This window comes from Roseateles sp. FW305-36, from assembly GCF_058787015.1.
The window spans coordinates 1-56,965 of the sequence record NZ_JBYSZK010000013.1 but is presented as its reverse complement, the minus strand read 5'-3'; the positions used below and the strand labels follow the sequence as shown (position 1 = coordinate 56,965).

At 65.1% G+C, this 56,965-nt stretch carries 51 protein-coding genes (1 of these 51 cut by a window edge); 16 read left to right on the top strand and 35 right to left on the bottom strand.

The features are described from left to right. Positions 1–85 carry the 5' portion of an ATP-binding protein gene (locus AC3WOE_RS21805; protein ID WP_492693471.1) on the bottom strand. The gene continues 512 nt to the left of window position 1, outside the view, so only the first 85 of its 597 coding nucleotides appear in the window; its start codon is at positions 83–85; its stop codon lies off the left edge, out of view. Between the two features lie 362 nt (positions 86–447). Here AC3WOE_RS21805 and AC3WOE_RS21800 point away from each other — a divergent pair, with 362 nt between their 5' ends. Together AC3WOE_RS21800 and AC3WOE_RS21795 are read left to right on the top strand one after the other, a co-directional pair. Beyond that, positions 448–2,280, top strand: coding sequence for a hypothetical protein (locus tag AC3WOE_RS21800; RefSeq protein ID WP_492693470.1), 1,833 nt, complete (start codon positions 448–450; stop codon positions 2,278–2,280). Continuing rightward, positions 2,280–2,828 carry an Lcl C-terminal domain-containing protein gene (locus AC3WOE_RS21795; RefSeq protein ID WP_492693468.1) on the top strand — a complete coding sequence of 183 codons (549 nt, stop codon included), beginning with the start codon at positions 2,280–2,282 and terminating at the stop codon, positions 2,826–2,828. The genes AC3WOE_RS21800 and AC3WOE_RS21795 overlap by 1 nt, the downstream gene beginning before the upstream one ends. Before the next feature lie 445 nt (positions 2,829–3,273). On the opposite strand, the gene AC3WOE_RS21790 is transcribed toward AC3WOE_RS21795, so the two are convergent. From AC3WOE_RS21790 to AC3WOE_RS21780, 3 genes are all read right to left on the bottom strand, one after another. After that, on the bottom strand, positions 3,274–4,074 hold the full coding sequence (locus AC3WOE_RS21790; protein ID WP_492693467.1) for a hypothetical protein: 801 nt from the start codon (positions 4,072–4,074) through the stop codon (positions 3,274–3,276). 218 nt (positions 4,075–4,292) lie between these two features. Next, positions 4,293–5,534 carry a sensor histidine kinase gene (locus AC3WOE_RS21785; RefSeq protein WP_492693465.1) on the bottom strand — a complete coding sequence of 414 codons (1,242 nt, stop codon included), beginning with the start codon at positions 5,532–5,534 and terminating at the stop codon, positions 4,293–4,295. Further along, positions 5,527–6,201: a response regulator gene (locus tag AC3WOE_RS21780; protein ID WP_492693463.1), complete on the bottom strand. Its 675-nt coding sequence runs from the start codon at positions 6,199–6,201 to the stop codon at positions 5,527–5,529. Before AC3WOE_RS21780 ends, AC3WOE_RS21785 begins: the two co-directional genes overlap by 8 nt. A gap of 146 nt (positions 6,202–6,347) precedes the next feature. Between AC3WOE_RS21780 and AC3WOE_RS21775 the strand changes: the two genes are divergently transcribed. Genes AC3WOE_RS21775 through AC3WOE_RS21760 form a run of 4 tightly spaced genes read left to right on the top strand, consistent with a single transcriptional unit; the run spans position 6,348 to position 12,270 of the window. Then, entirely contained in the window at positions 6,348–7,061 is a 714-nt protein-coding gene (locus AC3WOE_RS21775) for a PEP-CTERM sorting domain-containing protein (protein ID WP_492693462.1), read from the top strand. A 15-nt stretch (positions 7,062–7,076) separates the two neighbouring features. Then, on the top strand, positions 7,077–8,198 hold the full coding sequence (locus AC3WOE_RS21770) for a PEP-CTERM sorting domain-containing protein (RefSeq protein WP_492693461.1): 1,122 nt from the start codon (positions 7,077–7,079) through the stop codon (positions 8,196–8,198). Further along, positions 8,195–9,379, top strand: a complete 1,185-nt coding sequence (locus AC3WOE_RS21765) for a glycosyltransferase (protein WP_492693460.1) — start codon at positions 8,195–8,197, stop codon at positions 9,377–9,379. Before AC3WOE_RS21770 ends, AC3WOE_RS21765 begins: the two co-directional genes overlap by 4 nt. A gap of 41 nt (positions 9,380–9,420) precedes the next feature. Next, positions 9,421–12,270, top strand: coding sequence for a beta strand repeat-containing protein (locus tag AC3WOE_RS21760; RefSeq protein WP_492693458.1), 2,850 nt, complete (start codon positions 9,421–9,423; stop codon positions 12,268–12,270). Positions 12,271–12,526: 256 nt separating this feature from the next. Here AC3WOE_RS21760 and AC3WOE_RS21755 read toward each other — a convergent pair whose 3' ends face one another. Beyond that, positions 12,527–13,849 (bottom strand): type II toxin-antitoxin system HipA family toxin, encoded by a 1,323-nt coding sequence (locus AC3WOE_RS21755; protein WP_492693457.1) that lies wholly within the window; start codon positions 13,847–13,849, stop codon positions 12,527–12,529. Beyond that, positions 13,846–14,142 (bottom strand): helix-turn-helix domain-containing protein, encoded by a 297-nt coding sequence (locus AC3WOE_RS21750; protein ID WP_492693455.1) that lies wholly within the window; start codon positions 14,140–14,142, stop codon positions 13,846–13,848. Before AC3WOE_RS21750 ends, AC3WOE_RS21755 begins: the two co-directional genes overlap by 4 nt. A gap of 602 nt (positions 14,143–14,744) precedes the next feature. Between AC3WOE_RS21750 and AC3WOE_RS21745 the strand changes: the two genes are divergently transcribed. Both AC3WOE_RS21745 and AC3WOE_RS21740 read left to right on the top strand, forming a co-directional pair. Further along, positions 14,745–15,053, top strand: a complete 309-nt coding sequence (locus AC3WOE_RS21745; RefSeq protein ID WP_492693454.1) for a YlcI/YnfO family protein — start codon at positions 14,745–14,747, stop codon at positions 15,051–15,053. After that, positions 15,050–15,370: a type II toxin-antitoxin system RelE/ParE family toxin gene (locus AC3WOE_RS21740; protein WP_492693453.1), complete on the top strand. Its 321-nt coding sequence runs from the start codon at positions 15,050–15,052 to the stop codon at positions 15,368–15,370. The genes AC3WOE_RS21745 and AC3WOE_RS21740 overlap by 4 nt, the downstream gene beginning before the upstream one ends. A 121-nt stretch (positions 15,371–15,491) precedes the next feature. On the opposite strand, the gene AC3WOE_RS21735 is transcribed toward AC3WOE_RS21740, so the two are convergent. The 24 genes from AC3WOE_RS21735 to AC3WOE_RS21620 form a co-directional block, all read right to left on the bottom strand. Continuing rightward, entirely contained in the window at positions 15,492–15,716 is a 225-nt protein-coding gene (locus AC3WOE_RS21735) for a hypothetical protein (protein ID WP_492693451.1), read from the bottom strand. Between the two features lie 180 nt (positions 15,717–15,896). Continuing rightward, complete coding sequence (locus AC3WOE_RS21730; RefSeq protein ID WP_492693449.1) at positions 15,897–16,895, bottom strand: relaxase/mobilization nuclease domain-containing protein; 999 nt, start codon at positions 16,893–16,895, stop codon at positions 15,897–15,899. After that, positions 16,892–17,485, bottom strand: coding sequence for a hypothetical protein (locus tag AC3WOE_RS21725; protein ID WP_492693447.1), 594 nt, complete (start codon positions 17,483–17,485; stop codon positions 16,892–16,894). The genes AC3WOE_RS21730 and AC3WOE_RS21725 overlap by 4 nt, the downstream gene beginning before the upstream one ends. Next, positions 17,482–18,849 (bottom strand): DUF1173 domain-containing protein, encoded by a 1,368-nt coding sequence (locus AC3WOE_RS21720; RefSeq protein ID WP_492693446.1) that lies wholly within the window; start codon positions 18,847–18,849, stop codon positions 17,482–17,484. Before AC3WOE_RS21720 ends, AC3WOE_RS21725 begins: the two co-directional genes overlap by 4 nt. Positions 18,850–18,853: 4 nt before the next feature. Beyond that, positions 18,854–19,990, bottom strand: coding sequence for an LPD7 domain-containing protein (locus tag AC3WOE_RS21715; protein ID WP_492693444.1), 1,137 nt, complete (start codon positions 19,988–19,990; stop codon positions 18,854–18,856). A gap of 29 nt (positions 19,991–20,019) precedes the next feature. After that, positions 20,020–20,682 carry an OmpA family protein gene (locus tag AC3WOE_RS21710; RefSeq protein WP_492693442.1) on the bottom strand — a complete coding sequence of 221 codons (663 nt, stop codon included), beginning with the start codon at positions 20,680–20,682 and terminating at the stop codon, positions 20,020–20,022. 15 nt (positions 20,683–20,697) lie between these two features. Beyond that, entirely contained in the window at positions 20,698–22,698 is a 2,001-nt protein-coding gene (locus tag AC3WOE_RS21705) for a type IV secretory system conjugative DNA transfer family protein (protein ID WP_492693441.1), read from the bottom strand. Continuing rightward, positions 22,695–23,786, bottom strand: a complete 1,092-nt coding sequence (gene virB11, locus AC3WOE_RS21700; RefSeq protein WP_492693439.1) for a P-type DNA transfer ATPase VirB11 — start codon at positions 23,784–23,786, stop codon at positions 22,695–22,697. Before virB11 ends, AC3WOE_RS21705 begins: the two co-directional genes overlap by 4 nt. Beyond that, on the bottom strand, positions 23,783–25,438 hold the full coding sequence (virB10, locus tag AC3WOE_RS21695; RefSeq protein ID WP_492693438.1) for a type IV secretion system protein VirB10: 1,656 nt from the start codon (positions 25,436–25,438) through the stop codon (positions 23,783–23,785). Before virB10 ends, virB11 begins: the two co-directional genes overlap by 4 nt. After that, positions 25,435–26,352: a TrbG/VirB9 family P-type conjugative transfer protein gene (locus AC3WOE_RS21690; protein WP_492693436.1), complete on the bottom strand. Its 918-nt coding sequence runs from the start codon at positions 26,350–26,352 to the stop codon at positions 25,435–25,437. The genes virB10 and AC3WOE_RS21690 overlap by 4 nt, the downstream gene beginning before the upstream one ends. Continuing rightward, positions 26,349–27,119 carry a VirB8 family type IV secretion system protein gene (locus AC3WOE_RS21685; RefSeq protein WP_492693434.1) on the bottom strand — a complete coding sequence of 257 codons (771 nt, stop codon included), beginning with the start codon at positions 27,117–27,119 and terminating at the stop codon, positions 26,349–26,351. Before AC3WOE_RS21685 ends, AC3WOE_RS21690 begins: the two co-directional genes overlap by 4 nt. A gap of 41 nt (positions 27,120–27,160) precedes the next feature. Beyond that, a complete protein-coding gene (locus AC3WOE_RS21680) occupies positions 27,161–27,856 on the bottom strand; it encodes a TrbJ/VirB5 family protein (RefSeq protein ID WP_492693432.1) in 696 nt (231 codons plus the stop codon). Between the two features lie 25 nt (positions 27,857–27,881). Next, the gene (locus tag AC3WOE_RS21675) at positions 27,882–28,961 is read right to left on the bottom strand and encodes a TrbL/VirB6 family protein (protein WP_492693430.1); all 1,080 of its coding nucleotides are present in this window, start codon (positions 28,959–28,961) and stop codon (positions 27,882–27,884) included. Between the two features lie 417 nt (positions 28,962–29,378). Beyond that, positions 29,379–31,874: a VirB4 family type IV secretion/conjugal transfer ATPase gene (locus tag AC3WOE_RS21670; protein ID WP_492693428.1), complete on the bottom strand. Its 2,496-nt coding sequence runs from the start codon at positions 31,872–31,874 to the stop codon at positions 29,379–29,381. Continuing rightward, the gene (locus tag AC3WOE_RS21665) at positions 31,867–32,199 is read right to left on the bottom strand and encodes a VirB3 family type IV secretion system protein (protein WP_492693426.1); all 333 of its coding nucleotides are present in this window, start codon (positions 32,197–32,199) and stop codon (positions 31,867–31,869) included. The genes AC3WOE_RS21670 and AC3WOE_RS21665 overlap by 8 nt, the downstream gene beginning before the upstream one ends. Positions 32,200–32,214: 15 nt before the next feature. After that, entirely contained in the window at positions 32,215–32,505 is a 291-nt protein-coding gene (locus AC3WOE_RS21660) for a TrbC/VirB2 family protein (RefSeq protein ID WP_492693425.1), read from the bottom strand. Further along, on the bottom strand, positions 32,502–33,176 hold the full coding sequence (locus tag AC3WOE_RS21655) for a lytic transglycosylase domain-containing protein (protein ID WP_492693424.1): 675 nt from the start codon (positions 33,174–33,176) through the stop codon (positions 32,502–32,504). Before AC3WOE_RS21655 ends, AC3WOE_RS21660 begins: the two co-directional genes overlap by 4 nt. A 109-nt stretch (positions 33,177–33,285) precedes the next feature. Further along, positions 33,286–34,062, bottom strand: a complete 777-nt coding sequence (locus AC3WOE_RS21650; protein ID WP_492693422.1) for an autoinducer binding domain-containing protein — start codon at positions 34,060–34,062, stop codon at positions 33,286–33,288. Beyond that, positions 34,040–34,480, bottom strand: coding sequence for a hypothetical protein (locus AC3WOE_RS21645; RefSeq protein ID WP_492693420.1), 441 nt, complete (start codon positions 34,478–34,480; stop codon positions 34,040–34,042). Before AC3WOE_RS21645 ends, AC3WOE_RS21650 begins: the two co-directional genes overlap by 23 nt. Positions 34,481–34,924: 444 nt before the next feature. Further along, positions 34,925–36,274, bottom strand: coding sequence for a type II toxin-antitoxin system HipA family toxin (locus tag AC3WOE_RS21640; protein WP_492693418.1), 1,350 nt, complete (start codon positions 36,272–36,274; stop codon positions 34,925–34,927). A 2-nt stretch (positions 36,275–36,276) separates the two neighbouring features. Further along, a complete protein-coding gene (locus AC3WOE_RS21635) occupies positions 36,277–36,549 on the bottom strand; it encodes a helix-turn-helix domain-containing protein (protein WP_492693416.1) in 273 nt (90 codons plus the stop codon). Between the two features lie 215 nt (positions 36,550–36,764). After that, positions 36,765–37,442, bottom strand: coding sequence for an RloB family protein (locus AC3WOE_RS21630; RefSeq protein WP_492693415.1), 678 nt, complete (start codon positions 37,440–37,442; stop codon positions 36,765–36,767). 17 nt (positions 37,443–37,459) lie between these two features. Then, positions 37,460–38,788 (bottom strand): AAA family ATPase, encoded by a 1,329-nt coding sequence (locus AC3WOE_RS21625; protein WP_492693413.1) that lies wholly within the window; start codon positions 38,786–38,788, stop codon positions 37,460–37,462. A 293-nt stretch (positions 38,789–39,081) separates the two neighbouring features. Continuing rightward, on the bottom strand, positions 39,082–39,315 hold the full coding sequence (locus AC3WOE_RS21620) for a hypothetical protein (protein ID WP_492693412.1): 234 nt from the start codon (positions 39,313–39,315) through the stop codon (positions 39,082–39,084). A gap of 461 nt (positions 39,316–39,776) precedes the next feature. Here AC3WOE_RS21620 and AC3WOE_RS21615 point away from each other — a divergent pair, with 461 nt between their 5' ends. Further along, the gene (locus tag AC3WOE_RS21615; RefSeq protein WP_492693410.1) at positions 39,777–42,518 is read left to right on the top strand and encodes an eCIS core domain-containing protein; all 2,742 of its coding nucleotides are present in this window, start codon (positions 39,777–39,779) and stop codon (positions 42,516–42,518) included. A gap of 211 nt (positions 42,519–42,729) precedes the next feature. On the opposite strand, the gene AC3WOE_RS21610 is transcribed toward AC3WOE_RS21615, so the two are convergent. From AC3WOE_RS21610 to AC3WOE_RS21600, 3 genes are read right to left on the bottom strand one after another with little or no spacing between them, the layout of a single operon-like run. Next, a complete protein-coding gene (locus tag AC3WOE_RS21610; RefSeq protein ID WP_492693408.1) occupies positions 42,730–43,560 on the bottom strand; it encodes an arginase family protein in 831 nt (276 codons plus the stop codon). Continuing rightward, the gene (locus AC3WOE_RS21605) at positions 43,551–44,789 is read right to left on the bottom strand and encodes a hypothetical protein (protein ID WP_492693406.1); all 1,239 of its coding nucleotides are present in this window, start codon (positions 44,787–44,789) and stop codon (positions 43,551–43,553) included. Before AC3WOE_RS21605 ends, AC3WOE_RS21610 begins: the two co-directional genes overlap by 10 nt. Positions 44,790–44,813: 24 nt before the next feature. Next, a complete protein-coding gene (locus AC3WOE_RS21600) occupies positions 44,814–45,482 on the bottom strand; it encodes a methyltransferase (RefSeq protein WP_492693405.1) in 669 nt (222 codons plus the stop codon). Between the two features lie 218 nt (positions 45,483–45,700). On the opposite strand from AC3WOE_RS21600, the gene AC3WOE_RS21595 reads away from it, so the two are divergent. From AC3WOE_RS21595 to AC3WOE_RS21580, 4 genes are read left to right on the top strand one after another with little or no spacing between them, the layout of a single operon-like run. Next, on the top strand, positions 45,701–46,729 hold the full coding sequence (locus AC3WOE_RS21595; RefSeq protein WP_492693403.1) for an ABC transporter substrate-binding protein: 1,029 nt from the start codon (positions 45,701–45,703) through the stop codon (positions 46,727–46,729). Continuing rightward, positions 46,726–48,198, top strand: a complete 1,473-nt coding sequence (locus AC3WOE_RS21590) for a sensor histidine kinase (RefSeq protein WP_492693401.1) — start codon at positions 46,726–46,728, stop codon at positions 48,196–48,198. Before AC3WOE_RS21595 ends, AC3WOE_RS21590 begins: the two co-directional genes overlap by 4 nt. Further along, positions 48,164–48,619: a response regulator gene (locus AC3WOE_RS21585; RefSeq protein ID WP_492693400.1), complete on the top strand. Its 456-nt coding sequence runs from the start codon at positions 48,164–48,166 to the stop codon at positions 48,617–48,619. The genes AC3WOE_RS21590 and AC3WOE_RS21585 overlap by 35 nt, the downstream gene beginning before the upstream one ends. Next, on the top strand, positions 48,616–50,196 hold the full coding sequence (locus tag AC3WOE_RS21580; RefSeq protein WP_492693398.1) for a response regulator: 1,581 nt from the start codon (positions 48,616–48,618) through the stop codon (positions 50,194–50,196). The genes AC3WOE_RS21585 and AC3WOE_RS21580 overlap by 4 nt, the downstream gene beginning before the upstream one ends. 116 nt (positions 50,197–50,312) lie before the next feature. Here AC3WOE_RS21580 and AC3WOE_RS21575 read toward each other — a convergent pair whose 3' ends face one another. Continuing rightward, positions 50,313–51,065: a PEP-CTERM sorting domain-containing protein gene (locus tag AC3WOE_RS21575; RefSeq protein WP_492693396.1), complete on the bottom strand. Its 753-nt coding sequence runs from the start codon at positions 51,063–51,065 to the stop codon at positions 50,313–50,315. A gap of 621 nt (positions 51,066–51,686) precedes the next feature. Between AC3WOE_RS21575 and AC3WOE_RS21570 the strand changes: the two genes are divergently transcribed. Further along, positions 51,687–53,297 carry a hypothetical protein gene (locus AC3WOE_RS21570; RefSeq protein ID WP_492693395.1) on the top strand — a complete coding sequence of 537 codons (1,611 nt, stop codon included), beginning with the start codon at positions 51,687–51,689 and terminating at the stop codon, positions 53,295–53,297. After that, on the top strand, positions 53,294–53,557 hold the full coding sequence (locus tag AC3WOE_RS21565) for an IS66 family insertion sequence element accessory protein TnpB (RefSeq protein WP_492693394.1): 264 nt from the start codon (positions 53,294–53,296) through the stop codon (positions 53,555–53,557). Before AC3WOE_RS21570 ends, AC3WOE_RS21565 begins: the two co-directional genes overlap by 4 nt. A 97-nt stretch (positions 53,558–53,654) precedes the next feature. Here the strand turns inward: AC3WOE_RS21565 and AC3WOE_RS21560 are convergent, their stop codons facing one another. Next, positions 53,655–54,023, bottom strand: coding sequence for a hypothetical protein (locus AC3WOE_RS21560; RefSeq protein ID WP_492693392.1), 369 nt, complete (start codon positions 54,021–54,023; stop codon positions 53,655–53,657). A gap of 258 nt (positions 54,024–54,281) precedes the next feature. Between AC3WOE_RS21560 and AC3WOE_RS21555 the strand changes: the two genes are divergently transcribed. Then, positions 54,282–56,965, top strand: a 2,684-nt coding sequence (locus AC3WOE_RS21555; protein ID WP_492693390.1) for a SpvB/TcaC N-terminal domain-containing protein, incomplete at its 3' end; no start/stop codon positions are given.

The window sequence follows — 56,965 nt, the reverse complement described above, 5'->3', positions numbered from 1 at the left end:
GCCGCTGCATCCGGCCGTGCTGCGGCCTTGAATAGGCGCTTGAGCTTGCGGTCGTGCCGCTGCGATGCCTCAGCGCGAACGGCATGCACGCGGCGCTGGCGTCGGCGGGAGATGGGCGCTCTCTCCCTGCTGATCGCCGGCCCGGGGGGGCGTTTTGCTCGCCGCAGCTTTCGGCGCCGCCCGCGACCGGCGCCGCGAGTTCGGGTGCGCGCCATACCGCCTTCGCAGTACAGCCCTCGGGCTCGGGGGTGCCGCTGCAGCTAGGGGGATATCCCGTGAAGCCGGTACGGCGGGCGCTGGACGTGCTGTGCACGCGCGGGCATTGTGCTCAGACACGTCTATTAACGCTTCAGCCATGCCTCTGTCCAACCACCGTCTCGCCATCAGCATCGACGCCGCAGGTACCGACCGCCAGGTGAGGGGCGCCCAGGCCCAGGGGCATTCGTGATGACTCGATCCCATCTTGCCCTGAGCCTGCTGGCCACCAGTTGGACGCTCCTCGAATGCTCGGCAGCGCATGCGTACAGTCCGCTGCCGGTGCTGTTAAGCCCCCAGATCCTTGCCGAGTCCCGGGTATCGGTCCAGGCGGCAGGCCACACTGCACCGCCAAACGACTACGAGGACCACGCCCGCCTGTATCTCGACAGTGCCGTGTCGACCGACCTGGCAGACCGGCACGTGGCGGCGATGGATCCAGTCTCTGGCATCACGTCGGGCACAGGCGCGGCGCTGGGGAGAGTGGGCTCGCTCATGGGCAGCGCGGGCGCCTCAGCTTCGTCGCTGCCGCCACCCGGCTCGAGCGCGGTGCATGCCTCCGCGTCGGGCACCACGTATTCGAACCTCGCCTTCTCGGACCTCCTTACCATCGACTCGCCTGGCCTGGCCGGCAAGGCCGGCATGGTGCACGCTAGCATCTGGGTCCAATCCAGCGTGACCCGGACGCTGGGCGGGCCTGACGTAGGCATGGCCGGCGGCGAAGGCGCCGACGGGTCTACGGAACTGCACCTGCGGCACTACGACTGGACCTACGTGAGCGGCGGTGAAGGCCCCGGCGGTTGGGCCCAGGGCACGCAATACGAAGTGGCGCGATTCAGCTCCAACATCATGGACACGCGCTACGAGTCGTTCGACCCGAGCAGCGGCCTGGCGCTGACATCCTACGAAGGCGGGCAGGTCGGGCGCACACGCATCGACATCCTCGTGCCGTTCACCTTCGGCCAGGTCTTCGGCATCGACGCCTACGTCGACGTCCAGGCGCAGGCTGGCGCCAGCGCACCTGCGCTGCCGCCCACTGATCCGAACTACCCTTTCCCTCGCTTCGCACAATCGAATGCCTCGTTCAGCATGCAGTGGGGCGGCATCGACTCGGTGACGCTGGCGACGCCGGCGCGCACGGGCGGCCTGCGTGCTGCCCTCGCGCCGGACCCGCTGACGTACACGGTGATTTCCGGCAGCGGCGCGAACTACGCGCAGGCCATCTCGGCCGTGCCGGAGCCGCCGATGGCGGTGTTGTTCGCCGCGGGCCTCTTGCCGCTGGCCGGCATCCTCCGCCGGCGCCAACGCATGGCCGGCGGCCGGATGCCGGCCCGAACGCTCCGCCTGCCACGTCGCAGGCCGGGTCCGGCCCGCGCGAAGAACTTGCGCAGCGCGGCCTCGCTGGCGCTGGCCTGGGCGGCATTCATGGCCGCACCCGCCGAGGCGACTCCGGTCCTGCAGGTCGGTTCGGCAGTGGTCGATGTCGGCAGCACCTTCACCATCGACGTCTCCGTGGTCGGCGCCTCCGACCTGCAAGCCTTCCAGTTCGACCTCTGGTACGACAGCAGCCGGCTGCGCCTGCTGGGCTTCGGCGACGCTGGCACCGCATTCGAAACGGTTGCCGACACCGGCTTCGGCCTGCTCGGCCTCACCGGTTTCGAGCTGCCGGGCGGTGTGAGCGGCGTCGCCGACGCCATGCTAGGGGTCGGCCCCGGGGGCGGCCTGGTCGATGGTGTGATCGCGACCTTCCTGTTTGAGGACATCGCGGCAGGCTACGCGGCGATAAACGCCGAGGCAGTGTTCCTCAACTTCAGCGACCAGGACGTCTCGGTGAACGGCGGCAGCGTCACCAACCCCGATTCGAGGCCCCTGCCCGCACCGCCCACCATTTGGCTCACGGTGGTGGCCGTGTGTGCCATGCACGCCCGCCGCGGGCGTGCGCGGCATCGCGGCCCACAGCCCACCACGGCCCCGACATCGCCCCGTCGCAAGGGCCCAGAAATTTCTGATCCGAGGATTGCCTGATGAATTACGTCGCCATTGCCCTGACCATCACTGCGAGCCTCGTTGGCGGTGTCTCCCCGGCCCGAGCGCAGAGCACCGGCGCATATTACGCAACACCCTCGTGGGACCAGACGCTGCCCGACGCCACGCGCTTCGTGCTGCTGTCGAACTTCGCCAGCCAGGCCGTGCTGGACCGCAACACCGGCCTGACCTGGCAGCGGCAGGGCATCGTGGCCTCGTCGTTCAACGCCGCCATCGCCATATGCCGAGAGAGCAACGCGGGCGGGCACTACGGATGGCGCGTGCCGGCGATCACCGAACTTCAGACGCTGATGGACAACTCCAACGGCGTGTCGAGCGTGCCACCGGCGCCATTCGAGGTCGACGGCAGCTACAACTACATCACCACGACGCTCGACGAGACCGACGCCACCCACTTCTGGATGCTGCGTGCCAACGCCAACCCGCAGAACGTGTGGAGCGCGTACCGCGGCACCAACTTCGGCCGTGGCGTGGCGGTGCTCTGCGTGCGCGGCGGGGCGGGCTTCGGCCCGCTACCCGGCTTCTGAACGCGTTGGTCGCATCGAGGCCCGGGCCAACGGCGGCTTCTGCATCCTGCTCACGGTCTTGCCGGCGCCTCACTCATGCATCAGGCCGAGCTTGCGGGCCTCGTACACGCGTCTGTCCTCGAATGCACCTACAGCTGAGTGAGAACCGGCGGAGCGACTCCTTCCTGTTGCTGGCGGGCTGCCCGACAGGACACTTCGGTCCGCTGCATATTCTGTGTGCCCATAAAGCACTGTCAGTGGGCCGCCCAGCGACATCCTGACGAGCATGCCGCCCTGATCGCGAGAAGCCGCGAATGCCGGGCAGATTGCCAATGGAGTAGATGGCCTGGAAGTTCACTGCGCGATGAGACACCTGCTCACCAGCGGCAGGTCCATGTGGCGTGTTCCTAGGTTCGTGGCCTCGCCTCTGTGGACCTGCATCCTGAGGCTGGCCCACCGCACAGCGTCACCCACGCGTGCGCCTCACGCGAACGGCCGCGCACAGGGGCACTAGCCCGGCCAGCATCAGCAACGCCATGGCCGGTTCAGGAACCGGAGCGAATGTCGTCGTGACTGCGAACCGGAGATCGACCGACTCCAGCGTTGCCGTCGCAGGCTCGGCGGGCATGCATAGCACCGAAGCGCAAGCGGGGTCGGACGAAGGCACCAGGTAATTCGGTGCCACGATGCTGCCGCGTAGGAAGTATTCGACGACGCCGGAAGGAGAGATGAACTGGACCCGGCGTTGCAGTGCGTTGGCGACTTCACTGTCTGCCAGGATGCCGCCAATGTTCTTGCCTGTGTAGTAGACGCCGTTGAGACTGATCGTCGCGTGCAGGTTGTTCTGGCCGTAGGAAGTGGCAAGCTGGGCGTCGCGTGGCTTCGCATACGAGGCGAGGGCAGTGATGGCTACTGCGGCGTCGTCCAGCGTTTCGGTGGCGATCCGCCCATCATGGCTGAGGCCCGTCTGCGGCCCTTTCGCGACGAGCATGAGATCAGGGATCAGCCACTGGCCGCCGTTCGCGTCGATCAAGTCCCGCAGGATCGGCGTGGGGGTCAGGACCAGATCGATGAAACCGCTGCCTTCGCTCAACGAGGTGGAACTGCGCGTCGAGACGGTCCATGCGTCGACGCCCACGCCATAGACATCGAAGAATGGGTTGGCGCCGATGCCGTCGGCCCGTGCTGCAGACGCCGCAACCAGCATCAGCGACAGGCCGATGCGAGAGAAGAAAAGTGTCGAGCTTCGCTTGACCGTGAACTTCATGAATCCTCCCCAGACAGCAACGTACCGGCCAACCAAGCATGGCCTTGGCGCAATGGCAGGCGCGCCGCACGCGCGGTCCAGGTGCCGCTATACCGGCTTCACGGTACAACCCCTCCAGATGGGTGAAGTGCCCAGCCCATCGCTGAGTCATGACGGCAAGTGGCGATCAGGCCGCTGAAGCTCCCCCGGCCTTGGCTGAACTTTGGTCCGCAAGGCAGTCAATCGAGCGGGCGTTTCATGGGCAGAAGCAAAGTGACGCTGGTGCCCGTGCCAAGGTGAGATTCGATGTCGACGCTGCCGCCCAACTGTTTCGCACGTTGGTGCAACAGGCGCAGACCTCGTCCCTCGTGCGGAACTTCAGCGTCGAATCCGCAGCCGTTGTCGGCAACGCGGATTCGCACGATGTCATTGAGGTAGTCAGCCTGGACACGGACTCGCGTGGCGCGCGAGTGCTTGACCGCGTTAGCCAACGTTTCCTGCACCACGCGCATGACCTGCAGGGCCTCGGACGGGCCAAGCCAGTCCAGTGGCGGCAGATCGCCCATCGACCAATCAAGCTCAATGCCGGCCGCATCCAGGCGGCGACCGAGGCGAAAGCGCAGCATGGCCAGCAGTGCCACCAGGTCATGCTCGACCGGCTCCAGCGAGTCGATCACTGCGCGCAGGTCGTCCATGCAGTCACGCAGCACCTCGGCCACTTCTGCCGGCCGAACCAGCCCGCGCTCGGCAGCAGCCAGCCATGACGCCAGTGTCGAGCCCAGCCCGTCGTGCATGTCGTGCATCAGGCGCTCTCGCTCCAGCAGCAGGGTGCGCTCGTTCTCGACTTCGATCAGCCGCTGTTGCTGGCGGCGCAGTTCGGCGGCCAGATCCTTGGCCACGTGGCGTTCCTTCTGCGTCGTCTGGACAGCCGCCTGGACGCGCAGCGCGTATGCCAGAACCAGACCGTACGCAACAACGCTTCCCAGGGCGACCTCCGGAATGCCTCCTCGCATGGCCAGGGCGAGGATGGTGGGCGGTGCGATGGAGGTCGCGACGATGATCATCGCGCGGGTGGACGGTGCATTGACCACCGCAAAAAAGAGCATGAGGTTGAACAGGCTGGCAATCAACTGCAGGGGCAAGTCGGCCGAAGACAGCAGCCAGGGCACAGTGCCCCAAAGCAGCCCACCGATGCCTATGGACGTCAACAGCCAGGGCATCCAGCGCTGGATGCCCGCAGGCAGCGATGACGACTGCTCCATGCGCCAGCTCACGAAGGCCTGACCCAGGTAGTTAAGGCACGACAGCGCGCACCATGCAACGGCCATGCGCGTAGACACGTAGTCATGGCCCGCCACCGCGGCGGCCAGGGTGAACAAGGTCACCGCAGCAAGCGACCCTCGCCAGCGCGCCAGGTAGAGGCGCACGGTGTCTTCGCGGCTGCGGCCGTCCAGGTTGGGCTGGACGGCCGCCTCAGTCACTCACCAGCCCCATCTTGCGAGCCTCGTAGACGGCCTCGGTCTTGGAATGCACCTGCAATTTTCGGTAGATGCGCTTGACATGGGTCTCCACCGTATGCCGCGACAGGTTCAGCAGCCTCGCGATTTCCTCGTAGTTGTAGCCCTTGGCGCTGAGCGTCAGCACGACGTGCTCCTTGTCGGACAAGGACACACGCGCCTCGGTCACCCGAACCTCCGGCGGACCGCCGCCATCGGGTAGCGCCTCACTTGCGGCCACGTGCTTGAGCAAGCGACGCGCGATCGACGGGCTGATCGGGCTGCCGCCATCGTTGAGCAGCCGGATCTGGCGAACGATGTCCACATCGCGCGCATCCTTCAGCAGATAGCCCGTGGCTCCCGCCTTGATGCACTTGAGCACGGGCTCTTCATCCGCAAAGACCGTGACGACGATCGACGCGCATTCCGGTTGCTGTTGTGCAGCGCGCTGAATCAACTCGATGCCGCTGCCGCTGGGCAGGCCGATGTCCACCAGCAAGACGTTAGGTTGGGTCTGTTCGAGCAGCCGAAGACCTTCCGGCAAATCATGAGCGACGCCAGCCAGATGCAGATCCGGGGCCGCATGTACGGCCGAGGCAATCAGCGCGCGGAAACGCGGATCGTCTTCGACGATGAGCACGGAACGGGCCATCGTCGAAGTGTAGGTGGCACTGCCCCCGGAACCTGGGGGCCATCCCGTCAAGCCGGTACAGCGAGTCGTCGACGCGCGAACCAGGCGCGGGCACAGTGATTCACAGCCCCCACAACTCCCGATGACGAATCGAGCGAGGCGAAATCATGATCAAGCATCTCATTGCGGCTGCCGCCCTCCTGGCGAGTCTCGTGGCGTCGGCCGCGCCGGCGGACGTTGGCTTCGACCTCACGACCGACCCGGCTACCCGCTGGCACGACGGCAACACGACCTATGGCGGTCGCTCGGGCAGCCTGGTCTGCAACCCTTGCACGGTGGACCGGTTGGACCTCGCCGACGTGCAGACCGGATCGACCGAGTCGACGGCCTTCACGCTGTCGGTCGGCGACAACTTGGGGGGTGTGCTGCAGCTCGCCGCGCCGCTGACCATCGGGCCCAGCGCCGCGGGCGTCTTCATGACGCTGCACCTGGCCGACGTGCCGGCCGACCCCTCCCAGGGCCAAGATATCTGGGTCAGCCTGCCGGGACAGCACCATGCCCGCCTCGAGCTGTTCAACGGCAACCAGCCGGTCACGCTGCCGGGCTTGCTCATCTTTGGCGGCTCGGGTGGCGACCTGAGTTTCGGCGCCGTCAGCCACACCGCCCAGCCGGCCTTCACCTTCGACCGCATCGCCTTCGGTGGCCATGTCGACGCCATCCAGGACCCCAGCGCCGGCTTCCACGACAGCGTCGCGCTGATTGCCAGCACGATGCAGCTGACCGTGTTCACGAGCGCCGTGCCCGAGCCGGCGTCGCTGGCCCTGTTGAGCCTGGGCCTGGCCGCCATCGGCCTGCTGCACCGCCGCCGCCACACACGCTGAAACCAGGAGTTCGCCATGAACCTGCCTGCACTCTCTCGCCTGTCGGCCTGCGCGGCCGCCCTGGCTGCCGTCCTGCCCCACGGCGAGGCCGAAGCTGGCGTCCGCTGCAACGCGCTGGCCCTCGGCAGTTGCCTGGAAGCCCGCACCGGCGGGCTGACGCAGGCCACCATTCAATGGGACGACGGCAGCACGACCTCCCTTGAGTCGCCCACCAGCACTGCCTTCTCGACAGTGCACGTCGGCATGGCCGAGTACGGCTCGGCGACCTGGCTGTACAACGACGCCGGGCTGCACAGCCAGTTGGTCGGCTGGCCGGACTACGGCGGCCTGGGCCCGGCCTTCCAGGCCAACTACACGGTCGAGACCGGCCAAAGGAACGGTGTCACTGCGGCCAACTGGGGCTATTACACGCCGGGCCAGGCCAGCAGCACCTTCCTGCACGGACAGATCGGCACACTGGACCCCAGCCTGCGCATCAACGGCTATGGCGAGGCCGACTACGGTGTCAACAAGGCCTCGATCAGCATGACTGGCCAGGTCATCGGCAGCTACACGCTGGACGCCGCCAACGCGCTCAACCCGGGCCACACAGGCACGGTGCAGACGCAGGCCTTCGGCTCGGGCCAGGCCTACTGGAATGACCGGGTCACCTTCAACGCCAATGCCGGCGTGCCGGCCGGTGCCGCGCGCTCCGTAACCTTCAGCGCTCAGATCGATGGCAGCGCCGACAACTTCGGCGAGTACATCTTCGGGCTCGCCCTGGTCGACCAAGCGGGCAACCGGCAGAGTGTGCTGAGCTCGGTCGCGGCTGCCGGCAGCCTGTCGGGAAAGTTGCAGCGACAACTGAGCGGCACAGCTTTGGTCATGCCGGGCGAGACCTATACGCTGTACGGCGACCTCATCGTCTATGCAACCACGTCGGGCCAGGGCGGCGGCATTGCGGCCAACGAGGATTTCTCGCACACGGCCCGCATCACGGGCATCGTGCTGCCCCAGGGCCTGAGCGTGAGCTTCGCCTCCGGCTCGGCCAGCCTAAGCGGCGTGGTCACGACCGTGCCCGAGCCCACCCCCGCTGCCCTGCTGGCCGCCGGCCTGGGCGTGATCGTCTGGCTGGCGCGGCGGCGCGCTGGCGCATGACACAGGGCCTGTTCTACGGCTGGGAGCTGGGCGGCGGAGCCAGCCATCTCGAGCTTGCCCGCTGCCTGCTCGGGGCGCTGGATGGGCGTTTCGGGCGGGTCACGCTGGCGCTGCGCCGGCTGGCATCGGCTCAGACCCGTTTCGGTCCGGCAGTGCAGCTCTTTCAGGCGCCCGTTCCCGAGTCGCCCGGCCTGCTGCCCAACCCCGCCAGCTACGCCGAGATCCTGTTCGAGGCCGGCTTCCACGACCAGGACGCACTGCTCTCAAGGCTGCGCGCCTGGGATGCCATCCTGGACGCCGCACGCCCCAACGTCATCGTGGCCGATCACGCGCCCACGCTGCTGCTCGCGAGCCGTGGCCGCCCGGGCCTGAAGCGCTGCTGCATCGGCGCGGGCTTCTTCTGTCCGCCGCCCGCCGCGCCCTGCCCGGTTTTCCGCAGCTGGGACCGCGTGGCGCCCGCCCGCCCGGTGGCCATCGAGGCGCGCGTGCTGGACTGCATCAACGCGGCTCTGCGGCAGCGCGGCGTGGCGCCGATCGCTCGCGTGGCGGATCTCTTCGAGCTCGACGAACAGTTCCTGACCACCACGCCCGAGCTGGACCACTACCCCGACCGCGGCCCGGCGCGCTACTGGGGCTTCTATGCCACCGGCGATGGTGGCGGGCGTGCGGCCGAGTGGCCGGCCGGCGAGGGGCCGCGCGTGTTCGCCTACCTGTCGGCCGACTACCCCCGCCTGGCCGAGCTGCTGGCCGAGCTGGTGCGGCTGCGCTGGCCCAGCCTCGTGCACGTCACCGGCCTGCCCGAGGCCGCGCGCCGCAGCCTGGCCGCGCCCACGCTGCATCTCACGGCCGACTGGCTGGACATGGCCGGCGTGACGGCCGCAGCCGACCTCGTCGTCTGCCATGCCGGTGCCGGCACCATGGGCTGGGCGCTGGAGCAGGGGCGCCGCCTCGTCACGCTGCCGCTGCACGCCGAACAGACCGTCGCCGCGCTGCGCCTGAAGGCGGCCGGCCTGGGCCACGCGCTGCTGTCGGCCGACCCCGCGCAGTTCCGTCGCACGCTGCGTGAGGCCGCGCAGGACGGCGCGCTGCAAGCCCGCGTCGACGCGCTGCACGCCCGGCTCACGCCCTCGCGCGACAACCTCGCTGCCATTGCCGCCCGGCTGGGCGAGCTGGCCGCCTGAGACCACTCCGCTCACGAAGACCGAACTTTCCGAGAACCGCCATGCCCAAGCTGCCCTCTCTGCACCGCCCCCGTCGCATCGCCCTGGCCGCGATGGCCGCACTCGGCCTAGCGCTACCGACCCAGCGCCTGAACGCCCTCGTCATCGACGGCGGCCGCACGCTGAGCTTCGCCGACGGCGTCCATGCCGGCGATCTGCAGCTGCTGAACGGCACGCTGCTGATCCCGCACGACACCGACCTGACGTTGAGCGGTAACCATTTCGTCAACGGCGTTGTCACGCTGGGCAGCACCGGCACGCCGTTCGCTGTGCTGAGATTCACCGGCGATACCCACATGACTGACAGCGGCCAGGTCACCTTCCAGGGTTGGGCTGATGCCGGGCCGGGAAGCTTGATGGTCACGAATGACGGCCGCTGGACCCAAGACGCCAACACATTGCTGCAGGTGGGCCGCGCCGTGGAGTTCAGCAACCTGAGTGGCGGGATCTGGGAACTCTCGGGCAGCAGTTACGCGAACTCGACGCAAACCTTTGGCACCGACCCGCAGAGCATGCGCTTCAGCAACCAGGCCGGCGCGCTGCTGCTCAAGACCGGCGACGGCCAGGCCGGCCTCAGCGGCAACCTGTACAACTTCGGCACGGTGCGCGCCGAGCAGGGTCAGCTCGTGCTCTACGGCGTCGACCTGCACAGCGACGCACTGCTGCAGGGGCAGGGCGGCGAGGTGGTGCTGAACGGGCAGCACAGCTTCCAGGGCCAGAACCTGCTGCAGGGCAGCGTCAGCATCTTCGACGCCAGCAACGCGACCGTGATGGCCGGCGGTCTGCTGCGCGTCGGCGATGGCGTGCTCAGCAACCGCGGGACGCTGAGCGTGGTGGGCGAGCTGCGCGTCGACGCCGGCGCCAGCCTGGCCAACGCGGGCGCGCTGCGCTACGGCACGGACTTTCTTGGCAACAACGGCCTCATCAATGTGCAGGGCAGCCTGAGCAACGCGGGGTTGCTGGATGCCGACCGGTTGCAGTTGGACGGGCTGCTCACGAACACAGGTTCGATGACGGCCAACCTCGTCAATGGCGCAGGCCTGCTGGACAACCGGGGCAGCTTCGAGCTGTCGCTGAACGGCGTGGCCGGGCTGGCCGGCTTCGCCAACAGCGGCCAGGCCTCGCTGGACATCGGCAGCGCGCTGACGGTGAACAACAGCTTCGTCAACGCGGCCGGCGGCCAGCTGTTCCTGACCAATGCGAGCCTGACGCTTGCTGCCGGCGTCTCGGGCAGCAATGCCGGCACGCTGACCGTGAACAGCGCCAGCGTGCTCGTGCTGAACGGCAGCCTGGCCAATGCGGGAACGCTCACGGCGAGCAGTACCGACGGCGGGGCCAACCAGCTGCAGCTCAATGCGGGCGGCCAACTGCACAACCTGGCGGGCGGCAGCATCAATGCCGGCGCTCTGCAGGTCTACGCCGGTGCCCGCGTCGTCAACGATGCCGGCGCCTCGCTGGTCGTGAGCCAGGTCTCGGTGGACCCCGGCGCGGCCGTCGTCGGCGAGGGCGCCATCCAGCTTGACCAGCAATGGAATCATCTGGGCAGCCTCGCGCTGAGCGGCAACGCGGTGTTCACCAGTGCCGGGCAGTTCATCAACAGCGGCTCCGTCGCGCTGAGCCGGAGCGCCAGCTTCGTCAACCAGGGCGGTGTCTTCGACATGAGTGCGCTGGGTGCCAGCCTGACGATCGGCAGCGGCGCGAGCTTCCTCAACAACGGCGTGATGACGTTGACGAACGGCACCAGCCTGGCGATCGACGCCGGCGGCACGTTCTCCAACACCTACGGTGGCGGCCCGCTGGCGTTGCAGGGCAGCATCCGCCTGGACGGCAGCCTGTCCAATCAGGCCGGCGCCTATGTCGTCCTGCAGGGCAATGTGCAGGGCCAGGGGGGGATCGACAACGCGGGCCGGTTGCTGGTCGGCGCCGGTGGGGTGGTGGCGGTCAACCAGCTGCGCAACACGGGCGTCGTCCTCGTGATGGGCGGCGGCGCCAATCCGCGGGCCGCCGGCGTGTTGGAGGCGGGCCAGGTGCTCAACGTGAACGGCGCCGAGCTGAACGTGGAGGGGCGCCTGTCCTTCGCTGGGTCGCGTGCGCTGACCAACGAGGCAGCGGCCCGCATCTCCGTCGCGGGGCGGATCGAGGCGGACCACTCTGCCGTCGTCGCCAACGCGGGCCGGCTGGAGTTACTCACGGCAGCGAGCTGGTCGGGCGGCGGCCAGCTGACGAACACCGGCACGCTCATCGTCGGCACCGGCGCGTCGATGGCCGTGGATCGGCTCGACAGCCAGGCCGGCACCCTGACCGTGGACGGCAGCGTCGATACCAGTGCCGGTGTCACACTGACGCTGAGCGGCGGCGTGCTGAACGGCAACGGCCTCATCAACGGTGATGTCTTCGTCGGCGGTGGTGCCGGCATCGCCAGCTTCCGGCCCGGCCACAGCCCGGGCCATTTCACGATCAACGGCGCGCTGGCCGTGGGCGCCAACGGCGAGCTGGAGCTGCAGGTGCAGCGCCTGGCCGACGGCAGTCTGGCCTGGGACCGCGTCAGCGCCGCCAGCGTCAGCTTCCTCGACGGCGCGACGGTGCGCTTCGAGATCGGCAGCGGCGTCGCGACCAGCCGGCCCCAGACGCTGGGCTTTCTGGACTGTGGCAGCGGCTGCAACTTCGCCGCCGGCGTGCACTGGGTCGTCGACGGCGCGCCGGCCGGCACGACGCTGGCGTTCACCAGCAGCGGCCTGCAGCTGAACGTGTCGGCAGTGCCCGAGCCGGCGACGGTGCTGCTATGGCTGGTTGGCCTCGCGGCGCTGGCGGGCTTCAGGGCCAGGCGCAGCAGCGATGGCTATGCTGAATAAGCTGGTGGTCTGCAAGCTTCTCGCCGCGAGCTGATCAAGGCGAAGATGTGGGTGGCAAATTGCATGCCCTTTTCGAGCCTCGGGTACCGTGCCCCCGCCGGGCGGACGCAGCGTACACGCTGCCCGGCCCGCTGGACAAACTGCTCAATATCGCTGGAATACGCAACGCACAGAAGCTCGCCGTTGATTCGATCGACAAATATCGGAACGTTGGCCATCTTCTCGCGTGTCGTCATCAGTCGGGCCGGCCACTCGACTAGCGTTGACCTAGCAACGGGGAGCGCCCGACCTTCTCAACCTTCCTGCGCTTCCTGGGGAGCGGATCAGAAAACTTGGCCTCCGCAATTGGCTCGTCCAAGCAGGGAAGACTCCAGGTCTTTTGAAGGCGCAGGCTGTTCATCCCGTCGTTCCACGCGTGCAGCATCCGCTTTCCGGTTTCGTGGAACGAGGGGTAGCGCTTTGTAGCCTCAACGACTTGGGGCGTGACCTGAACGATGGCCTCACAGATGCGCTCGACACGCTTATACGTCTGAGCTGGCAACACGTTGCATCTTGTCTGCAGGAATCGCTCCAGCATTTTTCCCGGCAGCCAAGTGCTGCGCCCGCCAACGGACATTCCTGGTGGATTGGCGGCGTAATCGTCGTATACGGTGATGGTCAGCATGTCGTAGACGGGAGCCAGTTGAATCTGCTCACGGGAGCTGTACAGCAGCGCAATGTTTTTTGTGTGGCAGTCAGCGTTGCGTAGTGCGTAGGTCAGCAGCAGCAGGTCTGCAAGGTTAGAGAGCGCGGCGCCTTGTTGCCCGGCGTCTGGGGTGACGTCCTTGATACGGGAAACGACTCGTTCCCATGTCGACTCGTACTTCTGTTCGGGACGTAGTGTGAGCAAGCTGCATAGGTCTTCCATGCCCCTGCGTGTCTTTCCGTCCTCCTCGAAGTCGAAGCGATGGACCACCAGGGCTTGACCGTCCTCAGAGACTTCGGTCGCGGCTGTGGGGAATCCAGCCTGGCGTGACACCTCCATGCATAGATGCTCATTGAGAGCAACACCTGGCAGTCGTGCAGTCGTTCCTTTGATGATGTACCGGTCGGTTGCCAGTGTTCCCTTCCCAAATTCCCCCAAGGTATTGGGCGAGAGAAACTTTGGGACAACGCCGGAGACGCCCGAGGTGGCGTATCTACGGACCAGTTCAACGAAGGCCTCTTCGGAGTTGTCCCCCCGCAAGATGCCGTTCAAGTCAAAAGCCACAGGGGGTTGAGTCGGGTCGGAACCCGGCGTGGCAACTTTGACCCGCCCAATCGCATTGCGACCAACCACGGATAGCAGGTTCAAAGGGGACGCGCCTACGTGCGGACCCAGTCGCTCCTCGAGGATCGAGAGCAGGAAGCCTTCCGGTAGGTTCATCCGGAACAGCGGATGAAGCTCCGGGTACCCATAGGACTCTGTCCGTACCGGCATGAGCAAAGAGACAAAGAGCTCAGGAGGAACGTCCGGGTGATAAGTCATCACGTGCCGGAAGCCGTCTGGCGACTCCAGCGTAGCGACCGGCTTGTCATGAACGTAAACGTGCAGCTTCAATGGTCTCTGTTCCACCTCAGCACCTTGGTATCTCCCGCCTCACGCCGCTGTCGCTCCTCCAACGCGTCGTCGAGCGTGAAGGTTGCGCTTTTAGGCATGAACGCCAGCTCGTATCCCAGCGCCTCCAGAAGCCGAAGGAGCTTGCCAGAGCCGAACTCCGCAACCCCCCCGGTCTCAAAACGCGCGAGTGTCGACTGGCCAAGACCACAGAGCTCGCCCAGTTGCTTCTGAGTCAACCCGCGCTCATACCTGAGCTGAGCCACAGCTTGTCCTAACGTCTGAAGATTGTCCATATGCCGTATTTGTCATGCCGTCTAGATGACCGAAAGGCGTTCCCCGTAGAGGATGGGTCACATTTCTCTCGTTCAAATAATAGCAAATACAGCATTTTCCAGCAAGCACTGCCCTCCTGAGTTTGTGCCGTATTTGCTATGCACTATTTCGTAGTCCTACTATGAGAAAAGGTGAGGAAGGGTCTAAATTGATAGCAAATACGGCATTTTCCAGGTGGCGCACTCGGATGGCCTCTGAGAAGTCGCTTTCAGGGCCGACGTCGTCGGAGAATTCACAGCGCCGAGTTCAAGGCGCACATCGTGGCGGCCTGCGGCAAGCCCGGCGTTTCGTCGGCCGCGGTGGGCATGGCCAACGGCATCAATGCGAACCTGGTGCGCCGCTGAGTCAAGGAAGCTGAGGTCACCCGAAGAGCGGCCGTTCAGGTCTTCTTCTAGGCGACGGTCTATGACGGCTCCCTCATGCACAGCCAGACTAAAGATTCCTCGCTGGGGTGATAACTTGCGGATGGGGTCCGATCCAGGCAACCGCGCCCGCAGTCGAAATTGCCTCAAGTCGACGTCTTCGACTTGCCTTCGTATAGCAATTGGTATACATTCGATCAATGAGTCGATCTGCCACTTTGCCACCCATCCGTATTGCGCCCGAGACCAAGGCCAGCCTAGAGGCCGTACTACGAGAAGGCGAGTCATTGACGCAGTTCATCGAGAACGCTGTTTGCCGCGAGGCCGAATTCCGTACCGAGCAGAGCGCCGCTGTCTCCCGGGCGAAGAAGGCATTGCGCAACGCCGATAAGGGCGTCGGCTTGTTGACCACTGATGAGTTCTTAGCTGGTATGGAGCGGCGTGCTCAGGCAGCACAGCAGCGCATCCGTGAGGCGGTGGCTTCCAAGAACAAGCGGGCTGCGGGTTGAGCGAGCGGCATAGAGTTGTTCCGACTGTCTCGTTCCAAGAGGACATCGAGCGCCTGGAGGAGCACATCATCCAGCGCGAGTTGGCAAGCAACACGCCGGATGACACCTGCCTCTTCAGGTTCCGCGATGCGGTGGAGCGCGCGATGGGGGTCCTATCTTTCGCACCACACAGCTGTCGTCGATCCGAAGAACAACGGGAATTCCGTGAGCTGATCATCCCCTTCGGTCATGGCGGGTGCGTCGTCCTGTTCGTGATCCGTAACGTTGATGTCGTCTTGCTCGCCGCGAGGGACCAGCACGAACACGACTATCGCTGACGAACTTAGGCCGACGCCTCTCAACGGGCAACTCACTCGCGCAAGTCAGACCTTCCCAAAGCTGCCCTCCGTGACCGATGGCTTTAGGCCGACAAGCGTCGTCGTCTGCTGGAGCGAGCAGCTATTCATGGTGGCTCGTGTGAGCATCATTTCCATCGGCGACGCCGATGTCATGTTCAGAGCCCGAACTCGCATTCGGCAGCACGTCATCGAAGTCAACATCGTCGATACCCGAATCTTTGGACCGCTCGATGTTCGGCCTTGGCTTTCGGGACCCGCGTCGCACCGTGGCTATCAAGATGCCGGCGGCAATGATGATGAGCAGTCCTGCAATAGCCTCGTTCATGATCTCAGGCTACTCGAAGGCCGACCTTCGCTGTTGCCCGCTCCTGGCCGAACCCTGGCGACGGGAGGCGGGTGCCACGGCGAGGGCTGTCGGAGCTGTGGCTCACGACTGCCGGGAGCGCATTGCCAACAGGATAACGAGGGCAGGATTCCAGGTCTGCAACTCCGGCCACTGATCCCTTCATCGCTCCATGTCCGGCCTGGTTCGCTCTCTGTGTGCCATGACCTCTCGTGACCTGTCGGTACGCGCCCGCATGTCGGGCTCCCGCTGAGCGGCCCTGGGGCCCATGACCTCGACGACAAAGGGCGTGTCTCGGAGGAAGGCGGCGATCCGTTCGGCGAGCTGGCGCTCGCCGGCATCGGGGGACTTCAACAGCGCGGCCATGATGTGGGACCACGCATGCATCACGCCCGCCCGGTTCGTGTAGTAGCGGTCTCCCGACTTCTTGGCTGCACCGACGCTTGGCTGGACCCCCATTTCTCTGGCCTGGCGGCGCCACGACGGCTCCGCCTTGCGGTTTGCTCCGCGACAAGGCTGCGATGTGGCCTCCGCATCCACGCCCAGATGCCGCAGCTGGGCAGCGAACGATTCGCGCCAGCGTTGCCGCTGGGTCCAGACGTTGATGCGCTCCCCGGACCTGGCCTGGGCGCGCACGATGAGATGCACATGCGGGTGGGCCTGATCCCTGTGCAGCACGAGGACGTAGCGGCTACCTGCCAGCTCCGCCCGAGCAAATGCGCGCGCAGCCTTGAGCACCAGATCCGGGTCGGTGCCGCGCGGCATCGACAGGGTGACATTGAGCGCTTCGCGCCGCTTGGAGACCTCCTCGATCAATGCGCCGCCGTAGCGCCACTGCTCGGCCAGGTCGCGCAGGGATTCCTTGCCGATGCTGCGCACGCCGCGATCGTCCTCGAGTTCCAGGCTGGCATGGCGGGTGATGTAGTTGAACTGCGCAGCGATGGCCCGCATGCCGCGTCCTCCACCGGCGACCTTGACCATCACCTCGGGCGCGTGCCGGACCACCAGCGCCTCGATACGTTCGCGGATGACAGCAGCCTTTCTTCGCGTCAAAGTGTCCAGGCGCGGCGTCGGAGCGGCCCTCACGATGCGGTTGCCCGGATAGAACAGGCGTTCGCCCCACTGCACCAGGACGCCGTCGATCGATGTCGCTGTCGTCATCGCCATCTCCTCGTGGACTCCAGCTCGGCAAGCAGAGTGGCCGCGAGCCTCAGGTGGCCCCGGACATCGTCGATCAGCGATCGCAGCCTGGTGCGGTAGGGATCCAGCTCCGGCGCGGGCACGCTGCCAAGCAGGCGCATGAAGACCCGCAGGTCGAGGCTGAGCGCGGCGAGGAGATCGGTCGACGTCATCAGCGCGTTGATCATGGCCGCATGTTCTGCCGGCAACGCAGCCGGCTGGCCACCGTCCATCAGCATCTCCACATAGTGGCTTCGAGAAACGCCGCACGCACGCGCGCGCGTCACCAAGGCCTCGGCCCGGGCCGGTGAGACCCGAAGCAGCACCCGTGTCTTGCTGTCTTGGTCAGTGTCGACCTCCAGCGCCGGCGATCGGTCTGCATCCGAATCACGCTCGCCGGCCTCGTCTTCGAGCATGCGCGAGATGGCGATCCGGACTGCGCATGCGACGCTGACCCGGTACCGTGCCGCGTGCTCACGCAGCGGTGACCCCAGGCCCAGCAGATTGACGTGGACCTGGTCACGGTCGGCGGTCCCGACCCGCGGATCGGCGCTCAGCAGGGTCTTGCTCATGGCGTGGTCCTTTCGCGAGAACGGTCAGTCGGTGATGGGGCGGTGCGGCCGAGGTCCGCGCGGGCGCGCAGGTTGGGCGCCTGTGCGACGCCACCAGCCACCCCGGTGCCGTGAACCTCACTTGGGGCATCGGCCTGCGCACGCGCCGGCAGCGCAGGCAGCGGTTGCAGATGCGCCTGCCAGAACCAGCCCGCAGCGCCCGTGTCGGGATCCGGCGCATCGGCGTGCGGCTGCGATTGATCGCCGCGCACGATGCTGAGCGTCGCGGGCTGATCGCCGCAGTCAGACAGCACGGCGAACGCGAGCGGGGCTCGCGCTGGCAATTCGTAGGCCAGGCTTCGCGCAAATGCCCGGCCCTCGGCGACCAGCTTGTCCACCAGCCGCTTGCCAAAACCGTCGTCCACCGGCAGCCACTGCCGCGTCACCGGCATCAGGCAGAGTTCCTGGACCGCGGGAACGCCGCCGCTCACGCCGAAGGTCGCGATCACGATCATGTGGACGTCCTCGCCGGTCGCCCACAGCGCGAGCTCAGCCTCGAAGCAGCGCACCAGCCGCCGGTACAGCGATTCGTCGATCAAGAAGGCCTGGTCCGGCAAGTGTTTGACGACGGCCTTGAAGCCGTGGCGTGCCGGCACGATCTCCTTGACCTCGGCGATGAGCAGCATCAGCGCCACCGATCCTGCGGGCTCGGCGACGGCGCAGGACCACGCCGCAAGCCGTCGGGCGTTGAGCGCTTCGCGCTGGTCGACCGAGAAGGGCTCGGGGATGTACAGGCGCGACCGCAGCGACTCCCGTCTTGCGATCAACTGGCTGGCCGCCCGAAGCAAGTGGCTGCGCACCGTCCCCCAGCTCCTCTTGCCCGCGAAGGCCGGGTGCCAGCGCGCCAGTTCCGCCTGGTCCCACAAGTAGTGCAGCAGGCCCCGCAACGAAAGGCTGGCGCCGTCCGAGCGAACGCTGCTGCCCGAACCAGCAGACGCCGCCACCACAGCACGACCCGGCATCCGGCTCAGCGCGAACCCCAGCTTCAGCGTGGTCACCCCGGTGGCCGGATCCTCGAGGATCGCGCTGCCAAGCAACTGCCCGAGGCCGGAGGCCGCAGCGGGTGGCGAATATGACGGGCAGTGCGTCGCGTGACGCCAGCCCGTGTCGGGCATGCGCTTGACGATGTAGCCGCCCTGCGCCGGTGCAAGGCGCGCCACATACATCTCGACGCCGGCTGCCTGGCACATGCAGCGCAGCCGGCGGTGGCAAGCCTGGGCTTCGGCCACGACATCCGCGAACTCGCGCGAGTCCACGGCGTAGGACTGCCCGCCGACCTCATAGACCGCGCAGGCCGCCGTGACGGCAGGGCTGGACGCGTACATGGCCTCACCTCAGCGGCGCCGGCGGCGACCGATCGAGGGTGCGCTGCGTTTCAGGCGCCGACATCGTCGCCGCGTGTGACGGCGCCGCCACGTCGTAGATCCTGACCCGGGGCACCACGCCCTGGCTCTTGAGTTCCGCAAGACGCTCGGCCGCGGCCGCCATCACGGCGACGCGTTGGCGCTCGGGCACGTTTTGGGCAAGCAGCAGCGCCTCCACGGCGGCCAGGACTGTGTTGCGACCGCCGCCACTGCGCGCGGATGCCTTCTCCTCAGCCGCCGCGGGCTCGATGCGGTTGACCAGACGTGCCTCGCGTTCCCGCTGCAGCAGTTCCAGGTCCGGCGAGCTGGGTTCATACCCCAGGGCCTTGATCCCACGCACGGACGCCTCCAGCCAGATCAGGCGCTTGAAGTCCTCATGCCCGGACACGCGCAAGGCCCGCCAGCCTCGCGCCTGTGCCACGTCCACCATCGAGCGCGCCACCGACGGGCTGTTGATGTCCGTGGCCAGACGCAGGTTCGACTCGGTGAAAGCCACGCGCGAGCGGTCACCCCGAAAGAGATACTCAGTGCGCCCGATCGAGAGATCTCCGACAGTCACCGGCGCGGGCCGAATGATGTATCGCTCGGCCAGGGCGGCTTCGAGCCGCGCAGTGAGCAGGGCGCGTTCAGCCTTGGCCTCCTGGCGCGGCTCTGCGCTGGCGTCGACCGGATCGATCGATGCCGACAGCGTCGGGATGGGCGGTGGCGGCTGAACGCCACCACCTTCGGGCACCTGCTGGCGACCCGATGCGGCGCCGACCGGGTCCACAGGCGCCACCGGTCGACCCGGCTCCACCGGGGTGGCCGTCGATGCCGGACGCTGCGGCCCGCGGTGCCACTCGCCGTCCACCTTCTGGATCGATGTGCGCTTGCCGTCTGCGGCCACCGCCACGAACAGCGTGATTCCGAGCGCCTCGGCCTTGGCCGCCATCTCCGAGAAGGAATCGGCCCGGTGGATCACGTCGGCCGTCCGGTCGCGCAGCTCGTAGCGCTCGGCAGCACCTTGTGCAGGCGGGCCGGCCTTCACGGTCCGACCCACCGGCTCAACCGCGCCTCCAGGCCGCGATGGGCGGGAGGGAGAGGAAAACAGGTCTTCATCCATGACGGAACTCCGAAAAGTTGATGAGCGCCTCAGCGCCGGGTGACGGCAGCCGGATCGAATGGCACCGGCAGCACGCCGTACAGCTCGATCTCCACGCGCCGGTTCAGTTGCCGGCCCGCACTGCTGGCGTTCTCGGCCACGAGGTCGCCCACGGCCTGGTGGGTGGCGCGGATGCGTGTCGGATCCACGCCGGCAGCCACCAGGTAGTCGCGTACCGCCATCGCGCGCGCCTGTGCCACGCGGCTCTCGGCGGGGGTGTCGTTGGTGCCGTCGGTGCGCCCGCGCAGCACGATCAGCGGTGCCGACTTCGCGGCCGCCACGAGGACATCGGCGACCTCATGTGGCACTGCAACCGTCGTGTCCCCGAATCCGAAGTGCACCGTGAACACCCGGTTGGCCAGGTCTGGCGGAGCCAGCTCCGGCTGCAAGGCCGTCAACATGCGCTGCTGCGCCTCTATGCCCGCCAGCGTTGCCGCAACGGCCTGTGCCCGACGCTCTGCCTGCGTCTGTACCAGCCGTGTGTTGCGCAACTCATTCGCGCAGACTTGGAGTTCGACGTCCGCCCGCGCGTTGATCGGCCGCCTGCGCGACTCGTCCACGGTGGGGAGCCCGGGCGGCGTGCCGCAGGCGGCCAGCGTGAGCAGCCAGGGCAGGAAGCGGACGCAAGAGATGATCGGGACGCCTGTTCGCATGGCAACCTCCATGGCCTAGGTGAAGTCGGCGGGGTCGATGGGGCGCGGTTTTGCGGCAAGCACCCCGTCATCGTCGGGGGCCGCCTCGATCACACCTCCCGCCTCGTCCTGAGTGAGCGGCAAGTTGTCCAAGAAGCCGATCATCGTGTTCGCCGATTCCTTGGGCTCGCCCTTGTCCATCCGTGGCAGCTTGCTCTGGTCGTAGACGATTTGCTCCGCCCTGAGTGATTCCCCCGGGGGCAGCTCCTCGTCGGCATAGCGCCAGCGCTGCTGCGTCCGCGCCAGGTGCAGGTCGACGTCCATGGGTGGCACGACCGGCGCCGGGAACAGCCGGGCGCGCAAGACCTTGTCGCGGTAGTAGCGGATCTTCTCGCCGAGGATGGGCTTGCAGTTCTCGAGGAGCACCACCAGGCGCTCGCTGCCCAATTCCTTGAATTCCTGGGGCAGCAGCAACGCACGACGCTGATCGCTGTCGTTGCGGCTTACGCTGCTGGACGCGCGTCCGCTGTACGACTGGCTGCGGCCATGCGAAGTGGCGCGCTCCGTGTAGTGGCCCAGCATGGCGCTGTACTCATCGGCGTCGCGCTGCTCGCGTGGCGCAAACAGGATCTGCAGGCCATGGTTGGTTGCGAAACTGCGAGCCTGCTTGTCGCCGTAGACGGCGTCGAGCTGCGCCATGGCCTGCACGATGGTCAGCAAGCGCAGGTTGTAACCCCCCAGATAGGGAGCTGCCTGCGTGATGACGTCCACCCGGCCCATGGTGGGGAACTCGTCGTTGATCAGCAGGCATTGGAATTTGAGGGAGCCGTCCTGCTCGGGCAGGGCCTGCGTGTTCAGCCTGACGAGCTGCGAGAAGAACAGCATGAGCAGCGGCCGGGCGCTGGCCAGCTCGGACGGCTGGATGCGGACATAGACCGACATGCGCTCGCGGCGAAGGTCCTCCAGCCGGAAATCGTCGGCGCTGGTAGCCGCGTCGGTCACCGCTTGCGCAAATATCGTCAATGGCGCGTTGAACGTGGCCATCACGCTGGCCAGGGTGTTTTCAGAGTTCGACAGCAGGCGCTGCAATGCCTCGGTGCACTCGTTGGACAGGGCATCGCCCGCCTCGCGTCGCTGCGCCATGACGCAAGCAAGGTGGTCCTTCAGCGGCTGTCCCTGGCCAGAGGACTGGCGCAGCATCTCGCCGATGGTGCGCGGCAATGCTGGCGTTTCCAGCAGGAGCAGCCCCAGGGCCAGAAACACGTTGCGCGCCTGGTCATTGAAGAAGCCCTCGGTCGAGGTGCCGCCGCCGTCATTGGGGAAAAGCACCCGCCCGATGGTGAGCAGATCGTTTACCCGGTGCGTCGCGCTGATGCGCACCGCGCTCAGCGGATTCCAGCGGTGGCTTCGCCCTTCGACATCGAACGGGGAAAACGCAAAGATGGCGTGGCCCTGACGCTCGCGGTAGCCGGCCGTGATGTTGTAGTTCTCGCCCTTGACGTCCAGGACGACAACCGAGTCCGGCCAGTTCAGCAGATTCGGGATGACGACGCCCACGCCCTTGCCGCTGCGCGTGGGCGCGGAGAGCAGCACCGAGAGCTGGCCCCGCAAGTACAAATACCTGCCGCGATGGCGGCCGACGAGGATGCCGGGTCGGCCATCGCTGACGGTCAAGCCCGCGCGGGCGATTTCCGCCGAATTGGCGAATCGCGCGTCGCCGTGCAACGGCCGGCGCGTTCGTGCAGCGGCAATCAGGCCCGCCGGCACGAGCACCAGCATGCCAAACCCCGAGACTCCGATGGCGATCTGCAGCCTTTTGCGCAGCCGGGCATCGTCCGCGAAGAGATACCAGTGACGAACGATGCTCGTGAGGCTCGCGTGCCGCGGGGCGGCCTTGTTAAGCACCAGAAAGATCGCACCGGCCATGTAGAGGGCCGCGCAGGCCAGGGCGACGCAACCGGAGGCGACGAACAGGGCCGCGGCGACCTTGCGCCCCGTGGTCCAGGAAGCGAAGGGCAGGGATGTGATGCTGCTCATGCGGCCTCCGGATGGCCGCCACGGCGGCCGACAGTGCGGCGCATGCGCCGGGGTTCGTAGAGGATTTCCGAGATGAAGCGGCCACCTTCATCGCGATCGAACTGCACGACCACGTCGACGACGAGCCCGAGCAGCTGCTTGATCTCATGCAGCGCCAGGCCACCGCCGGCACCCGTCTCACGGACCATCAGCGCCATCTGCTCGAAGGCGAGGGCGCAGCTGCCGGCATGCACGCTCGTGATGCTGCCGGGATGCCCCGAGGCCGCCAGGCGTACGAAGTGGAAGCACTCGTCGCCTCGCACCTCCGCCAGGAAGATGCGGTCCGGCCGCATGCGCAGGCATGCTTCCAGCAATGACTTGGCGCTCACCCGCGCGGTGCCCTGTGCGTCCTTGCTGTAGAACAGGTGCACCACGTTGGGGTGGTTCGGCAGCGTCAGTTCCGCCGTGTCCTGGATCGTGATGAGGCGCTCGTGCCGATGCACCTCCTCCACCAGGCCCTTCATGAAGGTGGTCTTGCCCGAGCCGGTCTTGCCGCTGACCACGATGGTTTGGTGCCTGTTCACCGCCAGGCGCAGGAAGTCGGCGTAGCGGCGGGCCTGCTTGAGCGCCACCAGCTCGCGCTCGAAGGGCAGCAAGGCCGCGGTCGAGGCCGGCGCCAACATGCTGGTGCGCTCGAACAGGCCTTCGCGCTCGAAGTCGTCCAGCCGCCTGATCAAGTCAGAGGGTTTGCGCACCGTGATCGACACGGTGCCTCGGGTCACGGCCGGAGCGATGACGAACTGGATGCGTTCGCCGCTGGGCAGCGTGGCCGACAGCAGCGGATGTTCCTGGTTGACCTGTTGATCGCAGTAGGTGGCCACGGCGGTGGCCAGCGACAGGCAGCGCTCCAGCGTCATCTCTGCCGCGGGCACCGTCTGCCAACCGCGCACGGTCTCGACCCACATCTCGCCTGGCCGATTCACGCAAACCTCGAGCACGCCAGGCGCATCCAGCTGGCCTCGCAGTGGGCGCAGGAACTCGATCACCGATGTGGCGTCCCCGCGCCAGACATCGTTGCCGCCATCGTGAGCGTCAGGACGGGAGTTCATCGCACGCCCTCCTGAAGCGACTCCCCCTGCGTGGGCCTCAAGTCGTAGACCGACGAGAAGTCCACATCGCGGGCGACGTAGATGCCGACGATGCCGCCCTGGTTGCGGTAAACCAGGGGCGGGATGTTGATGGTGCTGTCCAGCACCTTCTCGGCCAGCTTGCTGGTATTGGCCGTCGTGGACGGCAACACGATCGTGTCGCCCTGACCATCCGCATGCCCGGAAGACGCTTGGGCCTGGATGACCAGCTTCACCGAATCGTCGATCAGCGACAGCAGCATCGCCGCACCGATGCGCTCGCTCCAGCGGTTGTCCACATGGCCGTCGATGCCGGATTCGCCCAGCGGCCCGGTGGCCGGCGAATCGATGTCCACCGTGACGCCCAAGGGCGTGCGGATGCGGGTCCACAGCACCGGAATGCGCACGGTCCCCGGCCGGACCGAAGCGATCCGGTACTCACCGTCGAGGTGGGATCCCCGCTCGATCAGCAGCACGCGTCCGTCGTCGCTGAAGACGTTGCGCTGCACCTGGCAGCCGACCATGCCTGATTGCGCGCTGATGATCCGCGTCTTGAGTGCGCACGTGAAGGCAGTGCCCTTGGGCAGCGTCAGACTGCGGTTGCCGAGCATCGAGGCCGTCGCCCTGGCGCTGACGGCGCCTTGCAGTTGGCCGCCAAACAAGCCGGCCGCGGAACCGCCAGCGGGCGCGGCAGCCACCGACGCAGGTCCGCCCAGAAGGACCTGCGATGGCGCAGCTGTGCCGGCCTGGCCGCTGGCCAAGCTGGCGGAACGGGTCAGACTGTCCAGAAGGGTCTGCAACTGCCGCTGGTACCCCTGCAGATTGCGCGTGGTGGCCCCGAAAGCATCGTTGGGGCCGGAGTCAGGCGCGCCTGGGCCTTCGACGGACGACGCGTCTACTCGCTCGACGGAAGACCCGGGCGACGCGACAGCCCCGGGCCGAGTCGTGACCAGCAGGATGGGCGCATCCTCGGGAGGCACCACCTTCGATCGGCCCGATGCCTGCGCCTCCGAACCCGCGCGCCGAACGCTGATGGGCTCGGGCAGCTCGCCGGCCGTGGGCACCAGTTCAGGCACTTGGGGTCTGGCCGCGGCGTTGCTCGCGCCTGGCACGATGTCGAAATTCAGCCTGCGTGCTTCGTCCTGGGCGGCGGCCGGCCTGTCGCGCGCAGCTTTGGCCTCCGCCTCATCAGCCGCGCCGCGACCTTTCCCCCTACTCTGGATCGCGACCCCCACGAAGGCGATCAGCGATCCAATGACCAGGACCAAAGACAGCAATTCTTTCGGCGAACGCTTCGTGGCGCTGGCTTCTATATAGCGGTCCGCGACTCTTGACGGCGAGATCCTGTTCTCGGCCGCACCCGCACCCGCACCCGCACCCGCACCCGCACCAGCGCCGACACCAGCACCGACACCAGCACCGGCACCGGCACCGGCACCGGCACCGGCACCGGCACTGGAATCCGCATCCGCAGCAGTGCTCGCATCAGTGCCAGTGCCAGCATCCGCACGCCCATCCGGACCCGGACCCGGATCGGGACCCGTAGTCGCATCCGCGTCTACATCTGCGACCGCAGCCTTGTTCGTTGTCGCGACCAGTTGTCGACGGCTTCGGTTGCTCGTGTCGGGCTTCATGGTCCACCTTCCTCGCGTGCTTGTGACGCTGAGAGGGCTGCACCAGCCTCCGTCTTGAGCACCCGCCGAACACCTTCGACGGTGACGCCGTTGTCCGCGGGCCTGCCATCCAGATCGAAAGCCTCGTTCCAAAGCGCCACGACCGCCGATCCAGCGCGCAGCATCAAGCGCCTGCTTACGCGGTCCACCACGAGGAGGTCCTCCTCCATGCGTGCATTGACCAACGTTTCGCTGCCGTCACCCAGCACATGGAACACGGCGGGCACCTCCCGGTTCCCGGAAAAGCGCAGATAGGTGAATCGGCCGTCGTCGAAGACAAGGCTGGGGACGATGTCCTGAGATCCGTCGCCTTGGGCGAACGAGTACTGAGAGTTCACTACCTGCGGCCTGGCCTGCAGCCGCTCAGCGACGAGCTGGTGCGGTGGTGTGGTTGGCGGCAGGGCTGCCAGCGCAGCCAGCGACGACAACATGGGCTGCGGATGTCGAACCGCAGGCGCTGGGCGGGCTGGAGCCTTCACCATGAGCCGGTAGACCGGGGTGGCAGGATCCTCGTCGGCCAGCACGACGAATCGGAAGCTGTGCGTGCGGCGGTCGGTCACCACCGCCAGGGTGTTCGCAGCGTTGGCCGAACTCTTGGGCTTGATGAACAGGTGGTGTCCGCCGGGCTGCGCCGCCACGCACCAGGTCGATGCCGCCTTGAGGCAATCGCCCCCCAGCCCGGCTGCGACCTCCATGATCGACTCGTCAGCATCGAGCACCACGAGCGTCACGACACCGCGCCTGACCGGCACCGTGACGACCCGGAGCGGGTCATAGGCCACTTCGCGTAAGCGTGGGTCGATGGGTTCAGTCGCAGCGGCCACATTGCAGAGCCCAGCGCCAGCGACCGCCAAAAGGCAGGCGATGCGCTTCATGGCCTGACCCCGAGCGCGGCTGTGTTGATTTCCGGATCGGACCGATACGCCGTGGCGACAAAGCCGAACGGGTTCTCGAGCCGATCGCGCTCCTTTGCAAATACTTTGGGCTGGTACTCGTAGACGATGCTGGCGACGTGCCGGGTGGTGATATCGGGCAGGTTACGGTCGACCAGGCGCACCACCTTGTCGTAGGTGACAGTCGCCTCTCCCTTGTTGCCGGCTCGGCCAGACGCCGCCAAGCGCACGCCCACGATGTTGATGCGCCATTCCTCGGTGGCCCCGAGCTTCTTGTGCACCGCGCCGTCGCCCTCGAACTGCCGGTTGTAGTCAGCGAACACCAGCGGCACCGCCATCCGAGCGACCTGGTCGAAGTCGCGCTGCAGGAAGGTCCAGCTGTAGCCCTCGCGTGCACGCACGAAGTTGGCAAGGTTGTGCTTGTCGAGCGCTTCCATCGGCGGGATGCTTTCGACATTCAGGCGCTGCTGCACCGTGGTCTCGCCGGTCACGCGATCGACGACGATCGGAATTTCCACGACGCTGCGCAGCGGGCCCTGCACGAACACCGCCGCGACCCCGGTGAGACCCAGCACGAGGCCGGCGATGGCCACGCCCCAAGCGCGGCGCTCCGAGCGTTCGAGCCACAGCGCACGGTCGATCTCCCAGGCACGGTTCGCGTCGATCGCCGCCTCGGCAGTGGCATCGCGGAAACTTTGGGACACATCGAGAAATGCAGCGGCTCTTCCTGGCTTCAGGAAAGCATTCATAGGAACCTCGCAGTTAAAGGACGGGGAGGAGGGCAGGGCCCTCAGTGGAGGTAGGCAGCAACCTTGCCCGGGCGATTCAGCATCTCGTACTGACGCTCTCGATCACGCGAACGAGCGATGCGCTCTTCGCTGTCGGCCATGCCCTGCAGCATCTGCACCTGGGACATCTCGTGCGCGAGCAGCGCGTTCTCGGCACCGATGCGGGCCTGGATCTCCTGCACCGCCTTCTGGTCGGTAGTGGCGTTGATCTGGCCCATGAGCGACTGGATTTGCAACAGGCGACCGGCCGCTGACTTCATGGCGTCCTGTAGCAGGCCCTTGTGCTGGTAAGGCTGCGCCAGCGAGGCTTGGCAGGTGGTCCGGGCGCTGCCTGACAAGTCCAAGCAGTTGTAGACCATGCCCGCGTTGCGCAGCGCCCGGGCCGTCGCATTAAGCCCCGCGTACCCGGACGTGTTGACGGCGTTGAGTTGGATGTAAGCCTCGGCCGGCACGTAGTTCCTCAACATCGGGTTGTTGAAGATGTCGCCGAGGTTCCGCGCGCCATTGATGCTGTTGAGCTGGCTCTGCAACTGTGCAATCTGATGCACCTGGTTGTTGATCTGCGTGATGCCGTCGATCACCTGCTGGATCGTCTGGACCAGATTGGCAACGTCGATGACCGGAATGCCCTGCGCGCGCGCGCCGCCTGATCCGAGAACGATGAGGATCGCGGAAGCAAGCTTCAGACGAATGTGCATGACAACGCTCCTTGCTGTTTGGTGATCACGACCGACCGCGCAATGCGGCGAGCTTGTAGGCAGCGGTTCGGATCGCGGCACCGGCGCCCGCCACGACAGAACCTGCAGCACGGCTGCTAGCGGCGGTCGCAGCACCCGTGACCTGGCCCGCCGCGTAAGGCAGACCGACCCCGGCCCGGGCGACACCGCCCGCGGCGCCCGCAGCACCCGCGCCGCTTCCACGAGACAGCGAACGCATGCTGGAGACCCTGATGGCGTTCTGGACCATCTGTACGCCTTGCTGGATCGCCGTGCCACCGGTGAGCGCCGACGCAAGGCTCGGTGCCTGGAAGCAGATGATCGCCATGAGGATCATCACGACGCAGTACTTCAAGCTCTCGCCGACGACGTTGAAGGTGGGGCCGAGGAAGCCTCCGTTGACCTGGATTGCCTGAACTAGAGAGTCGCCCATGAAAGCGCTCAGACCAAGCGCGAAGAAGGCGAACCAGGTCAACACAATGGCATTCAAAACCATAGAGAGCCAGCTGTCGAAGAAGCGCGCCGTCGGTCGCCAAGCCAAGCCCAAGACAAACAGTGGGCCTACCGCGATAGCGAAGGTCAGAAAAACCTTGGCAAGGGTGACCACAAATAGGGCGATGCACAGAAAGATCACGTTGCCAAATGCCGTGACGACTGCAGCAAGGACCAAATCTAGCCGTGTAATTCCAGCTTCCTTTAGAAGGTCCAACACCAGCTTGCTGGCCTCGTCATTGAAGTTGTCCAGCAGGACATATGGTGATGTGATCGCCTTAGGATCCGCGGCGGCCGGAAGGAAAGTCGTGGCCACACCCGTTGCGAGCGCGTTTGCCGAGTCGGCAACGGTCGAGATATAGACGCCTGACTGCAAAGCGATCGCGAGGACCAGGCCAATCTTGAACGTCCTCCAAAGGAATGCGGGAATCGTCTCGGCGACCTCGTTGCGCAAAACGGCCCAGCCATAGAGCGCAATCCAGATCGTCATGGTGGCCAGCGCGATAGGCGCTATGCCGACCATCAGCGCAGTTACTACGCTGAGTACATAGGTGTTCAAAACGTCGTTGAACTGAGAGCCGACCCAGGCAAACATTGCTTCGCTCCCTCTATTGAACGGCGCTTATCGGAAAGCTCTTGAGGCTGACGCACGTGCCGGTAATGGCTGGCCGTTCGCATTGGATCCACTCCCCCCCGAGTTTCACGATCCACGAGCGTGAGCGCTTCTCTGTCCCGTAGGTTGAACTGCGACAAGTGCCGGGTCTCGCGAAGACTTCCGTGCATTCAACCAAGCCTCTCTCGCCTTCAAGCATCTTCCAGCCACCTCCCGCGCAACCTGCCTTCACGGCCGGGCAAGGCGTACCCAGCGTCGCGGTTGGTAGCGGCGGCGTCTCCACCTTCCTCGTCCCATCGGGCATCACCTTGACGGCCTCGTTGCCCTTCACGAACTGGGCGCCGGCGGTAGTCGTCGCGAGTGCCAGAGCACTCTGCACCAGGACACAACAGATAGCCTTCATGCAGATCTCCTTGAGTTGCGACTCCTGCGATCCCTGACCTCGCGGAAGAGGGCAGGAAGCCAATCCGCCGGGGCGTCGCCATGGCGCGCGCGCATAGCGTCGAGCAGGGTGACGTTGTCGGTGGTGGCCGAAAGCACGGTGACGATGTCCTCGAGGCCGGCGAGATCCAGCTCGCAGATCGCGCTGGTGTGGCCCTGCTTGACGAGGAAGCGTCGGCCGCCTTGCGCGCCGAGGCTGCGCACGATGTCGTACTCCGCATGCGTCAGGCCAAAGCCCTCGACGTACTCTTCGCGCACCGCTTCCGGATTGGCGAGAAAGATCTTGGTCACGCTTTGCTCGACCATCGTGCGGCCGATCGGGTGGCGCAGCACATCGGACGGGCTCTGCGTATCGAAGATGCCCAGACCGTTCTGCTTGCGGATCGTCTTTTGCTTTTGCTTGGCGAAGTCGCTGAAGGACTCGTGGTCGAGCGCCTTCCAGAACTCCGAAATCACGTAGATCAGGCGTTCGCCATTGACGAGCTCTTCCATCACCTGCAGCAGGTACATCATCACCGGCGTGCGGACCTCGGGCAGGTCCAGGAACTCGGTGGTATCAAAGCCAATGACGGAAGCCCCTTGCAGGTCCAGCAAGCGGTCGTCTGCCTGGTCGAAGACCCAGCCAAGTGCACCGCCCTGGCACCAGCGGCCGAGTCGTTCGAACAGGCTGTTCTCACCGGCCTTGGGCAGGTTCTGCCGCACGGTCGAGAAGCGGCGCAGCGGCGCTGGCATCATCGCGACCGCCTTGACGGCATCCGCGATGGCGCGTTCGTCCGCCGGCAGCAGCGGTATGGCCACCGTGCCGATGCACGTCCGAATCAGTTGCTCCCAGAACTGGATCCGCGCCGGTGTCGGGTCACGCTGCAGAGGGTTGCACCCCGTGGGTTTCCCGGCTTCAAGGGTGAAGTAGCGCCCACCCAGCGCGCGAATGGCGATCTCGCAGCCGCGGTCCAGGTCGAAGAGCACGAGGCGAGGTGCCGGATCCCATTTGCGCGTGAGCGCCAGCAGGAACATCTCCAGCGTCGTCTTGCCCACGCCGGTCGAGCCGATGATCAGCGTATTGCCGGGCAACTTCTGATCGGCCGAGTCCTCCCCAGCGGGACTGCTGTGCAGGTTCAGATAGAACGGCTGGCCCGAGGGCGTGCGTAGCAGCGCCAGCGCCTCGCCCCACGGGTTGCCATCGCGCTTGCCGCGGGCGAAGTTGTGACCGCTCGCCAGCGCCGCGAACGCCCGCGAGGACAGCTTGGCATCACGCGGCCGCCACTGCCAGTTGCCCGGCATTTGTGCAAACCAGGCTGCGTCGGCGACCAAATCCACTGGCGACATCTGCAGGCTGGAAGCCTCGCCAACCGCGCCGATGGCCTGGGCCGCTCGCCGGCCAGCGCCGGCCACGCTGTCCTCGCCTTCCTCGCCGAATACGACGAGGCTGTAGTGGAACTCGCCCATGCAGAACTGACCGTCGCCGAGCTCGTTGAGCGCAACGTCCATCTCGGCCACCTGGCTGGCCACCACATCGTCGCTGGCGATCAGCTGGTCGCGCTGCAGCTCCAACGCGCGCATGGCGTCTCGGCGCGGCATGATCGAGAAGCTCTGCGTCTCGATGAACTCGCTGGGCTCATAGAGCAGGGCGTTCAAGATGCCCGGCTCCACGGCGTCGGCGTACTCCTTGATGTCGACCAGGGCCGCGTAGCGGCGCCGGTCGCCCTGGCGCAATTCGAGTTTGTCGCCAGCAAAGGAAAGGCGCGTCGTCGGCAGCGTCCGGTAGAGCGGCCCCGGTTTCATCGGGATCGACCGCCAGCAACCGTTGACGAGGTACCCCAGGAATTCGGCCACTTCGGAGTACGACCGGCCCCCTTGTTCGCGGGCACCCAACAAGTGCGGCCCGAATCCACGCAGCACTCTTTCCACCAACGCGCTGCGTTCATCCATGACACGCAGGGCTTCGGCTTGCGCCGCGCCGATCATGGCGCGGGTGCGTTTCGTTGATTGCAGGGCACGGCTGAGCCGCGAGACGTTGGGCCGGTAGACCAGCGTCAGGTACAGCTCGTTGCTCATCATTCGGCGCTGACCGAGCTTTGCCTGGTACGCCAGAGACAAATCTCGCGCAAAGCCGGCTTGCATCGGGTGCTGCAGGACGTCGTGCACAACACGGTGCAACCGATGCGTCCACACGGCCCATTCGCCGCCTGCGAGGTTGCGAAGCAGGCTGCACAGTGCCTCGTGCCGTTCAAGAATCAGAGGATCGTCGGCGCATTCGAAAGGCACGCCGTCCAATCGCCACACGCGCAAGTAGTCCCCGCCGCGGGTGATCACGTCGTGCGCGCTGACAAGCGACGAGAACGGGATGAAGCGAGCCAGCGGGTTCTCCATCCGAGCCTGCGTCCAATACTGAGGACGGCATTCGCCTTTGCCGGATTGGGTACCAGCACGGATGCTGGCGACGCGATCAAACATGCCAGGCATCGCGGGCTCCTCGGAAAAGGGAAGGCGCATAGCTGCGCGCGTGCCAGAAGTGGTGGTTGCTGTCGTGCAGCCGCAGCTTCATCGCGATGAAGATTTGCCGGAAGCGCTGGTCGTCCTTGGCGGTGACCAGGCGCATCCACAGCAGTGCGGGAACGATCGACAGCATGGCGCCCAGTGCGACCCACCAACTCACCAGCACGCCGCCCCACAGGGTCAGCAGCATGCCGGTGCCACACAGCACGACGAGCGGCACCAGCGGGATGCCAAGCTTCATCGCCGGACGCGTGGCACCCTTGAAGATCGCTTCGCATTGCATGGCAATGGCTCCAGCTCAGCTGACGATGTAGGAAGCCATGGCACCTGCGCCGCCGACCAGCGTGCCGCCGATCAGCACGTTGGCCACGTCGGTGAGGCGAGCACCCTGGAAGATCATCTTGAAGCCGGCCCAGATGATCGCGATGGTCACCACGGCGACGGAGATGGTCACCAGGATGGTGTTGACGTTGACGACGGTGTCGTTGATCTTGTCGAACCCAGCAGCGGCGGCCGGAGACCGGGCGACGATGGCGAGTTGAACGGCGAGCGCGACGAAGGCGTGCCTGACTTGGCTGAGGCGGCTCATGGGTTTTCCTTTCGGAAGTTGGCGGGATTGCCGGAAGACGAGGGAACAAGTTGCTGGGTGGCTGCCGCCACGACCCGGTCGACGTATCCGTGCTTGAAGCCGGTCACGAAGTTGCCGCTGTAGTAGCAGGAGAGGGCGGGGCGAAGCGCCTGCTGTTTCGACCGGGTGCCGCTCGTGTAGGCCCGCGTGAAGCAGTCGGAGAGGACCTCCTGCATCGCGCCGAGGTTGACGCATGGCTCGAAGCCGGTCTCGAGGGTCAGTCCCAGGCGCTTGAGGTTGCGCACGTTGATCTGGCCCAAGCCGATGCTGAAGTCCCATCCGGCCGACTGGAGCGCGCGCGCCGTGGCCAGCGCCTCGCCGCGGCTGCGTGGTTGGCGTAGAAGCGATCCACCGACCACGCCGATCGCCCACGGATTGAATGCGCTTTCCACATGAACCAGCGCAGCCGCTGTCTGCACGTGGATGGCCGGGGCACAAGTCGCCGCCAGAGAAGCAAAGTGGGATGCGTCGACGCACGGCAGCGCGGTGCATTCGCCAGTTGCGTTCGCCGAGCCGGCAATGCCTGACACCAGCCAGACTGCAAGCGCACCCACGCGGATCGATTGCGCGCGCTGCGGCAATCTCGTGGATGGCTGTTCGCCAGCAAATCGCGAAGGGGTCGGGGTGTTCATGCCTGGTGTCTCTTTGCCGCTCTCTTGAGCGTTGAGATCAATCTAGGCGCTGGTATGGAACGCTCGGATGCAAGATTTGCGGGCCGAACCTTTCCTTGCGGCTAACGGCTCACAACAGGCCGTAGAGCCGGGCAACCCTCGCTGCGCTTCGGCGGTCGGGTACGTCAAGCCTCGTGCAAAGACGATGGAAGCGGACGTCCACCGTTTGCGGGGCAACGTTCAGCTCCTGAGCGATGAGCCTGCTCGTTCGCCCGGCCTGCTCGTGTCTCAACAGCTCGATGTCTTCGGGTTTGATGCGTGCCTTCAGCAGCAGGTCCCTGCAGGCCGCACGTCGAATCCACCTGTGCAGCTCCATGGCGAGCATCGTCGCGACGATGCGGACCTTCGGATAGGCGTCGGCGTCAAAGAAGCCGGGGCGGCTGGAGCCCAGGCACAGGACCCCGACCCGTGACGTTCCGGCGCTGCTTGGCGCCGGGACGACCATCGCAGACGCGAATCCGTACTTCGCTGCGGTCTGCACGAACTCTTGTTCGCGAGGTAGCAACTTCAGTTCGCTGCTTCTGACGGGATCCTCGTTGTGAAGGGCATGTCGCAGCCACGGGTCGTTCTCATGCCAGCCAAGCCTGGCGTACTCGATGGCCCACACCGGATCGCAGGCGAGTAGAGATCGGTATGACGTGCGAGCTGCGTCGTCGCTGATTGCGCTGAGAAAGACACCGGCGTCAGCGCCGATCAGTTCCAGTGCTTCGTGGAACTGCCCAACTGCTGACTCTGCGTTATCGGCGCTGCTGAATCCGGCCAAAAGGTCCAGCACCTTGGCGCCGTTTTCCGGCTCGTCCACCAACGCTGAACGGCCGACCTGGTCAGCGTTTGCCGAGGGATTCATGACCTTGCCTGCGTAGTTCCCCGTGAAGCAAGGGGTCCTCGAACCGCAAGGGTTCCAGTGCGCACCACCGATCGAACCCGGCTGCATCATGAAAGAACAGTGTCTGCGCCGTTCGCCGTCCCGAGGGCTGACAGAGGCGCTTCTCGATCATCAGGCCGGTGGCGATGCGATGGATCGCGAACTCAAGGGTGCCGTCGGCAGACACGAGCAACTGCGCGCCGCGCCGGCTCCCGATGCCGGTAACTCCGGCATGCCATGTCGGAATGACCTTCCGATGCTTTCGTTGTTGCAGCGCGAAACGCTTGGCCCCGAGTCTTCTCGCCGGCTGGTCAACCGCGTCTTGATGGCGGACAGCGACATGCGGCTTGGGTTCAAGCGCCGGCTCCGCGTAGACGCCGAGCTGAGTTGACGGTTCCATTCTGGCTCCCGGTGTGATCGCTTTTCCGCGCGCTCTCTCGTTGGGCCGATTTGCGGAGGCGAGTGGGTTGATGTCCCGGGGCGCATTGCAGACCGTCGCTGCGTGCCTGTCTAGTCCGTGTACTTGGCAAGTTATCTGTCAATAAGGTGCCGTTTGGCCCTTTCAGGTCTTCGGCAGCACGCGAAATGGATTCGTGCGCCGAACGAATGGAGCGTTATTGTTTGGCGGCTCCTGGGTTCAAAGGGTTTCCACCAGCGTGCCGAGGCGGAAAATCTGACGGCCTCAGCCGTCCACCTTTGTCAGTGCAATAGAGATATTACGTTTTGTTTCTGGCGTTCGAGTCTCGAGCGAGGTCAGGCGCCGGCCAGCGCGCACTTGCCGTACTTCAGGAGGAACCGACCTTGGAGTCCCGCCCGCGAGTCCCGCCGCGTCGTGGTGGTGTCATCAGGCCCGTAGCCGCGTCGCGGCATCTCGCATGCCTTCAAAGATCGAGTCGGCTAGCCTGGCCGGAAACCCGTCGGGCAGTTGGGTATTGACCTTTGAAACGACATCTGGGATGCGGGCCAAGATTTCGTCAACCAGATGCTCGACCGGTCGAGCGCTTTCATCCAGCACGCCATGGTGCGTCCCGAGCGCTACCCAGTGGCGACGCAGAATGTCTCGCATTTTCCAGTGCGTGTTTTTCGAGCGGATCGCCATGGCCATCTTGACCTTGAACGGTGAGAACTTCGATGGCCCTTCTCCGAGTACTGGATAGGCTGACAGCACGTCGTAAAGCGGGGTGAGCTGATAGCGGCCGCCGGGTCGCAGGAATAGGCTGAAGTTCTTTGCATGCCCGTCGGGTGCGCAGAGGATCCAGAAGAGCAACTGCGCCTTGAAGAAGTCTCGGCGATCCTGCTCACGACTCATCGAGCCATCCAGCACCTCAAGTATTGCGTCGATGCCCGGCCCGCCTTGTGCCTCGTACTTTGCCTCGGGCGAAACGCCAGTGGCTTGGCACATGTCTTCTTGTGGCAGCCGGATGAGGCGGCGATCCCCCGATGGGTGGGTCCACCAGGAACGGTCGAAACGCTCGACCACCAGCGCTTTGACATCGTCAAATTGCATTGGCTTGCAGGCTGCAACCTTCAGCCCGAACTCGCTCAGGATCTGGGCGCACAGCCATTCGTTCTCGATGGAGTCGCGCATGTCGACCTTCATGCCGCCGATGAGGCCCAGCGGCAGCTTGAAGATGTGGGTTGTGGCTGTGCCGCCGTGAGGCAGGCACCACTGGCCGTCTCGAAGCAGCAATGCAGTTTTCTCCTGCGCGCCGGCGATCGAGATGCGGAAATCGTCTTCATCGGACGCCCAGCCCCTGGGATCGGCGGTGGTCGCGTTGCGTATCGCTTGCGCGACTTGGGACTCGCTCAGGGGCTCGGCCTCGAGCGACGATGTGCCGGCGGAGGGCGTGCTTTCAGGAAGAACTTCGAGCGCGCCGACGCAGTCCCGGCCGATTTCGGCAAGCAGGTCGAACGCGTCGGTCGAGCCGGTGTTGAAGCGACGCGCCATCCGCTCCCGAATGTCCTTGCTGTCGGGCAGCAGGTTCTCGAAGTAGGCACGGACCTTAGGGCCGCGATGTGGCGCGTTGCCTGGCATAAAAGGCAGGGATAGAGACAGCGGTCGCCCTTGCTCTGACAGGGCCCACGCCGAGTCGTATTGCAGCGTATCGGGGCCGTTGGGCGCCATGCTCCAGGTGCCTACGTAGGCACCGTTCATCCAGAGACCCAATGTGCGCGTGTGGGAGTGACGCCCCATGGCTACCAGACCGGCTTGTCGGCAGCGGCCTGCTGAGTTGTGGAGTCAACTGTCGGCATGGGTTTGCCCAGGGCCAGCTCCACGCCCAGAATGTTGAGCAGCTTCAGCAGCCTCGCGGTGCCTACTTTGTCAGCGTTCCTTTCCATTGCGGAGTAGGTCTGCTGGGAGACGCCCAAGCGCAAGGCGACTTCGGTCTGTGTGAGACCTGCTTGCTTTCGGTAGGCCTGCAGCAAAGGAGGCAACTGTTCGGCGGTTCGGACGATGTATCGAAGCATGCAAATTCAAGGCTGTAAGTTGCCTTCACTGCTTAGTGATCTGTTTGCAAATTCTACGTATTGCTTCCTGTAAACTCAATCCACAGCTTATAAATTGTAATTAACAAATACAATGTTTGAGCTGTACAGTGACCGAGGCAAAAGACGCATTGCCGGGTCTTGCAAATACGGGCCATAGCGGACCGTTGGCGCTCTACGGCGCCCCGTGACGCCCGTTATTCCTTGAGGCGAGTGAGCACGCCCACCAGGCGATGCATGTCCGTGTAGGTCTCATGACCGTCAAAAGCACTCGTCGCCTGCGCTCGAGCAAGCGCGCGTCCGTTTGCGGCGTCCAGCAAGCCTTTGGTGGCAGCCCAGCGCCCACCCTCCCCCTTCTCATAGCCAGGCAGGAACTGCCTCAACCGCTCGTACACCTCGTCGCGGTGAATCGGAGCTTGGACATCAACGTAGTGCAACAACAGCCAGAGCTCGAAGCATGGGACCGACACGATGGCTTCAACAGGAACGCGGACGCGCTCGTCATTGAGCAGCTGTCCGTGTAGACGGTCTACCGTGCTCAGCGCTTGGTGGTAGGTCAGGTGATCGTCACGGTCAAACACGACGTAGACATGGTCGAACGCCAATGGTTCGACTCCTCGTGGCCGTTCGCCATGACGGAAGAGGTGTTCTGCGTATTCGACGAGCAGCTGTGGCTCGGTCCCAAATCCTCCTGGCTGGACTTGGACATGGGCCGTAGACAACCGTAGCTCAGTGCGGATTTCATCGAGGTACTGCGGTTCGGTCTTTTCCCCTTCGGTGACGATTAGGACTCTTCGATAGGGCTGACGCACGGCCTCCCGCCGCCGAAGGTCTCGAGCTTTTTGACGATGTTTCGGCTGGCCGTCCTTACCCATATCGCTGGCCCCGCGGCCTAGAACGCGACTGTGGAGGCGGCCACACTCGACAAGACGCTACTCAGCTCACGTTTCAGCGGTGTAGCGGGCACGGCGGGGAAATGCGGGAAAAACGGTACAGCACCATATCGCCCCATCAGATATCCGCGCTCCAGCGCCTCGTGCTTGCGGGGGCTGAAATCCGACAGCGGATAGAGACGCGTTGCTTGATCGTTGTCCTTCTCCGTAAACCAAATCTGGTCACGCCTGAAGATGGTCAGGTCCAGTAAAGAGGTGTCGTGCGTTGTGAAGATGAGCTGGGCGCCGCTCTTGTTGATCTCGGGGTTGTGGAACATGGCGATCAATCGCCGCACCATCAGCGCGTGCAAACTGCTGTCCAGTTCGTCGACCACCAGGGCACGCCCTTCCCGCAGGACGTCGAGGACGGGGGCCGCCAAGCCAAATAGTCGTCGGGTACCTTGAGACTCCTCCGCCAGTTCGAACATCGCCTTGCCGTTGGGCGTGCTGTGCTCGAAGACGGGGAACAAGAACTCTCCCTCGATTCCGCTTACCTGTGCCTCCCCGGCGGGCGGAATCAAGAACTGCGCACGGAATCCCTTGCGAGGCACAGCCACGATGTTGGCTATCGAAATGTCGGCCGACGTCAGGAAGTCGCAGACAGCAGCGCGCCCCTCATCGCTACCGAGCATCGCGGTCGTGAACTCGTTATTGATCTCTGAGTTTGCCGGCAGGTAGACGAGGCTATCCACGATCCAACGGAAAACCGGTGACAGCATCTCGCTGTTGAGCTGCGCGGCCGTCGATAGGAACAGCGCATTGCTACGCGTGCTCTCTTGCCACAGCTTGCGCGAGCCCGTGAGGTACGCGCTGAATTCGTAGTCATAGTGTTCGCCGTCTGGGACCCACCGGCGGCTGTACAACTCCGTCGGTTTTGCTGTCCGGTACACGACGAGCGACTCGCTGATGATGCGCTGGGGGGTCAGTGAAAAGGCGTATTGGTGGCGCACGCCATCAAGCAGGAACGTAAGCTCGAATGAGGTCGGTTCCTTGGCGAAGCTGTCGTCAAGCTTAAACGGCGGTACGTTGTAGGTCTGCCCAGGTTGAATAGCTGTCGCCGATTCCGCCACGACCGAGCGCATGTAGTTCAGCGAATCCAGCAGGGTCGATTTCCCGCTGGCGTTTGGGCCATAGATCACCGCCGACCGCACTGCGTGGGGGAGCGATTTCAGGCCGGTTGGCGCCAAGTGCGACTCGACAAGCTCCTTGTCGTTCTTGGCCGCCACCAAGCTCAGGGTCTGCTCATCCCGAATGGAGCGGAAGTTCCGAACGCGAAACTCAAGCAGCATGTTCACTCTCTATTAAAAATTCCCCTCTTCGGCGCACTATATGCGCAAGAACTCGTGGAATTTCAAGAGGCAAAGTAAAATCGTGTGCACTTTTGAGGACTCGTTCGTCGTCTTCAACCTCTTCCGTGCAACCCAAAAGGAACCCCGGCGCTAGGCCGGGGCTGAAGTCGCCTTCGCTGTCACGTTGGCGCCTGCTCAGGGAGGAAAAGCAGGGGGCCGGAAGGCCCGCAGCACTCTACCTCTCCATGGATTCGCCAAGCGACCTGGCCCTACCTGAGCATTTCAGCGAGGCGTCAGACGCCTGACTCGTTGCTGAGCGGTGCGTACCGCGCTACCTCGTGCATCGCCTGCCTGTAGTCGTAGAAAGCCGTTGCCAAGCGCTGACCGAATCCCGGGCCAGTGGCGATTCTCATGACCAGCTTCCCATTGCCATCACGGGCGCAGATCAATCCCGGGGCTCGCTCAAAAGACAGCTGGCCCACGCCTGGCACTGGGCCAAAGTTGCGGTTGAATTCGAACAACGCCATCGTCTTCTCCAATTCAGGTATTGAACTCGCCCACGGTGGCCGCACGGCGGAGCGCAAGCAACAGGCTGCCGCCGCCAGATGAAGCGGATGTGGCGGACCTCGAAGCACGCAAGCAGCGGTCGCCGCGCCCCTCAGTGCCGAGGACCTCGCCTCGCTGGAAGCTGCGGGGCGCCGCCGTCCATGCGTTTGGGCGACTGACATCACACCGGCTCTTGCGCTGGCACTCCATCAGGCCGCCCTGGGGTTCTGGAAGCGCAAAGTCCGCAGTTTGCTGATGGCGACGAGCATCTGCCGGTCCGATCATCGAGCTCCGCTGGTGGAAAGACCTATGCGCAGAGGGCCATTCGATGCAGACCCGTAGTTCCAGTCACGGTACGGCGCCGAGCGAGGCTGTGGCCGTGACATGTGAGCCGGCGCCTGTCGGCGCCACAGCTCGTGCAATTGCGCCTCGGCACGGCGCCGTGCAAGCGGCGATCGACCGTTCGCCGCGCATCGTGGCGCAGCGGCAGGCACTCGACGCTGTGTTCAATCGCGCCGCGTCGTCCACCGCCCTTGCTTCCCCGCAAGAGTCTTTCGAAGGCGACAGGACTCACGACCTTCCGGGCCACTTCGAAGACATCGCCTCCGAGGCGCCATGCAGTGCACTACCTGGCGATATCCGGCGGCGCTTCGAGGCGGCGCACCAGGTGGATCTGACCTCGGTGCGCATGCACGTGGTCGGGATGATCGCCCACCACGGCGTGCGAGGTCTCTCCCATGGCCGCCAGGTCATCGTCGCTGACACGAGCGACCGCGAGGCGATAGAACACGAACTCGGCCACGTCGTTGACAACATCGGCATCGGAGATGCGCCGCCAAACACGGCGCTCGACGGGATGCCGCTCGCCGACGATCCCGCTCGCGAAGCGCGCGCCGACCAGCTCGCCACGCAAGCGCGCCACGCCACGCCCGGCGCGAGCACCAATGCGCCTGCAACGGCGCACACGCCACGCGCAGCGTCGCTGGGTACCGCCGCGCAAGCAAAACTCACGAGCCGCGCGTCGATCGGCCGCAAGGCCGAGAAATTCGACTGGGCCGAGCACAAGACCAAGCCGAAGCTGGCGCCTGGCGGCGGGTTCGCGGCAGAGGGAAGCGGTGCGGTGCTCTCGACGAACGCGAAGCTCGCGTCCGATCTCAGCTCACAGCACAAGCAACTCCTGAAGCTGAGCATGACCGTACCGCCACAGTACTTCGACGCATCGCGCGGCGCTCTGCCCGAGCCGGCTGCGCACCCGGGTGGGCACAAAGGTGCCTATGTCGTGCCAGCCGCGCTCCTCGGCGCGGCGATCGACGAGAACATGCTGTATTTGCCTCCCGCAGCGCTCGTCAAGCTCGCCGCTGTCCAATCGCAGATGACCGACCTCGCGCAGAAGGCGGCCGTGCGGATCGTGGCGAACACAACGTTTGGCGGAGACGGCCTCGCGAACCGGGTCAGGCTGCAGTGCGAGGCTCTCGATCGCATCACCGGCTTCCCCGTCGCTTACGTGCTGTGGGACACGCCGATCGAAACCGACCGCGCCAAGTGGGGCGGCGCGGCCGTGGCAAACACGGCATCCGCGGGTGTGGCGCCGGCATCTGCGGAATGGCAGACACAAATCCGTTGGCACCCAACGCGCGCGAGCGGCGACGGCCAGCGTGTCGTCGCCGACAAGCTCGGCCCGGATCACCCGCTCGGCTCCGCGCCGCAGGACGCCACGGCGGCGATGCGGGTGAAGAAACTCGAGACCGCGTCGACACCTAAGGCAACCAAGACAATCAAGAATCCGAAGGCAGAGCCGTACATCGCGGGCCATTTGCTGAACGATCACCTTGGTGGCCCCGGCAACCTGTCCGCCAACCTCGCCCCCATTCCGCGAACGGCGAATTCGCAGATGTCCTCCAGCATCGAGACGCCCGCGAAAAAAATAGTCAACAACGAGCGCGGCTGGATTCGGTACGAGGTTGAAGTGACCGAGGGCACGGATTCGGTAAGCGGAATCGCCTATCCGAGCCGCATCGACGCGCGCATCGATGTCTACAAGTCGGACGGCAAGACAAAGCCACTCGGCACCTCGTCAATCAACATCTCCCAGCCGTCAGACTACGCGAAGCTCTCTGGCAAAGATGCGGTGGCCCCAAGCGCGTCGAACAAACTCGACGGCGAGGCTGAAGAGACGACGCCTGTGATGTTCGACCAGGTCGTCCTCACCCACGAGAACGATCTGCGCCCAAACCTGCGCGACGGTGCCGACCTGTTCAAGCTCATGACGGGCGCGGGTGTCAACACGGCCGTCGACGATTCCACGCTCGGGAACGCATGGGAGGCGGTGCTCTCGGAGTTACACGAGTTCGAGATCGGCGCGCTGCGCCATCTCAACCTCCTGTCCACGGTGTCGACCGCGATGGAGGGTTGGCGCACGGACAAGGCGTCGCTCATGTTCCTTCAGGACACCAATGTCGGAGACGTCAAACGCGCGCTGGATGCGTCCTTCGCGCTCGCAAATGCGTTCTTGATCAAATCAAAAGTCATGCTCACGCGCGCGAACATCGCCGTGAACGCGATCCCCCCGTCTGACTTGTTCCGCAACGCAGAATTGATCCGATTCGCCGACAACCTTGTCGAGAACGCGCCAGGGGGCGTTTCGATGTTCCAGCTGATCGAATCGCAGTTGTCGTCTTCGGTGCCATACGTGGTGCACGAACTGCTTGACGCGAAGTCCAAGGGCGATCTGGCCGCCGAACAACGGCATGGGAAGACGCTTCTCGGGTACCAATCGCGGCCGCACCCGCCGCAGAAACTGTTTCCAATATCCCCGGTACGCATATTCGAGTCCTCGGCGACGTCCGTCCGAGATATCGAGGAGCGCTCCTGGTACGGCGCCAAGCTTGACAGCGAGCGCGCACCGCTCGCTGTCGACAAGCTCTGCGGGATGCTCGAACGGGGGGACTACACCCAGTTGTCCAAGTTGTTGAGTGATCCGACTCTGAAGGGCAGCCTGCGCGTTAGCGGCATCATTGACCAGATCAAGACGGTGGTCATCGACAACACTTGGTCGCCGGAAGCGATCGACCCAAAGATATTCGTGATGCAGCACCGGATCACATGGACCGACTCGATCGAGGCGCTCGGTCGCAAGGAGCCATCGGTCGCATTGCACCTTTACAAGCTGCTCGGCGTTGACTGAACGTGGCGAATGCAGAACGACCATTGCCAGAAACGAGATCCTGCGCCGCTTGATTGCGCTGAACCTGCATTACTCTGCTCGGCGATCCACATAGCGCGGTAGATCTGCGGGTTCGAAGACGACGGCGCCGGCGAGTACCGGAGTGAGCGCGATCCTGACGCAGGGTGAACCACGTCGGATTGCACGTTTCGCACCTTGAGGCGGCAAGGCATCAGGCGTCGAGCAACACGTTCAAGATATCCAGGCAGGCCTGGGCGGTCTGGTTGTCGGTGTCCAGTTCCGCATGCCATGCTGAGACGGAGATGGCGACGACGTTGTAGCAGCGCAGTGCGCGGAAAAGCTCGGCAATGTCGGCGGCGCGGGGGCCGCGTTGGACATGGTATTTGAGTGCAGGCATCTTGGATGGATCGTCGATGACGTCGGTGTCCCAGTGCAGGTAGATTCGCTCCTGCGCATGCAACTGCCCCAGCACTTCGTCGAGCGGGCAGCACAGGATCTGGGACCCAAGCAGGGCTTCGCGTTCACCGGGGTCCAGGTCGCGCGCATCGGCGAGGACGATCTGACGTTGCGGGTAGGCCTGCACGCCTATGGTGGCCAGGCAGGCGCGGGCCGCCTGGCTGCGCGGGTCGAGGTCGTGGTCGACCCGGCCGACAAACAGGGCAAGGGGCATGCCGCCGATGTACTGGGTCTGGCTACTGGACCAGGTGTGGAAGTCGCCATGGGCGTCCAGCCAGAGCACGCGCTCGGGCGGGTTGCCAGCCTGCTGCAACCCGGCCAGCATGCCAAGGCTGGAGACGCAGTCGCCGGCGAGGCTCACCGGCCTACGCCCGCTGCGGGCCAGTTCGGCAACTCGCGTGGCCAGCAGCGCATAAAGGGTGCCCAAGTTGCGCAGCTTCTCAATGGGATCGTCGATGCGGGTCTCGTGCAGGCTGTCCAGCGCCAACACGTCCCAGGCATGGGAGTCGATGTCCAGCACGCGCCGCAGGCCGTCGCGACGCTGGCCCATCAGATAGGGCAGCAGCAGCCTGGCGTTCACAACCATGTGTCGGGATCCATGGAGTAGCCGAGCCTGTCCATCATCTCGCCCACGTGTGCCCGCCGGCCCAGGTCCTGCAGCAACTCAGCTCGCTTGTGCCAGCGCCTGGAGCATGGCGGCTCGGTGGCCATCTTCACGGGTAGCGTGCCGGGCAGGGCCATGGCGGACAGGCCCAGGTGGTCGGTGATTGACCTCAGCGTCGCCACTGGATGGGCGATGAAGTCTTCAAAGGATACGCGCAGGCTGCAGACCCGGCTTTGCAGGATGGCTTGGTGCAGGGAGTGCCACTGGTTCAGGCAAACGTCCTCTAGCTTCGCGTGGGTGAAGCGGCGCCAGTTGGGCGGCAGGTCGAACTTCCACCATCTGCGGCCGAAGGCCACGGTGTCGGAATAGCCCGGGATGGCGAGCTCGCAGCCGATCTTGCCGAGGTCGTGCGAGAAGAATCCCAGCGGGTAGAGCCAGCCGTCCATGAGACCGTTGACGGCCTGGGCGAAGCCCCGGGTCAGATGGATATAGGTCAGCTCGGCATTCGGGAAGAGCTGCTCGTACATGCCGATGCGGTAGGCGTCGGGCGGAGACTTGAACAGCAGCACGGCGTCCCCTGCATCGGCCGCGGCCAAGGGCCGCCGCCTGAGCGTGGGCACCACGAAGGGCGGCTCCTCGATCTTGAGGGGCTGGTCGAAATGCATGCCCGTGCCGGCAGCGGACTGGCCGTCGTAGTAGTTGAGCCGCCAGGGTTCCGCGCCGAACACGGTGGAGAGCACCAGTTGCTGGAGCTCGGCTTCGCTGCGGCGGTCGCCCCGGTCGAACTGGCAGAGCGCTGCCCTGAGCGACTCCTCCAGGCCTTGGTCGGCACCGGCTTGCAGAAAATGGGCAGGAAACTGCAGCAGCAGCCGGTTCCTCCATTTCCTGAGCAGCGAGGCGGTGTCGAGCAGGTTGGGCGACTCGAAGGAGATCTCGTCCAGGATGTTGCTGGCCAAGTCCTCGGCATTGGCCACGCGCGTGATGCAATCGCTGTCCGAGTTCTGGTTGAAGCCGTTGCCGGTCAGGGCCAGCAAAGGGTCCACCTCCCCGTCCAGCGAGGCTATGCCTGGGTGCCGGGCCAGGGCCTCCTTGACGAGGCTGGAACCGCCGCGTGAGCCGGACAGGATGACGGCCACCCGGCGCACCCTTGAGCCCAACGCCGTTCGGGGCACGGCGCGCCGCGAATTGATGGCCTGCAGGAGGCTGTCCATGGCGGCTTTGTGTCAGTCCGGCGGTCAGCCCCGCTTCATCTCGTAGACGAAGAACTGCTGGCGCCGGGTTTCGTCGATGGCTTCGCTGGCCAGTTCCACGGTCAGCAGGCCCGCCGCCCGTGCGAGCCTCTGGACGGCCTCGATCTCGCCGAAGTTTGACTGCACGAAATAGATGCGTCCGTGAGGCTTCAGGTGGCGCCCCACGGTTTCGAAGAAACGGGTGTTGGTCCTGAAGCCGGTGTCCCACTGGGACATGGCCACCACATCGTGCGCCGGCTTGTTCCGGAACGGCAGATTGGCGGTGATGACGTCGAACTGCTCGCCGCCCAGCGCCTCGAAAAGATTGGACTGCAGCAGCTGCATGGTGCCGGCAAAGCCATGCATCTCGGCGTTATGGGTAGCGCTCTGGATGGCGGCCGGGTTGATGTCCACGCCCACCACCCGGCCCGCGCCCTGGTAGCAGGCAAAGATGCCGATGACGCCCGAGCCCGTGCCCACGTCCAGCACGCTTTCGCCGGGGGTGACCCTGAAATTTCTGACCAGCGGCAGGCTGTCGGCAAAGGGCCAGAAGGTGTCGGGATAGACCAGGAACTCCTTGTCCAGATAGTGGACTTTCCGGCCCTCGGGCGGCACTGACTTGAAGAGCTGCTGTCGCTGGGCCTGCCACTGGTCGGTAAAGCTAGCCAAGTCCATCTGCCACCTCCGGCCGCAAGCATTGCCGGATTTGTAGGAACTGGCAACGGCAGAATGCTGGATGCCACCTTTTTGACAGGTTAGGTCGCTTGGGGCGCAACAGTTCTTGCAAGACGGGAGCCATGCCCGTACTCTTCGTTCGAACGGATGTGGACAGCGCACGTAACCCGTTATACGGGTTGCTTTTTGCTTTGGCGTGTTGGGTTTGGGAGGACCAGATGACCGCTCCGACCCCAGTAGACCGAAGCCTGAATCGTCGTCATTGGATAGGTCTGGCCGTGCTTGCCTTGCTCGCCGGGTCATATGGCATGGGCCGGCGCCGTAAGGGACCGCCTCTGGTGGCGGAGAGCCTCTCGATCGCGCTTCCCCAGGCACCGCACGCCGGCTTGCTGCACATCGCGGCAGCGCGGGGCTTCTTCGCCGAACGCGGCCTGGCGGTGACGGTTCTTCCGCAGACCCACGGCAAGGCGGCGCTGGCCGAACTCCAGCGCGGCGGCGCCGATCTCGCTGCCGCGGCCGACGTGCCCATCGTCATAGAGGTGCTCAAAGGCGCGCCGCTGAGCATTGCGGCTGCGGTGGCGAGCGCCTCCAACGAGTTGGCGGTGCTCGCGCGCCGGGACCGTGGAATCGGCTCGCCAGCCGATCTGCAGGGCCACCGGGTGGGGGTCACTCTCGGCACTAGCGGCGAATACTTCCTTTGGGCATTCATGGTGCGCCACCGCTTGGCGCCGCAGTCGCTGGTGCTGGTGGACCTGCCGCCGACTCGTCTGACGGCCGCTCTGCGTGACGGCAGCGTGGATGCAGTCGCCGCTTGGCAGCCGGTCCGCCACGAAGCCGAGGTGGCCCTGGGCAGCGCCATCGTTTCGTACAGCGCCCCCGATGCTTATGCGCAGAACTATGTACTGGTCGGCCGCAGCGAGTTTCTGTCGACCCGCGGCGAGGCTTTGCGCCGCCTGCTGCTGGCGCTGCTGGATGCCGAGCGCTTCGTGCAGATCGAGCCCTTGCAGGCGAAGACGCTGCTGGCCGCACGCCTGAACCTCAGTCCCGACGCCATCGAGCCGGCCTGGCAGGCGCTGGATCTCGAGGTCGATCAGCAGCAGGCCCAGTTGGTCACGCTCGAGGACGTGGCGGGCTGGGCGATGGCCCGCGGTTATGCGCCCACGCAGCCAACGCCCAACTTCCTGTCCCATCTCAGTCTCGAGGCCCTGCTGGCCGCGAGCCCGGGACGGGTGACGGTGGTGCGATGAAGATCAGCAGCAAGGCCCGAGTTGCCGCGGCGCTGATGTTTGGCGCCATGGCGCTGATCGCCGCCAGCATCGCCTGGGCCAATACCCAGGTCAGCGCGGCCGTCGAGCAGCGCCGCCACAGCGCGGCGATTGCCAGTGCGCTCAACGACATGCGCATGGTGACCTTCGAATACCTGCTGAACCGGCGGGACCGCGCGCGCCTGCAGGAGCAGGCCGTCTGGCAGCGTCTTGAGGGCCTGCTGGACCGGCCAGCCCATCTCGACGAGGCTGCGGCCAGGACGCTGGCCGATCTGCGCGAGAACGGCGAGGCCAGCCACCGCTTGTTCGCTGAGGTCGAGCCCGCGCAGGGTGCCGGTGGCGTTGCCGACGAGATCCAGCGGCGCTTTGAGATCCAGGTTTCCAGCCGGCTGCTGATCCTCCAGCAAAGAAGCCTCGTTGGCGCGGCTCAGCTGATCGACGACGCGGGCTTGCGCATCGACGAAACGCAAAGGCGCGTAGTCCTCGTGACGGCTGCGGGCCTGGCTCTGATGGCGTTGATCACGGGCGCCGCCGTCTGGGTCTTCCGGCGCGACGTACTGCGCCCGATCGCCAGGCTGGAGCAGGCCACGCGCGAAGTGGCAGCCGGCAACTGGTCGTTCGAGCTGGATGTCGGCAGTGCCGACGAGCTCGGTGAGATGGCGCGCCACTTTGACGCGATGACGCGTGCGCTGCGCGACTCCTTCGGCCAGCTCGAGCTCAGCAACCGGGAGCTGGTCTCGCTGAACACCGAGCTGGAGTCCTTCAGCTACTCGGTCTCGCACGATCTGCGCAGCCCGCTGCGCAGCATGGATGGCTTCTCGCAGGCCCTGCTCGAGGACTACGGCGAGCAACTTGACGAAGAGGCGCGCGACAGCCTGCAACGCATCCGCGCGGCGAGCCAGCGCATGGGGCGCCTGATCGACGAACTGCTCGGCTTGGCGCGCGTGACGCGGGCCGAGCTGCGCATCCAGGAGGTGGACATCAGCGCGATGGCCCGCGACATGGCGGCCCACCTGGACCGCAGTCAACCGGAGCGCGGCGTGCGTTGGGAGATCGACGAGGGCATCAAGGTGCATGCCGACCGGGAGTTGATCCATATCGCCTTGCAGAATCTGCTCGACAACGCCTGGAAATTCACGGGCAAGGTCGCCGACGCCGTCATCCGCGTGGGCACGCGCCGCGAAGGCGGTGACCGCATCTGCTTTGTCGCCGATAACGGTGCCGGCTTTGACATGGCCTATGCCGATCGCCTGTTCGGCGCCTTCCAGCGCCTCCATCACGAAAGCGATTTCCCTGGCACCGGCGTAGGCCTGGCGATTGTCCAGCGCGTGCTGCGCCGCCATGGTTGGCCGCTGTGGGCGCAGGCCAGCCTCGGGCAAGGGGCAAGCTTCTTCTTCCGCATCCTGGAGCCAACCGATGAACGACGAGAGCAAGGTCATCCTGCTGGTTGAAGACAACCCGGACGATGTCGCGCTGACGCTGCGCGCGTTCAAGCGCAGCCATCTGATGAACCCGCTGGTCGTCGCCCGTGACGGCGTCGAAGCGCTTGATTTCGTGTTCGCGCGCGGCGCCCACGTCGAGCGCGCGGGCGCCGCGCTGCCGACGCTGATCATCCTCGACCTGAAGCTGCCCAGGCTCGACGGCTTAGGCGTGCTCAAGGCGCTGCGCGCCGACCCCCGCACGGCGCTGCTGCCGGCGGTGATCCTGACCTCGTCCAAGGAGGAGCAGGACATCGTCTCGGGCTACAAGCTGGGCGCCAACAGCTACGTTCGCAAACCCGTCGACTTCACCGAGTTCGTCGAGGCGGTCAAGGTGCTCGGCATCTACTGGCTGGCTCTCAACCAGTTGCCGCCGCGGCCGGTCTCGTCATGAATGAACGGCCGATCAGGATCCTCGCCGTCGAGGACTCGGAGAACGACCTCCGCCTGGCGATGCGCCTGTTGCGTCGCGCTGGTTTCGCGCCCGAATGCCACCGCGTCCAGGACCTGGCAGCGTTGCAGTCGGCCCTTGTGAAAGGCCCCTGGGACGCGGTGATCTCCGACTTCAGCATGCCGGGCTTCAGCGGCCTGGAAGCGCTCAACACCTTTCGTACCACCGGTTTGGACATCCCCTTCATCTTCGTCTCCGGCACCATCGGTGAGGAGACGGCCGTGGTCGCGATGAAAGCCGGCGCCAACGACTACGTGATGAAGGACAACATGAGCCGGCTGGCGCCGGTGGTCGAGCGCGAGCTGGTCCAGGCCGCGCGGCGGGCCGCGCACCGTGAGGCGGAGGCCGAACTGAGGCGCTTCGAGGTCCAGCTCGGCGAGGCCCAGAAGATGGAGTCCCTGGGCACGCTCGCCGGCGGCATCGCCCATGACTTCAACAACATCCTCAGCGCCATCCTGGGCAATGTCGAGCTGGCGCGTGGGGAACTCGTTGCCGGCCATCCCGTGCTGGTGATGCTGGGCGAGATCCAGAAGGCCGGCCTGCGGGCACGCGACCTCGTCCGCCAGATCCTGACTTTCAGTCGCCGCCAGCCGCAGCAGTTGCGCAATGTCGCGCTGCGGCCGATCGTAGATGAAACCTATGGCTTGCTGCGCGCGACGCTGCCGGCAGGGGTCGAACTCGAGTTGAAGCTGAGCGACGAACCCGTGCATGTGGATGGCGACGCTACCCAACTCCAGCAAGTGCTGATGAATCTGAGCACCAATGCCTGGCATGCGCTGCGCGGCGATAGCGGCAGGATTGTCATCGGGCTGGAGGCGGTCCATCTGGATGCGACCACGGCGCGGGCCCTGTCCGGGCTGGTGGCGGGTGCCTATGCCCATTTGTGGGTCAGTGATACGGGCATGGGCATGGACGCCGCGACGCGAGAGCGCATTTTCGAGCCCTTCTTCACGACCAAGCCGACCGGGCAGGGCACCGGGTTGGGCCTATCGGTCGTGCACGGCATAGTCGTCGCCCATCAAGGCAGCATTGCCGTGATCAGCATGCCCGGCCAGGGCAGCACCTTCGACCTCTACTTGCCTGCCGTCAACCCGCCGCTGTCGGCGACGAAAGTGGAGCGCGTGTCGGATGCGCCCTCGCTCGGGAACGGCGAGCACGTGATCTATGTCGATGACGATGAGACTGTCATGCTAGTCGTCGAGCGCCTGCTGGAGCGGGCGGGTTACCGCTGCAGCGGCTTCACCGACTCGGCCGCTGCGCTGGCGGCCATCGGCGGCGCGCCCGACGCGGTGGATCTGGTCGTGACCGACTACAACATGCCTGGCCGCTCGGGCCTGGAGGTGGCGAGCGAGATCGCCGCCATCCGCCCCGACCTGCCGGTGGTGATCAGCTCAGGATTGATCACCGACGAGCTGCGCGAACAAGCCAGGGCCGTGGGCGTGCTTGCCGTGCTGGAGAAGGAAGACACCTTCCGTGAACTGGCCGTGCTGGTCGGGCGGCTGCTAGCCGCTGAGAGATGAACTTCGAAGGGCATTCCATGTTTGCCGATCTGCTTTGCCAGGAGCAGCCGTTCATCGCGTTCTCCCGAAAGAGGACATGCGGCACTGTGAGTGCGGCACTTCGGTCTTCGGGGCCGTCAGCGCGCCGGCTGCAGGCGGCGCACTGCGGCGCCCACGGCCAGCATCAGGCCGACCAGGGGCAGGGTGGTGGGCTCCGGCACGGTGGCCGGCGCCGGCAGGTCCGCGATTGACCACTGGAAGAAACCGTCGTAGCCGGCGCTAAAGCGGCTGTCGCCCGACACCAGGAAGCCGCCGACGATGTTGCGCACGCCGATCGTGTGGGTCTCGCCCGCCAGCAGCGCGATGTCGAGCAAGCCGTTCGTTCCGGCCAGCAGCGAGTGGGCGGCCACGCCGTCGAACAGGAAGGTGTAGCCGCCGTCGCGTGCGCCGCCCAGGGACTCGTCCACGTTCACGTCGTAGCGGAACAGCAGGCGGGCGTCCTTGTCCGCCTGGAGCGTGTAGCTCCACAGCGGCGGCCCGAACGAGAGCGAGGTGGCGAAGGCTTCGCCGCTGATGCCGTGGGACACGCCGCCGAAGCTCTGCCTGAGCAGCAGGCTGCCGTTGTCGGCGCCATTCCAGTCGACGTTGATCTCGATGCGGGCCGAGACCTGGGTGCTGCGGTCGGTGGATCCGCTTTGCGCGTATGCCGAGACGTCAAGCCGGGACGTGCCTAGAGGCGCCGCAACGGTTAGCGACTGGCTGTCGACCACCTGCGGCTGGCTTCCCACCGTAGCCGTCGCGCGCGCCGTCAGGCCGCTGGTGATGAAGATCGGTTCCGCGGCCGCCGGCACGCAGGCCGCCACCGCCCCGACGACCGCCATCGCCTGCATCACTCCCCGCCAAGTTGCTGTCGTCCCGCACATCGCTGCCGCCTCCGTCGAACGTGCGGATGAGTGGCAGCGCCGGTCCGCAAGTTCCAGCGCCCGGCCCCCGCGACTCGGCGTGCGGCGAAATGGCCGCTGTGGGGCTGCACAAACTGACAGGCCAGGTTGTGTCGTCGCGCAACCGTTCGGCGCGTACCGTCATTGCATCGGGATGCTTTTCGAGCTGGCGTTGTGCAGCTTCCAACACCGGTTCGCTCTCCCAACGCGAGATTCGCCGATACCTTCGTCCGACCTGGCCAGCGCCGCAGCGCTGAAGTGCAGGCACCGCCCCACGGCCATGCCGCATAGCCACGGGGTTTCAGGAAGCTGACCGGATACGCCCGGATACGCCTACAAGGCCCCGTCTGACAACCGCCCACTGCGCCATCGAGTTTCATAGGGGAGACGACGCGGCACCGCATCCGTGGTACGCGCTTCGCATGAGCTTCAATTGAAGAGGACCCTGCCATGAACATTCGCCGCACACGCTCCCTCCGGCCTCTTGCAGCCGCCATGGGAGTCGCCGCCGCCACGCTGCTGACCGCTGTGGCCATGCCCGCGCAAGCCCAGATCAGCGGCGCCGTCGTCGTGCAGGACAGCAGCCCCGGCTGGCTTTATGACCTTGGCGCCGTCATCAGCATCTTCGTGGACGCGCCGCTGGAGCAGCCCGAACCCGTGGCCATCGGCTGGGCGCCGCCGCCCATGTTGGTGGAGGACATCCCGCCGCCGCCCACGCCCGACGCCACGTGGACGGGCGGCTACTGGACGTGGCAGGGCGACTGGGTGTGGAGCGCCGGCCGCTGGGTCGTGCCGCCGCGCCCGCGCTACGTGTGGGTTCAGCCCTACTACGAGCATCGCGACGAACGCGTCATCTTCGTGCCGGGCTACTGGTCGCGGCCCGACGTTGAGTTCATCGCGCCCGCCTACGACCGCCCCATTCCCTGGGCCTACGTCAGCGCCAACGTGGTCGTCGGCCCGCCGCCGAGCGGCCCCGCGGGCATCTTCATCCCGCCGCCGCCGGGGTCGCGGCCCGGCATCATCATCCCCGCGCCCGTGGGCACGCCTCCGGCCGTCATCGTCAGTGCGCCGCCGGTGATGCAGGCCGGCATGCGCATTCGCGGCGACGTGAACGTCAACAGCCACAACACCGTCGTCAACGACAACCGGGTCACGAACTACAACGTCACCAACGTTCGCAACGTGACCAACGTCATCATCGAGGCGCCCGCGGCTGCCACCGCCAGTGGCCATGCCTTCCAGGCCACTGTGCCCCACCAGGCTCACCTCGCCGCTGCCCTGAAGCCCGTGGTTCAGGTGCGCGCACCTGTCCCCACCTCACATGCCGCCGTGCAGGCCTACGTGCCGGGTCGCACCGTGGCCGCTCTGCCGCCGCCTCAAAAGGTGCGCGGCATGCCCGCCGTGCCCACGCACCCCGTGGCCGTGATCTCGCCAACGCAAATCGGCCAGTTGGCGCATGCGCCCGTCGTGCCACCACAGCATGCCGCCACGCCAGCGTTTGAGGCGGGGCCAAAGAATGTCACCGCAGGCCAGGCCAAGGCGCTGCAATCGCCGGTCATGGCGACCGAGCAGCAGAACCTGCGCACACGGCAGGAGGGGGATCGCCAACAAGCCCAGACCTCGGCACAGGCCCAACAACACGCCCAGCAGCAACAGCATCAAAGGCAAGCCGAGCAAGCTCAGGCACAAGCTGCTGTGCAGAAGCAGCAGCACGCTCAGGAGCAATCCGCCGCGCAGCAACGCGAACTGCAGCAGCTTCAGCAGCAACGCGCCCAAGCCGACTCGCAGGCCCGACAGCGTGAACAAGTGCAGCGAGAGCGTGCCCAGGCCGACGCTCGTGCGGCGCAAGCTCGGCAAGAACAGCGAGCGCAGGCCGACGGACAGGCTCGCCAGCAGCAACAAGCGCAGCGCGAGCATGCCCAGGCCGAGGCACGTGCTGCGCAAGCCCAGCAACAACAGCGCGCCCAGCTCGAAGCACAGGCCCATCAGCGCGAGCAGCAGCAAGCGCAGCAGCAGCGGATGCAGGCAGAACACCAACATGCGCAGCAGGCTCAGCGAGAGGCCGCCGCGCACGCCGAGCAGCAGCGGGCAGCTCAGCGGCAGCAGCCACAGCAGCAACATGCGGAGCACGCGCACCCGAATGGCGAAGGGGCGAGCCACTCCTCCGACGGGCATGGTTGAAGCGTAAGCGCGAGGTCGCGCTTTCTCACGGCATCAACGCCAACATCGTGTATGGCTGGCGCGAGCCGGCGGAGCGTGAGGCACCAGCCATCGCTCGGTCAGAATTTGTTCCGGTAGCCGTTGCACCTATGGCGCAGGCCAAGACCGACGAGCGCATCGTCGAGATTGAACTGCGCCGCGGCGCAGTCACTATCAAGGTGCTGTGGCCGATGGGCGCTGCAGCTGAGTTGGCTGCATTTACCCGCGAGTTGCTGCGGTGATCCGCGTCGACTCGGTGTGGCTGGCGGTCGAGCCACTTGGGCTCATGCAATCAGCGGCCAACCATGCTGGCGGCCATGGATCGCTCAGCCGCGCCTTTTACGGTTGGCTAGTCAGTAGCTTGACTACGCGCTCTGCCAACTTGGCCGCCAACTGCAGCGCTGCTTTGGTGTGTATGTCGGCGCGGCTCCCCTGAACAAAGGCCTCAGCAGACCGCATCGCGGTCTGAATTTCTAGAGCAGCATGGGCAACCTCGGAAGTTGCTCGCTCAAGGGCGATCGTCAGTCTGAGCACTTCGATGTGTCTGTCGACAACGTGCAGCTGCGATCGCGTTTGCCGTTGCCACGGGTTCGAAGTAGGCAGGGTCTTCAAGACCCCGGTTACGAGGGCGTCTAGATCTTTGATTGCCTTCGCGGCGCCAGCAAGGTCAGCGTTCGACATGTTGACCGTGGCGGAGGGGGCGTCCATGAGGGCCATTTGATCCTATCGATTGCTCAATGAAGACGCGGTGCACGTCGTGAGATCCTGGCCAGGAGGCCGTCGCCTCATTCTTACTTCAGTGTGACTCTTGTTTTAGGGTTTGCCTGCGGGTGAATCCGGGGACGGGAACGGCTCCTACGTGCCGCACAATTTGTGTACATGCATGGTGGGCATAGGTCCGCTGCGCACACATGAAGTCGGTGCCCATGATGGGTCGCCGGTCCTGATCCGCCGAGGGAGGCATTCATGAACGGATGGGTGGGCGCTTGCGTCCTGGATAAGCGCGCGTTTGCAATTTGTGTGGCGCTGACGGTAGCCGTGCCTTGCGGTGTTTTCGCCGCGGGTGTTGATGTCTCTCAAAGCGGCAGTCCCAGCTTCAGCTATGACATCGCCGTGCCCCCGGGTGCCAGCGGCCTGCAACCCAAGCTGTCCCTGAACTACACCGGGGAACGTCAGGGCCTCGCAGGCGTGGGATGGAGTCTCGGCGGCGTGTCTGTCATCGCCCGGTGTGCTCCCTCCAAGGTGGTGGACGGTGCCCCCTTGCGGGTCAACTACAACGATGCGGACAAGCTTTGCCTGGATGGGCAACGCCTGATTCAGACAAACGCTGCAGGTCAACCTTTGGCGTTCCCGCAAAGCAATGATGCTGCGCCGGTCGCCTCAAATGCGGTGCGCGAATTTCGACTGGAACTGGATTCCAACACGCGAGTCCGTGCCTATGGCAGCGCTTCAACGGGTGGTCCGGCCTACTTCAAGATCATCGGCGCGAACGGGCAAGTGCGTGAATACGGAGCGGCGGGCACCAACAAGTACAACGGGCAGCCTGATCCGGTGATCGCGACGGGTGGAACCTCGGGCACGACCATGATTTGGCCGCTGGTGCGAGTGACAGATGTCTCGGGAAACTGGGTTCAGTTCACCTATGCGATCAACGCAGTGCCACAGGCCACTTATACCGACCCCAACGGTATTGTGCCTGGCTCGATGGGATGGCCAGCAGGGAATGAATGGCTGTTGAGCCGCATTGACTACGCAGCGACCCCTCCAACCCGGAACAGCGTTGTTCTAACCTATGTGGATCGGGGAGTCTATAACGGCGATCGAGGGCTTTGGTACGCGGCCGGTATGCCGCAACTGTCGACGAAGCTCCTTTCGAAGGTTGAGACGTTTGTCGTCACAGGTTATGGAGATGTACTTGCGCGCCGTACCAAGCTGCAATACGGAACTGGCCCGACGACAAGCCGCAGCATCCTGAACAGCGTTTCGGAATGCAGTGTGAATACGGCGGGAGCGGAATCCTGCTTGCCGGCCACGTCGTTTGGATACACCCCCGGCAGTGTGGCAATGGCGGCAGATTCGCGTCCTCTGGTGGACTCGGCGGGCAATGCCAACGGGTTGGACACACTGATCATCGATGACAACCCCAGCATGCCTTGGTTGAAGTACGGCGCGCTTATGGGGGACTTCAATGGCGATGGCCGCGTTGATATTTTGCGATGGGCATCCACGCCAGCCGAGAACAAGCTGTTCTTGAGCGAAGGCTTGGGCAATTACCGTTCTATTCCCACTGGAACTGCGTCGAATCAATTCAATATCACGGACAAGGTGCTGGCCGGCAAATATGGTTGGCCGGACCAGAAGTCGGATAGCTGCGTTCAGACGCAAGTCATGGACTTCAACCGCGACGGCAAAGACGATTTGATTCGCGTGCCGTCGTTTAACGGTTGGGATGCAAACGTCGCTGGCAAGTATTGTCCCGCTGAGACTTCCGCCGGGCCATCGTATATCTATTTCTCCAGGGGGGATGGCTCGTTCGATCAGCAAATCATTCGAGATGCTGCAACCCAGCAACCCATTGTGTTGGGCCGTTCTACGGGGTCTGACGGTGCCGACAAGTACGGCAATGTCAGCAATAATTATCGGAAGGACTTCTCCAACTATTTGGTTGCAGATTTCGATGGCGATGGGTATCTGGATATTCTGTCGCTCAAGGCTGACAACGCAGCTGTTTTGGAGGACGCACCTTTCCCCGGGTTGTGGTGTTTGAATACTTCGGTTGACTGCGGTGTCACGCTTTGGCTTGGGAATGGAGATGGCTCGTTTCGCAAAGTCGCGACTCCAGCGTTCACGCCTGACCCCGCCACTCAAAGCGCCGGCGCCAACGCCCGTATGCAGGCTTCCCCCGGTGCGCACACCTACGCTGATACTCTGATCAATGGCAATTGGGTGCCATTCATAAAACCTTCGGATCCGCAAAGTTTGGTGGACTTCAAGGGCGATGGCGTGCTTGGATTCAAGCTCCCAATGTTTCAGGGTTGGGTTCGCGGCCAAGGCGCTTGGAGCCTTAGTCCCAGCGTGAGCAACTGGCGATTTGCTGGGCCCTTGACTGCAACTGTGCTTCCGTTTGCCGGCTACGTTATAGACGAGGCGAACTGTCCGCTCCCTGGTGACCTACAGGGCAGTGGTCGAATCGACTATGTATGCACTGCTAATGGAGCCCTAGCGCTGTTCAGGGCGATCGATGCCTTTGGAATTCGATCTTGGTCCAGCGGGGCGGCATACGTGTATAGCTGGCCTGGGAGCTATTTCTGGACGCCCAATGCGCTCTACTGGATGGTTGACGTTGATGGCGATGGTCGCAGCGATGTGCTTATTGGCAATAGCATCTTGAGGTCGATTGGCAATGGTGCCTTCATGAATACTGGTAGCTCCCTTGGTATGGGTAACTACGGCTGGGGGAACTATTTTCAAAATTTCCTTGGAACTGGTGGCGCCGAATATCTGCGAACGGCGGCTGGTCAAAACAGATTTGGTTATGCGCTGACCGGCGACAACAAGTTCTACAGCAAGACTGACCCTATGCCGCCGGACCAGCTGGTTTCAGTGACGAGCTCGACTGGCGCCAAGACCACGATTGGCTACACGAACCT

Coding starts and splice junctions, on each gene's coding strand:
- AC3WOE_RS21800 (WP_492693470.1), top strand. CDS start 448: ATGACTCGATCCCATCTTGCCCTGAGCCTGCTGGCCACCAGTTGGACG.
- AC3WOE_RS21795 (WP_492693468.1), top strand. CDS start 2,280: ATGAATTACGTCGCCATTGCCCTGACCATCACTGCGAGCCTCGTTGGC.
- AC3WOE_RS21790 (WP_492693467.1), bottom strand. CDS start 4,074: ATGAAGTTCACGGTCAAGCGAAGCTCGACACTTTTCTTCTCTCGCATC.
- AC3WOE_RS21780 (WP_492693463.1), bottom strand. CDS start 6,201: ATGGCCCGTTCCGTGCTCATCGTCGAAGACGATCCGCGTTTCCGCGCG.
- AC3WOE_RS21775 (WP_492693462.1), top strand. CDS start 6,348: ATGATCAAGCATCTCATTGCGGCTGCCGCCCTCCTGGCGAGTCTCGTG.
- AC3WOE_RS21770 (WP_492693461.1), top strand. CDS start 7,077: ATGAACCTGCCTGCACTCTCTCGCCTGTCGGCCTGCGCGGCCGCCCTG.
- AC3WOE_RS21765 (WP_492693460.1), top strand. CDS start 8,195: ATGACACAGGGCCTGTTCTACGGCTGGGAGCTGGGCGGCGGAGCCAGC.
- AC3WOE_RS21760 (WP_492693458.1), top strand. CDS start 9,421: ATGCCCAAGCTGCCCTCTCTGCACCGCCCCCGTCGCATCGCCCTGGCC.
- AC3WOE_RS21750 (WP_492693455.1), bottom strand. CDS start 14,142: ATGGACAATCTTCAGACGTTAGGACAAGCTGTGGCTCAGCTCAGGTAT.
- AC3WOE_RS21745 (WP_492693454.1), top strand. CDS start 14,745: ATGAGTCGATCTGCCACTTTGCCACCCATCCGTATTGCGCCCGAGACC.
- AC3WOE_RS21735 (WP_492693451.1), bottom strand. CDS start 15,716: ATGAACGAGGCTATTGCAGGACTGCTCATCATCATTGCCGCCGGCATC.
- AC3WOE_RS21730 (WP_492693449.1), bottom strand. CDS start 16,895: ATGACGACAGCGACATCGATCGACGGCGTCCTGGTGCAGTGGGGCGAA.
- AC3WOE_RS21725 (WP_492693447.1), bottom strand. CDS start 17,485: ATGAGCAAGACCCTGCTGAGCGCCGATCCGCGGGTCGGGACCGCCGAC.
- AC3WOE_RS21720 (WP_492693446.1), bottom strand. CDS start 18,849: ATGTACGCGTCCAGCCCTGCCGTCACGGCGGCCTGCGCGGTCTATGAG.
- AC3WOE_RS21715 (WP_492693444.1), bottom strand. CDS start 19,990: ATGGATGAAGACCTGTTTTCCTCTCCCTCCCGCCCATCGCGGCCTGGA.
- AC3WOE_RS21710 (WP_492693442.1), bottom strand. CDS start 20,682: ATGCGAACAGGCGTCCCGATCATCTCTTGCGTCCGCTTCCTGCCCTGG.
- AC3WOE_RS21705 (WP_492693441.1), bottom strand. CDS start 22,698: ATGAGCAGCATCACATCCCTGCCCTTCGCTTCCTGGACCACGGGGCGC.
- virB11 (WP_492693439.1), bottom strand. CDS start 23,786: ATGAACTCCCGTCCTGACGCTCACGATGGCGGCAACGATGTCTGGCGC.
- virB10 (WP_492693438.1), bottom strand. CDS start 25,438: ATGAAGCCCGACACGAGCAACCGAAGCCGTCGACAACTGGTCGCGACA.
- AC3WOE_RS21690 (WP_492693436.1), bottom strand. CDS start 26,352: ATGAAGCGCATCGCCTGCCTTTTGGCGGTCGCTGGCGCTGGGCTCTGC.
- AC3WOE_RS21685 (WP_492693434.1), bottom strand. CDS start 27,119: ATGAATGCTTTCCTGAAGCCAGGAAGAGCCGCTGCATTTCTCGATGTG.
- AC3WOE_RS21680 (WP_492693432.1), bottom strand. CDS start 27,856: ATGCACATTCGTCTGAAGCTTGCTTCCGCGATCCTCATCGTTCTCGGA.
- AC3WOE_RS21675 (WP_492693430.1), bottom strand. CDS start 28,961: ATGTTTGCCTGGGTCGGCTCTCAGTTCAACGACGTTTTGAACACCTAT.
- AC3WOE_RS21670 (WP_492693428.1), bottom strand. CDS start 31,874: ATGTTTGATCGCGTCGCCAGCATCCGTGCTGGTACCCAATCCGGCAAA.
- AC3WOE_RS21665 (WP_492693426.1), bottom strand. CDS start 32,199: ATGCAATGCGAAGCGATCTTCAAGGGTGCCACGCGTCCGGCGATGAAG.
- AC3WOE_RS21660 (WP_492693425.1), bottom strand. CDS start 32,505: ATGAGCCGCCTCAGCCAAGTCAGGCACGCCTTCGTCGCGCTCGCCGTT.
- AC3WOE_RS21655 (WP_492693424.1), bottom strand. CDS start 33,176: ATGAACACCCCGACCCCTTCGCGATTTGCTGGCGAACAGCCATCCACG.
- AC3WOE_RS21650 (WP_492693422.1), bottom strand. CDS start 34,062: ATGAATCCCTCGGCAAACGCTGACCAGGTCGGCCGTTCAGCGTTGGTG.
- AC3WOE_RS21645 (WP_492693420.1), bottom strand. CDS start 34,480: ATGGAACCGTCAACTCAGCTCGGCGTCTACGCGGAGCCGGCGCTTGAA.
- AC3WOE_RS21640 (WP_492693418.1), bottom strand. CDS start 36,274: ATGGGGCGTCACTCCCACACGCGCACATTGGGTCTCTGGATGAACGGT.
- AC3WOE_RS21635 (WP_492693416.1), bottom strand. CDS start 36,549: ATGCTTCGATACATCGTCCGAACCGCCGAACAGTTGCCTCCTTTGCTG.
- AC3WOE_RS21630 (WP_492693415.1), bottom strand. CDS start 37,442: ATGGGTAAGGACGGCCAGCCGAAACATCGTCAAAAAGCTCGAGACCTT.
- AC3WOE_RS21625 (WP_492693413.1), bottom strand. CDS start 38,788: ATGCTGCTTGAGTTTCGCGTTCGGAACTTCCGCTCCATTCGGGATGAG.
- AC3WOE_RS21620 (WP_492693412.1), bottom strand. CDS start 39,315: ATGGCGTTGTTCGAATTCAACCGCAACTTTGGCCCAGTGCCAGGCGTG.
- AC3WOE_RS21610 (WP_492693408.1), bottom strand. CDS start 43,560: ATGGTTGTGAACGCCAGGCTGCTGCTGCCCTATCTGATGGGCCAGCGT.
- AC3WOE_RS21605 (WP_492693406.1), bottom strand. CDS start 44,789: ATGGACAGCCTCCTGCAGGCCATCAATTCGCGGCGCGCCGTGCCCCGA.
- AC3WOE_RS21600 (WP_492693405.1), bottom strand. CDS start 45,482: ATGGACTTGGCTAGCTTTACCGACCAGTGGCAGGCCCAGCGACAGCAG.
- AC3WOE_RS21595 (WP_492693403.1), top strand. CDS start 45,701: ATGACCGCTCCGACCCCAGTAGACCGAAGCCTGAATCGTCGTCATTGG.
- AC3WOE_RS21590 (WP_492693401.1), top strand. CDS start 46,726: ATGAAGATCAGCAGCAAGGCCCGAGTTGCCGCGGCGCTGATGTTTGGC.
- AC3WOE_RS21585 (WP_492693400.1), top strand. CDS start 48,164: ATGAACGACGAGAGCAAGGTCATCCTGCTGGTTGAAGACAACCCGGAC.
- AC3WOE_RS21580 (WP_492693398.1), top strand. CDS start 48,616: ATGAATGAACGGCCGATCAGGATCCTCGCCGTCGAGGACTCGGAGAAC.
- AC3WOE_RS21575 (WP_492693396.1), bottom strand. CDS start 51,065: ATGCAGGCGATGGCGGTCGTCGGGGCGGTGGCGGCCTGCGTGCCGGCG.
- AC3WOE_RS21560 (WP_492693392.1), bottom strand. CDS start 54,023: ATGGACGCCCCCTCCGCCACGGTCAACATGTCGAACGCTGACCTTGCT.